Origin of the sequence: Caulobacter segnis, assembly GCF_019931575.1 — a bacterium.
GTDB classification, from domain to species: domain Bacteria; phylum Pseudomonadota; class Alphaproteobacteria; order Caulobacterales; family Caulobacteraceae; genus Caulobacter; species Caulobacter segnis_C.
The window spans coordinates 5,080,260-5,136,128 of record NZ_CP082923.1; the positions used below are offsets into that span (position 1 = coordinate 5,080,260).

General features: G+C 68.2%; 56 protein-coding genes and 1 pseudogene (2 of these 57 running past the window's edge). 29 read left to right on the plus strand and 28 right to left on the minus strand.

Features of this window, described 5'->3' with window-relative positions; all coding sequences use genetic code 11:
* The 4 genes from K8940_RS23345 to dapF all read right to left on the minus strand — a co-directional run.
* On the minus strand, positions 1-296 hold the 5' portion of the coding sequence (locus K8940_RS23345; protein ID WP_223392414.1) for a GFA family protein. It extends 154 nt beyond the left edge of the window; 296 of the gene's 450 nt are visible here — the first part of the coding sequence; the start codon lies at positions 294-296; its stop codon lies beyond the left edge, outside the window.
* Between the two features lie 2 nt (positions 297-298).
* On the minus strand, positions 299-1,180 hold the full coding sequence (locus K8940_RS23350; protein WP_223392415.1) for an endonuclease/exonuclease/phosphatase family protein: 882 nt from the start codon (positions 1,178-1,180) through the stop codon (positions 299-301).
* Positions 1,181-1,281: 101 nt separating this feature from the next.
* Complete coding sequence (gene mtaB, locus K8940_RS23355) at positions 1,282-2,625, minus strand: tRNA (N(6)-L-threonylcarbamoyladenosine(37)-C(2))-methylthiotransferase MtaB (RefSeq protein WP_223392416.1); 1,344 nt, start codon at positions 2,623-2,625, stop codon at positions 1,282-1,284.
* A gap of 3 nt (positions 2,626-2,628) precedes the next feature.
* Positions 2,629-3,483, minus strand: a complete 855-nt coding sequence (gene dapF / locus K8940_RS23360) for a diaminopimelate epimerase (protein WP_223392417.1) — start codon at positions 3,481-3,483, stop codon at positions 2,629-2,631.
* A 72-nt stretch (positions 3,484-3,555) separates the two neighbouring features.
* On the opposite strand from dapF, the gene K8940_RS23365 reads away from it, so the two are divergent.
* A complete protein-coding gene (locus K8940_RS23365) occupies positions 3,556-4,344 on the plus strand; it encodes a potassium channel family protein (protein WP_223392418.1) in 789 nt (262 codons plus the stop codon).
* A gap of 84 nt (positions 4,345-4,428) precedes the next feature.
* Positions 4,429-6,561, plus strand: coding sequence for a prolyl oligopeptidase family serine peptidase (locus K8940_RS23370; protein WP_223392419.1), 2,133 nt, complete (start codon positions 4,429-4,431; stop codon positions 6,559-6,561).
* 124 nt (positions 6,562-6,685) lie between these two features.
* On the opposite strand, the gene K8940_RS23375 is transcribed toward K8940_RS23370, so the two are convergent.
* The gene (locus tag K8940_RS23375) at positions 6,686-7,021 is read right to left on the minus strand and encodes a DUF2218 domain-containing protein (RefSeq protein ID WP_223392420.1); all 336 of its coding nucleotides are present in this window, start codon (positions 7,019-7,021) and stop codon (positions 6,686-6,688) included.
* Positions 7,022-7,041: 20 nt separating this feature from the next.
* Complete coding sequence (locus K8940_RS23380; protein ID WP_223392421.1) at positions 7,042-7,623, minus strand: PadR family transcriptional regulator; 582 nt, start codon at positions 7,621-7,623, stop codon at positions 7,042-7,044.
* A gap of 249 nt (positions 7,624-7,872) precedes the next feature.
* Here K8940_RS23380 and K8940_RS23385 point away from each other — a divergent pair, with 249 nt between their 5' ends.
* Genes K8940_RS23385 through K8940_RS23405 form a run of 5 tightly spaced genes read left to right on the plus strand, consistent with a single transcriptional unit; the run spans position 7,873 to position 11,556 of the window.
* Positions 7,873-8,748, plus strand: a complete 876-nt coding sequence (locus K8940_RS23385) for a VacJ family lipoprotein (protein ID WP_223392422.1) — start codon at positions 7,873-7,875, stop codon at positions 8,746-8,748.
* On the plus strand, positions 8,745-9,413 hold the full coding sequence (locus K8940_RS23390; RefSeq protein WP_223392423.1) for a phospholipid-binding protein MlaC: 669 nt from the start codon (positions 8,745-8,747) through the stop codon (positions 9,411-9,413). The genes K8940_RS23385 and K8940_RS23390 overlap by 4 nt, the downstream gene beginning before the upstream one ends.
* 33 nt (positions 9,414-9,446) lie before the next feature.
* The gene (gene mlaD, locus K8940_RS23395; RefSeq protein WP_223392424.1) at positions 9,447-9,968 is read left to right on the plus strand and encodes an outer membrane lipid asymmetry maintenance protein MlaD; all 522 of its coding nucleotides are present in this window, start codon (positions 9,447-9,449) and stop codon (positions 9,966-9,968) included.
* A complete protein-coding gene (locus tag K8940_RS23400) occupies positions 9,968-10,789 on the plus strand; it encodes an MlaE family ABC transporter permease (protein ID WP_223392425.1) in 822 nt (273 codons plus the stop codon). The genes mlaD and K8940_RS23400 overlap by 1 nt, the downstream gene beginning before the upstream one ends.
* Positions 10,786-11,556, plus strand: coding sequence for an ABC transporter ATP-binding protein (locus K8940_RS23405; protein ID WP_223392426.1), 771 nt, complete (start codon positions 10,786-10,788; stop codon positions 11,554-11,556). Before K8940_RS23400 ends, K8940_RS23405 begins: the two co-directional genes overlap by 4 nt.
* A gap of 2 nt (positions 11,557-11,558) precedes the next feature.
* Here the strand turns inward: K8940_RS23405 and K8940_RS23410 are convergent, their stop codons facing one another.
* Entirely contained in the window at positions 11,559-12,476 is a 918-nt protein-coding gene (locus K8940_RS23410) for a hydrogen peroxide-inducible genes activator (RefSeq protein WP_223392427.1), read from the minus strand.
* A gap of 228 nt (positions 12,477-12,704) precedes the next feature.
* On the opposite strand from K8940_RS23410, the gene K8940_RS23415 reads away from it, so the two are divergent.
* On the plus strand, positions 12,705-13,259 hold the full coding sequence (locus K8940_RS23415; protein ID WP_223392428.1) for a carboxymuconolactone decarboxylase family protein: 555 nt from the start codon (positions 12,705-12,707) through the stop codon (positions 13,257-13,259).
* 151 nt (positions 13,260-13,410) lie between these two features.
* On the plus strand, positions 13,411-14,784 hold the full coding sequence (creS, locus tag K8940_RS23420) for a crescentin (protein WP_223392429.1): 1,374 nt from the start codon (positions 13,411-13,413) through the stop codon (positions 14,782-14,784).
* A gap of 56 nt (positions 14,785-14,840) precedes the next feature.
* On the opposite strand, the gene K8940_RS23425 is transcribed toward creS, so the two are convergent.
* The 3 genes from K8940_RS23425 to K8940_RS23435 form a co-directional block, all read right to left on the minus strand.
* Entirely contained in the window at positions 14,841-15,368 is a 528-nt protein-coding gene (locus K8940_RS23425) for an SRPBCC domain-containing protein (RefSeq protein ID WP_223392430.1), read from the minus strand.
* Positions 15,369-15,434: 66 nt separating this feature from the next.
* Entirely contained in the window at positions 15,435-16,424 is a 990-nt protein-coding gene (locus K8940_RS23430) for a TraB/GumN family protein (protein WP_223392431.1), read from the minus strand.
* A gap of 72 nt (positions 16,425-16,496) precedes the next feature.
* Positions 16,497-18,623, minus strand: coding sequence for a M3 family metallopeptidase (locus K8940_RS23435; RefSeq protein ID WP_223392432.1), 2,127 nt, complete (start codon positions 18,621-18,623; stop codon positions 16,497-16,499).
* A 144-nt stretch (positions 18,624-18,767) separates the two neighbouring features.
* Here K8940_RS23435 and K8940_RS23440 point away from each other — a divergent pair, with 144 nt between their 5' ends.
* The 4 genes from K8940_RS23440 to xth all read left to right on the plus strand — a co-directional run bounded on the left by K8940_RS23440 (position 18,768) and on the right by xth (position 24,069).
* The gene (locus tag K8940_RS23440) at positions 18,768-19,616 is read left to right on the plus strand and encodes a glutamate racemase (RefSeq protein ID WP_223392433.1); all 849 of its coding nucleotides are present in this window, start codon (positions 18,768-18,770) and stop codon (positions 19,614-19,616) included.
* A 98-nt stretch (positions 19,617-19,714) separates the two neighbouring features.
* Positions 19,715-22,192 (plus strand): FtsK/SpoIIIE family DNA translocase, encoded by a 2,478-nt coding sequence (locus K8940_RS23445; RefSeq protein WP_223392434.1) that lies wholly within the window; start codon positions 19,715-19,717, stop codon positions 22,190-22,192.
* 175 nt (positions 22,193-22,367) lie between these two features.
* The gene (locus tag K8940_RS23450; RefSeq protein WP_223392435.1) at positions 22,368-23,021 is read left to right on the plus strand and encodes an outer-membrane lipoprotein carrier protein LolA; all 654 of its coding nucleotides are present in this window, start codon (positions 22,368-22,370) and stop codon (positions 23,019-23,021) included.
* Positions 23,022-23,262: 241 nt separating this feature from the next.
* Positions 23,263-24,069 (plus strand): exodeoxyribonuclease III, encoded by an 807-nt coding sequence (xth, locus tag K8940_RS23455; protein ID WP_223392436.1) that lies wholly within the window; start codon positions 23,263-23,265, stop codon positions 24,067-24,069.
* Here xth and K8940_RS23460 read toward each other — a convergent pair.
* Positions 24,066-24,932 (minus strand): SDR family oxidoreductase, encoded by an 867-nt coding sequence (locus tag K8940_RS23460; RefSeq protein WP_223392437.1) that lies wholly within the window; start codon positions 24,930-24,932, stop codon positions 24,066-24,068. The two genes, xth and K8940_RS23460, sit on opposite strands and share 4 nt — an antisense overlap.
* A 90-nt stretch (positions 24,933-25,022) precedes the next feature.
* Here K8940_RS23460 and K8940_RS23465 point away from each other — a divergent pair, with 90 nt between their 5' ends.
* A complete protein-coding gene (locus K8940_RS23465) occupies positions 25,023-25,880 on the plus strand; it encodes a helix-turn-helix transcriptional regulator (protein ID WP_223392438.1) in 858 nt (285 codons plus the stop codon).
* Here the strand turns inward: K8940_RS23465 and K8940_RS23470 are convergent.
* The 7 genes from K8940_RS23470 to K8940_RS23500 form a co-directional block, all read right to left on the minus strand.
* Complete coding sequence (locus tag K8940_RS23470) at positions 25,877-27,688, minus strand: methyl-accepting chemotaxis protein (protein WP_223392439.1); 1,812 nt, start codon at positions 27,686-27,688, stop codon at positions 25,877-25,879. The genes K8940_RS23465 and K8940_RS23470 overlap by 4 nt on opposite strands.
* Before the next feature lie 38 nt (positions 27,689-27,726).
* The gene (locus K8940_RS23475) at positions 27,727-29,178 is read right to left on the minus strand and encodes an OprO/OprP family phosphate-selective porin (protein ID WP_223392440.1); all 1,452 of its coding nucleotides are present in this window, start codon (positions 29,176-29,178) and stop codon (positions 27,727-27,729) included.
* Positions 29,179-29,513: 335 nt separating this feature from the next.
* Positions 29,514-30,224 carry a DNA polymerase III subunit epsilon gene (dnaQ, locus tag K8940_RS23480; RefSeq protein WP_223392441.1) on the minus strand — a complete coding sequence of 237 codons (711 nt, stop codon included), beginning with the start codon at positions 30,222-30,224 and terminating at the stop codon, positions 29,514-29,516.
* A 31-nt stretch (positions 30,225-30,255) separates the two neighbouring features.
* Positions 30,256-30,855 (minus strand): dephospho-CoA kinase, encoded by a 600-nt coding sequence (gene coaE / locus K8940_RS23485; protein ID WP_223392442.1) that lies wholly within the window; start codon positions 30,853-30,855, stop codon positions 30,256-30,258.
* 3 nt (positions 30,856-30,858) lie between these two features.
* A complete protein-coding gene (locus tag K8940_RS23490; protein WP_223392443.1) occupies positions 30,859-31,716 on the minus strand; it encodes a shikimate dehydrogenase in 858 nt (285 codons plus the stop codon).
* Complete coding sequence (locus tag K8940_RS23495; protein ID WP_223392444.1) at positions 31,713-32,312, minus strand: Maf family protein; 600 nt, start codon at positions 32,310-32,312, stop codon at positions 31,713-31,715. Before K8940_RS23495 ends, K8940_RS23490 begins: the two co-directional genes overlap by 4 nt.
* Positions 32,309-33,214, minus strand: coding sequence for a pyruvate, water dikinase regulatory protein (locus tag K8940_RS23500; protein WP_223392445.1), 906 nt, complete (start codon positions 33,212-33,214; stop codon positions 32,309-32,311). Before K8940_RS23500 ends, K8940_RS23495 begins: the two co-directional genes overlap by 4 nt.
* 446 nt (positions 33,215-33,660) lie before the next feature.
* On the opposite strand from K8940_RS23500, the gene hemE reads away from it, so the two are divergent.
* The 4 genes from hemE to rho all read left to right on the plus strand — a co-directional run bounded on the left by hemE (position 33,661) and on the right by rho (position 37,897).
* Positions 33,661-34,707 carry a uroporphyrinogen decarboxylase gene (hemE, locus tag K8940_RS23505; RefSeq protein WP_223392446.1) on the plus strand — a complete coding sequence of 349 codons (1,047 nt, stop codon included), beginning with the start codon at positions 33,661-33,663 and terminating at the stop codon, positions 34,705-34,707.
* Complete coding sequence (hemH, locus tag K8940_RS23510) at positions 34,704-35,744, plus strand: ferrochelatase (protein WP_223392447.1); 1,041 nt, start codon at positions 34,704-34,706, stop codon at positions 35,742-35,744. The genes hemE and hemH overlap by 4 nt, the downstream gene beginning before the upstream one ends.
* The gene (locus K8940_RS23515; protein WP_223392448.1) at positions 35,705-36,208 is read left to right on the plus strand and encodes a CopD family protein; all 504 of its coding nucleotides are present in this window, start codon (positions 35,705-35,707) and stop codon (positions 36,206-36,208) included. Before hemH ends, K8940_RS23515 begins: the two co-directional genes overlap by 40 nt.
* Positions 36,209-36,472: 264 nt before the next feature.
* Positions 36,473-37,897 (plus strand): transcription termination factor Rho, encoded by a 1,425-nt coding sequence (rho, locus tag K8940_RS23520; RefSeq protein WP_223392449.1) that lies wholly within the window; start codon positions 36,473-36,475, stop codon positions 37,895-37,897.
* An 83-nt stretch (positions 37,898-37,980) separates the two neighbouring features.
* Here rho and K8940_RS23525 read toward each other — a convergent pair whose 3' ends face one another.
* Together K8940_RS23525 and K8940_RS23530 are read right to left on the minus strand one after the other, a co-directional pair.
* Entirely contained in the window at positions 37,981-38,946 is a 966-nt protein-coding gene (locus K8940_RS23525) for a quinone oxidoreductase family protein (protein WP_223392450.1), read from the minus strand.
* Positions 38,946-39,656, minus strand: a complete 711-nt coding sequence (locus tag K8940_RS23530) for a dienelactone hydrolase family protein (RefSeq protein ID WP_223392451.1) — start codon at positions 39,654-39,656, stop codon at positions 38,946-38,948. Before K8940_RS23530 ends, K8940_RS23525 begins: the two co-directional genes overlap by 1 nt.
* A gap of 129 nt (positions 39,657-39,785) precedes the next feature.
* Here K8940_RS23530 and K8940_RS23535 point away from each other — a divergent pair, with 129 nt between their 5' ends.
* The 6 genes from K8940_RS23535 (at position 39,786) to K8940_RS23560 (ending at position 45,820) form a co-directional block, all read left to right on the plus strand.
* The gene (locus tag K8940_RS23535; RefSeq protein ID WP_223392452.1) at positions 39,786-40,028 is read left to right on the plus strand and encodes a DUF6489 family protein; all 243 of its coding nucleotides are present in this window, start codon (positions 39,786-39,788) and stop codon (positions 40,026-40,028) included.
* 4 nt (positions 40,029-40,032) lie between these two features.
* Positions 40,033-41,373, plus strand: coding sequence for a tRNA uridine-5-carboxymethylaminomethyl(34) synthesis GTPase MnmE (gene mnmE / locus K8940_RS23540; RefSeq protein ID WP_223392453.1), 1,341 nt, complete (start codon positions 40,033-40,035; stop codon positions 41,371-41,373).
* Positions 41,374-41,541: 168 nt separating this feature from the next.
* The gene (gene mnmG, locus K8940_RS23545; RefSeq protein ID WP_223392454.1) at positions 41,542-43,398 is read left to right on the plus strand and encodes a tRNA uridine-5-carboxymethylaminomethyl(34) synthesis enzyme MnmG; all 1,857 of its coding nucleotides are present in this window, start codon (positions 41,542-41,544) and stop codon (positions 43,396-43,398) included.
* The gene (gene rsmG / locus K8940_RS23550; protein ID WP_223392455.1) at positions 43,388-44,038 is read left to right on the plus strand and encodes a 16S rRNA (guanine(527)-N(7))-methyltransferase RsmG; all 651 of its coding nucleotides are present in this window, start codon (positions 43,388-43,390) and stop codon (positions 44,036-44,038) included. The genes mnmG and rsmG overlap by 11 nt, the downstream gene beginning before the upstream one ends.
* Positions 44,028-44,831: a ParA family protein gene (locus K8940_RS23555; protein ID WP_223392456.1), complete on the plus strand. Its 804-nt coding sequence runs from the start codon at positions 44,028-44,030 to the stop codon at positions 44,829-44,831. The genes rsmG and K8940_RS23555 overlap by 11 nt, the downstream gene beginning before the upstream one ends.
* Before the next feature lie 59 nt (positions 44,832-44,890).
* A complete protein-coding gene (locus K8940_RS23560; protein ID WP_223395968.1) occupies positions 44,891-45,820 on the plus strand; it encodes a ParB/RepB/Spo0J family partition protein in 930 nt (309 codons plus the stop codon).
* A 218-nt stretch (positions 45,821-46,038) separates the two neighbouring features.
* On the opposite strand, the pseudogene K8940_RS23975 reads toward K8940_RS23560, so the two are convergent.
* The 5 genes and pseudogenes from K8940_RS23975 to K8940_RS23580 all read right to left on the minus strand — a co-directional run.
* Positions 46,039-46,160 (minus strand): annotated as a pseudogene (locus K8940_RS23975) (hypothetical protein); the annotation flags it as partial.
* A gap of 160 nt (positions 46,161-46,320) precedes the next feature.
* Entirely contained in the window at positions 46,321-47,373 is a 1,053-nt protein-coding gene (gene holA, locus K8940_RS23565; RefSeq protein ID WP_223392457.1) for a DNA polymerase III subunit delta, read from the minus strand.
* A complete protein-coding gene (gene lptE, locus K8940_RS23570; RefSeq protein WP_223392458.1) occupies positions 47,373-47,873 on the minus strand; it encodes an LPS assembly lipoprotein LptE in 501 nt (166 codons plus the stop codon). The genes holA and lptE overlap by 1 nt, the downstream gene beginning before the upstream one ends.
* A gap of 15 nt (positions 47,874-47,888) precedes the next feature.
* Positions 47,889-50,486, minus strand: a complete 2,598-nt coding sequence (gene leuS / locus K8940_RS23575; protein ID WP_223392459.1) for a leucine--tRNA ligase — start codon at positions 50,484-50,486, stop codon at positions 47,889-47,891.
* Positions 50,487-50,624: 138 nt separating this feature from the next.
* Positions 50,625-51,155, minus strand: coding sequence for a DUF3576 domain-containing protein (locus K8940_RS23580; RefSeq protein ID WP_223392460.1), 531 nt, complete (start codon positions 51,153-51,155; stop codon positions 50,625-50,627).
* A gap of 252 nt (positions 51,156-51,407) precedes the next feature.
* On the opposite strand from K8940_RS23580, the gene K8940_RS23585 reads away from it, so the two are divergent.
* A complete protein-coding gene (locus K8940_RS23585; RefSeq protein ID WP_223392461.1) occupies positions 51,408-51,818 on the plus strand; it encodes an NtrZ family periplasmic regulatory protein in 411 nt (136 codons plus the stop codon).
* Positions 51,819-51,825: 7 nt separating this feature from the next.
* On the opposite strand, the gene K8940_RS23590 is transcribed toward K8940_RS23585, so the two are convergent.
* A complete protein-coding gene (locus tag K8940_RS23590; protein WP_223392462.1) occupies positions 51,826-52,449 on the minus strand; it encodes a thiamine phosphate synthase in 624 nt (207 codons plus the stop codon).
* Positions 52,450-52,464: 15 nt separating this feature from the next.
* Here K8940_RS23590 and K8940_RS23595 point away from each other — a divergent pair, with 15 nt between their 5' ends.
* Positions 52,465-53,130 (plus strand): YggS family pyridoxal phosphate-dependent enzyme, encoded by a 666-nt coding sequence (locus K8940_RS23595; protein ID WP_223392463.1) that lies wholly within the window; start codon positions 52,465-52,467, stop codon positions 53,128-53,130.
* Here the strand turns inward: K8940_RS23595 and K8940_RS23600 are convergent.
* Complete coding sequence (locus tag K8940_RS23600) at positions 53,127-53,636, minus strand: L,D-transpeptidase (protein ID WP_223392464.1); 510 nt, start codon at positions 53,634-53,636, stop codon at positions 53,127-53,129. The genes K8940_RS23595 and K8940_RS23600 overlap by 4 nt on opposite strands.
* A gap of 75 nt (positions 53,637-53,711) precedes the next feature.
* On the opposite strand from K8940_RS23600, the gene K8940_RS23605 reads away from it, so the two are divergent.
* Positions 53,712-54,398: a response regulator transcription factor gene (locus K8940_RS23605; RefSeq protein ID WP_223395970.1), complete on the plus strand. Its 687-nt coding sequence runs from the start codon at positions 53,712-53,714 to the stop codon at positions 54,396-54,398.
* 65 nt (positions 54,399-54,463) lie between these two features.
* Here the strand turns inward: K8940_RS23605 and secB are convergent, their stop codons facing one another.
* Positions 54,464-54,952 carry a protein-export chaperone SecB gene (gene secB / locus K8940_RS23610; RefSeq protein ID WP_223392465.1) on the minus strand — a complete coding sequence of 163 codons (489 nt, stop codon included), beginning with the start codon at positions 54,950-54,952 and terminating at the stop codon, positions 54,464-54,466.
* Positions 54,953-55,078: 126 nt separating this feature from the next.
* Here secB and timA point away from each other — a divergent pair, with 126 nt between their 5' ends.
* Complete coding sequence (gene timA, locus K8940_RS23615) at positions 55,079-55,705, plus strand: TIM44-related membrane protein TimA (RefSeq protein ID WP_223395973.1); 627 nt, start codon at positions 55,079-55,081, stop codon at positions 55,703-55,705.
* Positions 55,705-55,869, plus strand: partial view of a murein transglycosylase A gene (locus K8940_RS23620; RefSeq protein ID WP_223392466.1) — the 5' end (the start) only. It continues 1,017 nt past the right edge of the window; only the first 165 of its 1,182 coding nucleotides appear in the window; its start codon is at positions 55,705-55,707; its stop codon lies off the right edge, out of view. Before timA ends, K8940_RS23620 begins: the two co-directional genes overlap by 1 nt.

Here is a 55,869-nt window from a genome sequence, read left to right on the forward strand (position 1 = left end):
GCGAAGACGGCCAGGTCGATCTTGTCCGCGCTCCACTCGAAGGTCAGCGGCGTGCCGCAGGCGGCGCAGAAGCCGCGCCTGATGGCCTCCGAGCTCTGGAAGGTCGCCCGCTCGCCCCGCGTCCAGGTCAGGTCGGCGACCTCGACGGTCACCAGCGCGCCGAACGGCCCGGCGAAGGCCTTCTGGCACATGCGGCAATGGCAGATCGAGGCGCGGCCCGGCTCGCCCTCCGCCCGGAACCGCACCGCGCCGCATTGGCAGCCGCCGCTCAATCCCGTCTTTCCGTCCTGGCCCATCCCTACCCCCTGGGTGTCAGCTTGAAGGTCACCTTGTAGCCGTCGTGATCCGACAGCACCGGCTCGTCGGCGCCGTCGAACGTGGCCTCGACCGCGATCGGGGTCACCGCGACCGCCGCGCCGTCGAGGAAACCGATGAGGTCCTGGGTGTCCAGCCACGGCGCGTCGCCGTCATATGAGATTTGGGTGTCGCAGGCCTTGGGGCGCGCGTGGCACCAGCGGCTGACCACCTCGAACGGATAGTCGCGCATCACGTGGTCGAAGCGCTCGGGCGAGTGCATGACGTTGAAGTCGCCGCCGACGATCAGCGGGGCGCCCGGCGTGCGATCGGCCTGCATGAAGCGCTTCAGCTCGTCGGCCTGCAGGTGGTGGGCCTCCGTCGCCCGGCGGCGCGGGACGCCCGAGGCGCCCTTGGAATTGAGGTGGGTGTCGGCGATCTCGACCGGCGTGGGCAGGCCCGCCACGTCGACCGCCACCAGCATCACGCCCTTGTTGGCCAGGCAGTCCAGGCCCGCGCAGTAGCGATAGGCGTGCGACTTGACCCACTCGATCGGATGGTTGGACAGCACCCAGAGGCCACTGGAGCCCCACTTGCCCAGGCCCTCGCCCTTGCGGCGGTATTTCACGCGGCGAAAGTCGGGTCGCTCGCCCTTGGGGAAGACGTTGGGATCGCGCTGGCCCTTGCGCGGGCCACGGGCCACGTACGGGTAGTCGCTCTCGTCGATCAGGTCCCAGATCTCGTCGCGGAAGCCCTCCTGGATCAGGACGACGTCGGGCTCGGTTCCCTTGGCGCGCATGGCCGCCAATTCGTGGCCGATCTGCTTCAGCGCCGTCCCGCGTCCCTTGCGGACCGGCCAGGGCAGGCCTTCGACATTGTAGGTCATGACGCTGAACGTGACCGACTTGGCGGCGCTCGTCCCCTCGTCGGCGCGCGCCGGCGCGACCGCCAGCAGGGCCAGCGCCAGAACGGCCCAGGCCCGCCGGATCAGGCCGCCCGCTCCACGACCATCCGGGCGATGACATGCGATCCGTCATGGCCGGTCACCGTGAAGGCGACGATCTCGCCCAGCGGAGCCTCGCCCTCGAAGCGGATTTCGGTGAAGTCGTCGGCGCGAGCCACGCCTTCGCGCTCGACCAGGCCCGGCAGGGTGCGGCCGACCTGGCGCTGAAGGTGACGCTCCAGGCCGCGCTGGCCGGCCTCGCGCAGGCGGCGAGCGCGATCCTTGATCACCGGCCCCTTCACCGGCGGCATCCGCGCGGCCGGGGTGCCGGGGCGCGCGCTGTAGGGGAAGACGTGCAGGAAGGCCAGGTCCGCCTCCTCGACCAGGCGCAGGGTGTTCTCGAACGCCTCGTCGGTCTCGGTCGGGAAGCCGGCGATCAGGTCGGCGCCGAAGGCGGTGTCGGGGCGCACGCGGCGCACCTCGGCCACCAGCTTCAGGGCGTCCTCGCGACTGTGGCGGCGCTTCATGCGCTTGAGGATCAGGTTGTCGCCGGCCTGCAAGGACAGGTGCAGGTAGGGCATCAGGCGCGGCTCGGTCTCCAGCAGCTTGAAGAGATCGGGATCGATCTCGGCCGCGTCGATCGACGACAGGCGCAGGCGCGGCAGATCCGGGACCATGCGCAGAATGCGGCCGACCAGTTGGCCCAGGGTGGGCTGGCCCGGCAGGTCGGCGCCCCAGGAGGTGACGTCGACGCCGGTCAGCACGACCTCGCGATAGCCTTCGGCGGCCAGCTTGCGGACCTGCTCGACGACCTCGCCGGCCGGGGCCGAGCGTGAATTGCCCCGGCCATAGGGGATGATGCAGAAGGTGCAGCGATGGTCGCAGCCGTTCTGGACCTCGACATAGGCCCGGGCGCGGTCCTTCAGGCCGTCGATCAGGTGACCGGCGGTCTCCTTGACCGACATGATGTCGTTGACCCGCACGCGGGCGCTGGTGTCCATCAGCGCGCCGGGCGCGGCCTTCTCGGCGTTGCCCAGCACGAGGTCGACCTCGGGCATGGCGGCGAAGGCGGCCGGATCGATCTGGGCGGCGCAGCCGGTGACGATGACCCGCGCGCCCGGACGCTCGCGGCGGGCCTTGCGGATCGCCTGGCGGGCCTGGCGCACGGCCTCGTTGGTCACGGCGCAGGTGTTGAACACCACCGCGTCGGCCAGGCCGTCGGCGGCGGCGCGGGCGCGGATGGCCTCGCTCTCGTAGGCGTTCAGGCGGCAGCCGAAGGTGACGACGTCGACGCCGTCCGGACCGGACATGGTCGTCGCCGGCCCGCCCTCCTCGCCGACTTCAGGCTTGGGCTTCGCGGTCGCCTTGATGACGGTGTAGGTTCCCATGGCTCAAGCCGCCACGGCCTCCGGCAGCTTGCCGGCGTATTCCATGGTGATCGGACCGGTCATGATCACGTGGCCGTCGCTCTCGCGCCACTCGATGACCAGCGACCCGCTCTCGAACTCGACCTTGGCCTTGCGGTCGGTCAGGCCGCGCCGCACGGCGGCGACCTGGGCGGCGCAGGCGCCAGTGCCGCAGGCGGCGGTCAGGCCCGCGCCGCGCTCCCAGACCTTCAGCCGGATATGGTCGCGGCTCTCGACATGCGCGAAACCGACATTGACGCCCTCGGGAAACAGCGGGTGGTGCTCGACCAGGCTGCCGGTCTTGGTGGCGAACGCGTCCGTGACCGGCGCGTCGACGAAGAACACGACGTGCGGATTGCCCATAGAGACGCAGACCGGCGTATGGACCAGCGGCGCGTCGATCGGACCGACCTGCAGCTCGACCCGGGCGGTGTCCATCTCTTCCGACAGCGGGATCTCTTTCCAGTCCAGGCCCGGCTGACCCATGTCGACCGTGACCAGCTTGTCGCCGGCGGCCACGCCCGAAAGGCGGCCCGCGACGGTGTCGAAGGCCACGGCCTCCTTGCCGGCCGACTGCATCAGCAGCCACGCCACGCAGCGGGTGCCGTTGCCGCAGGCGCCGGTCTCCTCGCCGTCCGAATTCCAGAACCGCACATAGGCCGACGCGCCCTCCGCCTTCGGAGGGTCGATGGCGATGACCTGGTCGCAGCCGACACCGCCGTCCCCACGTTTGGCGATCGCGCGGATCTCCTCAGGGGTCGGTTCGAAGCTCTGGGTGGCGGTCTCGATGACGACGAAGTCGTTGCCGAGCCCGTTCATCTTCAGGAAGGTGCGGCTCATGACGCGGCTATATAGTGGAAAGCGGCGCAAAATGCACCGCGACGATATGGGCCCACACAGGGCGGAGACCCGATGAGCCAGGACGAACACGAAGGCCTTCGTCTTCGCGCCCGCCTGCGGGCCCTGTACCACGGGGCCTCGCCGGCGGCGGTGCGGTTCCGTTACGCCGTCATCCTGATCGACCTGGCGATCATCGCCTTCTTCATCGCCGCGCCGCTGATGCAGCGTCACGGCGTGACCTTCTACCTGATCGACTACGGCGTAGCGGCCTTCCTGGGCCTGGACCTGGCCGCGCGGGCGCTCGCCCACGGCGACATCCGGTCCTGGCTGAAGAAGCCGATCGTCTGGCTGGACCTGTTCGTCCTGGCCACCCTGCTGTTCCCGGCCTGGCTGTTCAATTTCGGCTTCCTGCGGGTGCTGCGCCTGTGGACCCTGATCCACAGCGAGTTCTTCTGGCGCACGGTCGCACGGCGCTACGACGACACCCGGGTCGAGGACATCACCCGCGCCGCCAGCTCGCTGCTGACCTTCGTCTTCGTGGTCACCGGCTTCGTCTATACGAGCTTCGTCGGCCGGCACGACGGCATCTCCGGCTATGTCGACGCCCTGTATTTCACCGTCACCAGCCTGACGACCACCGGCTATGGCGACGTCACCCTGCCGGGCGCCTGGGGCAAGCTCCTGTCGATGGCGGTGATGCTGGGCGGGGTGTCGCTGTTCATCGGCCTGATCCAGTCGATCCTGCGGCCGCACAAGGTGATCTATCAGTGCCACGCCTGCGGCCTGCGCCGGCACGATCCCGACGCCGTCCACTGCAAGGCGTGCGGCGTTCTGCTGAACATTCCCGACGACGGGGTCTGACACGTACTCAAGCGCGCTGGCGCGGGTCGGGATTTGCATTACCGTCGGCCGCAGCCCCTGTCGCGACCGTCGCTGGATGCCTAGATGCGTAAGCGCCTTCTCGCCCTCCTCGTCACCTCCATCCTTGTTTCCGCGAGCCTGATGACCCTCGACCCCGCGATCGCCGCCGAAGCCCGCACGCCGCTCTCCGAACTGGGCAAGGACGACCCCTACATCTGGATGGAAGAGATCGAGGGGCCCCGCGCCCTCGACTGGGCCAAGGCCCAGAACGCCAGGAGCCTGCCGGTGCTGCAGGGCGATCCCCGCTACGCCGACCTGGAGGCCAAGGCCCTGGCCATCCTGAACGCCAAGGACCGGGTGCCGGGGGTCTCGTTCGCCGGCGACGGCTCCCTGCGCAACTTCTGGCAGGACAAGGACCATGTCCGGGGGATCTGGCGGAAAACCACGCTGGACAGCTACCGCGCGGCCGAGCCGACCTGGGAAACGATCCTCGACATCGACGCCCTATCCGAGGCCGAGAACGCCAACTGGGTGTTCAAGGGCGCAAGCTGCCTGCCGCCGGACGAGACGCGCTGCCTGGTCACGCTGTCCAACGGCGGCAAGGACGCCGTCACGGTCCGGGAGTTCGACACCACCACCAAGTCGTTTGTCCCCGGCGGCTTCGTGCTGCCCGAGGGCAAGCAGAACTACAGCTGGCTGGACAAGGACACCCTGCTGGTTGGCCGCGAATGGACCCCGGGCGAGCTGACCGAATCCGGCTACGCCTATGTTCTGAAGACTCTCAAGCGCGGCCAGGCCCTGGGCCAGGCGGTCGAGGTCTATCGCGGCCAGAAGACCGACGTCTCGGTCAGTCCCTTCGTTCTGCGCGACAGCGACGGCCAGGTCGTGGCCGTGTTGGCCCACCGGGGGGTGACCTTCTTCGAGAGCGAGACCTACCTGCTGGAAGGTTCCAAGCCGGTGAAGCTCGACCTGCCGCTCAAGAACTCGATCCAGGGCTATGTCGCCGGCCAGATGGTCGTGCTGATGGAGCAGGACTGGAAAGGCTTCAAGACCGGCGACCTGGTCAGCTTCGACCTGGCCCAGCTCAAGGCCGCGCCAGACAAGGCCTTGGCGACCCTGGTGCTGCGCCCGACGGCGCGCCAGTCGATCGAAGAGGTCACCACCACCCGCACCAAGCTGGTCGTCGGCCTGCTGGACAGCGTCAAGGGCGCGGCCAAGGTTCTGACCCATGGCGACAGGGGCTGGACCGTCCAGAGCCTGGACCTGCCAGCCAACAGCGCCATCGGCCTGGGCTCCTCGGCCGAGACCGACGAGCGGCTGTTCATCACCGTCACCGGCTATCTGGCGCCGACCACCTACTGGCTGGTCGACGCCGGGACGCTGAAGCTGGAGCAGATCAAGGCCTCGCCGGACCGCTTCGACGCCTCGACCCACGTGGTCGAGCAATTCGAAGCCACCTCGTCGGACGGGGTGAAGATCCCCTACTTCGTCGTGCGGCCCAAGGGCGTGAAATACGACGGCTCGGCCCCCACCCTGCTCTACGCCTATGGCGGGTTCCAGGTGTCGATGACTCCGGCCTATTCGGGGGTGATGGGCAAGCTGTGGCTGGAGCGCGGCGGGACCTATGTCGTCGCCAACATCCGCGGCGGCGGCGAGTTCGGCCCGGCCTGGCACGAGGCGGCCCTGAAGGCGAACCGCCAGAAGGCCTATGACGACTTCTTCGCCGTCTCCCAGGACCTGATCACCCGCAAGATCACCTCGCCACGGCGCCTTGGGATCATGGGCGGCAGCAATGGCGGCCTGCTGATGGGGGTCGCCCTGACCCAGCGGCCCGAGCTCTACAACGCCATCGTCGTGCAGGTGCCGCTGTTCGACATGATCCGCTACAGCCAGATCGGGGCGGGCGCCTCGTGGGTGGGCGAGTATGGCGACCCGGCCATACCCTCCGAGCGGGCGGTGATCGCCAAGTATGACCCGTACTCAAACCTGAAGGCCGGCCAGAAATATCCCGAGGTCTTCATCGAGACCTCGACCAAGGACGACCGCGTCCATCCGGCCCACGCCCGCAAGGCGGCGGCGCGGCTGGAGGATCTCGGCTATCCGGTGCTCTATTACGAGAACGTCGACGGCGGCCACGCGGCCAGCGCCAACCTGGCCGAGACGGCCCGGCGCCAGGCGCTGGAATACACCTACCTGACCCGCAGGCTGATGGACTGAGCCGAGAGTGCGTTAGGGTTAGGCGTAAGCGGCTAGCCCGCCCGAACGCGCTCTAAATGTTTGAAGTTAAAGCCTGTTTATCTGGCTTAGATGGTTCCGTCTAAACCAGACAGGCTCTAGGGGATCAGTGGACCGCGTTGATCCGCATGGCGCGCGGGTCCACGGTCCCGGCGGCCCATGCTCGAGTCCAACCGTATTTCAGCTCGCCCTCGCGGAAGGCGAAGCGATCGAGGTGCTTGGCCACCACGTCCTCCAGGCGGGCCAGGCCCTCCAGGTCGGCGGCCTCGACGGTGATGTCCAGGCCGTCGGCATGGGCGACCATGCGGCAGGTCCCCAGCGGCAACGGGAACAAGGCCGAGGTCTCGTCGTACGTGACCTCGAACTTGTGGCTCCAGTGCTTGGCCAATTGGATCATATAGCGGGCCGCCTTGTCGGTGGCGACGCGGGCATGGCTTTCCATGGTCGTCCCTCCTTTCGGCTCTAGATCGCTTCGATCGCCTGGGCGGCGTCATCCAGGACCTTGGCGACCGCGGCGATCTGTTCCGCCGTCAGTTGGCCGTGGAGCTTCAGGCGCAGCGCGGTCTTGACGTTCTCGCGGGCTCGCAGGATCTGCGGCGAGAAGGCGGCGCTGGCGGAAGCCGCCTCGGCCATGCGCTCGAACAGCGAGCGGACCGGCGCGTCGTTGCTGGCCAGGAAGGCCTCGCCCTCGGCGGTGATCGTGTAGAGCTTCTTGCCGCCGCCGGCGTCGCTGGCGGTGACGTAGCCCAGTTCTTCCAGCAGGGTCAGGGTCGGGTAGACCACGCCGGGGCTGGGGCTGTAGGCGCCGCCGGCCGCCGTTTCGATCGCCTTGATCAGCTCGTAGCCGTGGCTGGGCTTCTCGGCGATCAGCTTGAGGACCACGAAGCGCAGGTCGCCGTGGTCGAAGAACCGGCCCATGCGGCCGCCTCGGCCACGGGGTCCACCGCGATGCTCGCCATGGAAGCCGAACGGATGGCGACCGTGATGTTCGTCGCCGTGACCGCGCCAGTGGCCGCGGTGATGATGTTGATGTCGTCCAAACATGTGTGTTTTAGATCCTGTTTCGTTATATCGAAATTCTAGATATATCGGATTGGCGGAACGTCAAGAGCTATTTTCGATATATCTGATCATGTCGTGTGGAACGGCGATCCGTGAGACCGTCCTGGTGTCCGCGAACGAATCACCTTTTTGCAGCGCGCCCCATCAAGGAGAGCGGCTTCCGTGCAACACGCGGCAAGCGCGACCGGAAATAGTCGCTTTCAATCTTGATACGGAAAGCGTCGTGAATACATGGCGCGTGTGAGAAGCAGGAGCACGAGCTTGCGCGAACTGGATCAGAGCCCGCGTCGAATGGTCCCGGGACGGCGTTTCGCCGCCGCCGGCGCGATCGCGGCCGCCAGCGTGCTGGCGCTCGCGCCGGCCGCTCGCGCCGAGGACCAGATCCCGACCGTTCCCGCCCCCGCCGGCTCCGACAGCGCCGTCTCGGCCGTGAAGGACCCGTTCGAGGGCTTCAACCGCGCCTCGTTCAAGTTCGGCATGGGCCTGGACCGCGTGCTGTTCTCGCCGATCGCCCATGGCTACATGGCCGTGACGCCCCGCGTGGTCCGCAACCGCGTCAGCTCGGCCGTCTACAATCTGGGCGAACCGAACACCGTGATGAACCACGTGCTGCAGGGCCGGCCCAAGCGGGCCATGCGCTCGACCACGCGCTTCATCGTCAACTCGACCGTCGGCGTGCTGGGCCTGTTCGACGTGGCCGCCAAGATGCACCTGCCGCCGCGCGGCGCCGATTTCGGCCAGACGCTGGGCGTGTGGGGCGCGGGCCCCGGCGCCTATCTCTACGCACCCGGCATGGGTCCGCTGAATGTCCGCGACGGCGTCGGCCGCGCGCTGGACATCGCCACCGACCCGGTCTCGATCTTTGTCGGCGGCTTCAGCACCGACTTCGGCAAGGCGCGCACCGGCGTCACCATCGTCGACCTGCGCGCCCAGACCGATCCGGCCTTCCACGCCCTGGAAGACGCCGCCGACCCGTACGTCACCACCCGCTCGGCCTACGCCCAGTATCGCGAAGCCTTCATTCGCGAAGCCACCGGCGAGGCCGAGGACCTTCCCGATTTCGACTCGCCGCCGCCCTCCCCCCCTCCGGCGGCGTCCAAACCATGACCTCCCCCGGTAGCCCCATGAAAAACATCCTCCCCACCCGGCGCGGCGCCAACGCCGCGCTTTTGGCGTTCTTCGGGGCCTCGGCCCTGGCCGTCGCCAGCCCGGCCCTGGCCCAGGCCCGCGACCCCGGCGCCGAGGCCTTCGTCCAGACCAAGGCCCAGCGCGTCATCACCGTGCTGGCCAACAAGAGCATGAACGAAGCGCAGAAGAAGCAGGTCTTCCACCAGGCGGTGGACGAGCTGGCCGACGTGCCGCGCATCACCAACTTCGTGCTGGGCAAGTACGCCCGCACCATCACGCCCGACCAGCGCGCGCGCTTCACGCCGGTGTTCCGGACCTACGCCGAGAACGTCTACCAGAGCCGTATCGACGACTATCGCGGCGAGCAGCTGAAGGTGACCGGCTCGGTCGTCCGCAAGCCGGGCGACGTGATCGTCAACACCACCATCTCGGGCGGCCAGATCACCCAGCCCCTGCCCGTCTCGTGGCGCGTGCTCGGGAGCGGCCAGACCTGGAAGGTCGTCGACGTCCAGTTCAAGGGCATCTGGCTGGCCATCACCCAGCAGCAGGACTTCGTCTCGACGATCGACAACGCCGGCGGCAACATCGACGTGCTGATCAACCAGCTCCAGAAGGGCGGTTCGGGCTCCTCTGGTCGCCGCTAAGAGCGATCAGGACCTGAAAAGAACAAAGGGGATTTGGCTTTGCGCGAACAATGGGCCGAGACGGCCATGGGCGTTGTCGTCCTCGCCCTGGCGGCGGGCTTCCTGACCTATTCGCTGAGCGTGGGCGGCGTCCACATGAAGCGCGGCGAGTACGAGATCAGCGCCAAGTTCGGCGAGGCCGGCTCGCTGTCGCCCGGCGCGGCGGTCAGCGTCGCCGGCGTCAAGGTCGGCACGGTCTCGCAGATCACGCTGGAACCGAAGACCTATCTGGCGGTCGCCAAGCTGAGCATCGACCCGACGGTCAAGCTGCCGGCAGACTCCACGGCCAAGATCACCAGCGACGGCATCCTAGGCGGGGCGCACGTCGCCATCGCGCCGGGCGCCTCGCTCGAAGACCTCAAGCCCGGCGGCGAGATCGAGAACACCCAGGGCGCGGTCGACCTGTTCGGCCTGATCGGCTCGGTGATCCGTCCGCAAGGCGGCTCGGGCGACGCGGCCGCGTCCTCGACGCCCGCCCCGGCCAATCCGGCCACGCAGCCGGCCGAGAGCTACTGATGGCGACGGCCGAGGCGGCTCAGCAGGCGCCAACGCGTGTTCGGGGCAACCCCATCCGGGCCCTGGGCCGCTCGACCCTGGCCGCCGTGCGCATGGTCGGCGCGGTGGGCGTCTTCGCCGTGCGCGGAACCGCCGCCGCCCTGAGCCCGCCCTGGTTCCCAGGCCAGCTGTGGCGCCAGATCGTCGCCATCGGCTTCTTCTCGCTGCCGGTCGTGGGCCTGACCGCCATCTTCACCGGCGCGGCCCTGGCCCTGAACATCTTCACCGGCGGCGGACGCTTCAACGCCGAGCAGGTGATGCCGCAGATCGTGGCCCTGGGGATCACCCGGGAGCTGGGTCCGGTGCTGGCCGCCCTGATGCTGGCCGGCCGGGTCTCGGCCGCCATCGCCGCCGAGATCGGGGCCATGCGCGCGACCGAGCAGATCGACGCCATGCGCACCCTGTCGACCGACCCGTTCCGCTATCTCGTCGGCCCGCGCCTGCTGGCCGGCGTGCTGATGCTGCCCCTGCTGACCGCCGTCGCCGACACCATCGGCGTCGCCGGCGGCTGGCTGGTGGCCACGCGGGTGCTGGACTTCAGCTCGGCCGTCTACATCCGCAACACCATCGACTTCCTGCAGGGCTGGGACATCGTCTCGGGCCTGATCAAGGCGGCGGTGTTCGGCTTCATCGTGGCGCTGATGGGCTGCTACCACGGCTACAACGCCAAGGGCGGGGCGCGCGGCGTCGGCCGGGCGACGACCCACGCGGTGGTCTCCTCGGCGATCCTGATCTTCGCCTCCGACTACCTCCTGACCACCTTCTTCACCCACGCCTCATGACCGACGTGACCCCGAAACTCGCCTGGAAGGGCGTGATCAAGCGCTTCGAGGGCCGCGCGGTCCTGGACGGCCTCGACCTGTCGGTGGCGCCGGGCAAGTCGCTGGTGATCATCGGCGGCTCGGGCCAGGGCAAGTCGGTGACCATCAAGACGGCCCTGGGCCTGATGCGTCCGGAAGCCGGCCAGATCGAGCTGGACGGCCAGAACGTCGTCGGCCTGTCGGAAGGCCAGCGGCGCAAGCTGTTCTCGCGCGTCGGCGTGCTGTTCCAGGGCGCGGCCCTGTTCGACAGCCTGACCGTCTGGGAGAACGTCGCCTTCCGCCTGATCAACGCCGACGGCGTGCCGCGCAAGCAGGCCCGCGAGCGCGCGATCGAGGCTCTGGAGCAGGTGCGCCTGGCCCCGGACGTGGCCGACCGCTTCCCCTCTGAGCTTTCGGGCGGCATGCAGAAGCGCGCCGGCCTGGCCCGCGCCGTCGTCGCCCAGCCCGAGATCCTGTTCTTCGACGAGCCGACCACGGGCCTGGACCCGATCACGGCCGCGGCGATCAACGAGCTGATCTCGAACCAGGTGCGACGCCTGGGTTCGACGGCGGTTTCGATCACCCACGACCTGGCCTCGGCCCAGACGATCGGCGACGAGATCGCCATGCTCCATAACGGAAAGATCATCTGGCGCGGCCCGGCCGCCGAGCTGCACACGACCGACAACCCGTATGTCCGCCAGTTCGTGGAAGGGCGCGCCGAGGGGCCGATCTCCCACGGGGTCTAGGGTTAGCCAGCCTCGCGCAGGGTCTCGGCCAGCAGCCGCCCCTCGACGCCCCGACTTGAGCCCGAGCGCCAGGCGACCACGATCTCGCGGCTGGGATGCTCGGTGGCCAGGGGCCGGACGGTGACGGCCGCCTTGTCGGTCAGCCCGGCGTGAACCGCCATGGCCGGCAAGAACGAGACCCCCAGGCCCGAGCCGATCATCTGCACCAGGGTGGGCAGCGAGGTGGCCGCGAAGCTCTCCTCGTCGCCGGCGCCCCCATTCCCATAGCGGGAGGGCGGTTCCAGCCCGCAGGCGGCCAGGGCGTGGTCGCGCAGGCAGTGGCCGTCTTCCAGCAGGATCAGGTCGTCGCCCCGCAGGCTGTCGGGATCGACCCGCGTCTGACCCGCCATCGGGTGATTGGCCGGGGCGGCGGCCAGCAGTTCGTCATCCTCGACATGGGCCCATTCCAGGCCGGTCATGTCGTAGGGCAGGGCGATCAGGGCCGCGTCCAGGGCCCCGGTCTTCAAGGCCGCGATCAGCCGCTGGGTCAGGTCCTCGCGCAGGAACAGCTTCAGCTTGGGGAAACGGTCGCGCAGCACGGGGAGGGCGCGCGGCAGCAGATAGGGCGCCACGGTCGGGATCACGCCCAGGCGGAAACGCCCGGCCAGCGGCTGGCCCGCGCCCCGCGCGGCCTGCACCAGGTCCTCGGTCCTGGCCAGGATGTCCTCGGCCCGGCGCACGGCCTCCTGGCCGGCGGCGGTCAGGATCACGCCCGAGCGAGCCCGGTCGACCACCGGCGCGCCGAGGATCTTCTCCAGTTCCTGGATGCCCGCCGACAGGGTGGGCTGGGTGACATAGGCGCTTTCGGCCGCGCGGCTGAACGAGCCGTGCTCGGAGAGCAGCTTCAGATACTGCAGCTGGCGAAGGGTCGGGAGGAGCATGACCGCTATATAGGCCGCTTCTATCGAACTTCCAAAAACTATCGATTGGATAACTGAAACGCCGAGGCGTATCTATCTTTCCATGGTGAAAGTCCGGCGTGTCTCCCCCACCGACGCCGGACGCCCCGCCCGATCCCGGTCCGCGCCTTTCCCCCAGCCCTAGGCGCGGACCGGGACGAACCTTCCTGACAATGCTAGTTGGCGGCTCTGATCCAATGGAGCCCTCCCATGCCGATCGAGGCCCTGCGCGCCCGGCTGCCCGCCTACGCCAAGGATATCGGGACCAATCTGGCGGCCCTGGCCGAGGAAACGCTGCTGACCGATCAGGCCAAGTGGGGATGCTTCGTCGCCAGCGCCTGCGCGGTCGGCGAGCCGGAGACGCTGAAGGCGGTGACCATCGCCGCGCGCGAGGCGGGCCTCGCGGAAGCAGCCTTCGACGCCGCCAGGACCGCCGCGGCGATCATGGCCATGAACAACGTCTATTTCCGCGCCCTGCACCTGATGGAAGCGCCCGAATACCGGGCGCTGCCCTCGAAGCTCAGGATGAACCGGCTGACGCATCATCCCGGCGTCGAGACCATCGACTATGAGCTGTGGTGCGTGGCCGTGTCGGCGATCAACGCCTGCGGCGCCTGCCTGGACAGCCATGAAGCCGAGCTGCGGGCGCGGGGCGTCCAGCCCCCGCAAGTCCAGGCCGCTCTGCGAATCGCGGCCGTGGTCCACGCCGCCGGCCGGGTTCTGGCGATCGAAGCTGTGGATCATCCCCCATTTTCGGGCGTTTAAGGCTGATCCGCGACCCCGCGTCGCGCCCTCGGCCCCTCGACATTCATCTTGTCCGTAAACTAAGTTGTTAACCTCTGGGTAAGAGATTCGCGGCCGCCGCCAACTGTCCAGTGAGGACACGGTGGGCTCGCACGGGGCGAAGGTGGGCTAGATGAGACTGCTGTCGAAGAATTCGCGCGACAACAAGAACGGCAAGCCGACCGTCCTGGGCGACGACTCCCGGTCCGAGGCCGTTCAGCACCAGATCGAATCCACCCAGGCCATCGGCCAGCGCTACGAGACCATCCATGGCGGCCTCGACAGCATCGGCCGGGTCATGGAGCACCTCAAGGCCATCGAGCCGCTGATCGCCGAGATCCGCGGTCCCGTCGGCCAGGAGTTCGAGGCCCGCCGCGCCGAGCACGCCGAACTGATCGCCCTGCGCTCCAACTTCGAGCAGGCCCAGCGCCAGATCGCCCAGATCCAGACCGAGGAGCGCGAGGTCAGCGCCCGCCTGGCCGCCGCCGAAACCGCTCTGGGCGAATCCGACGCCCGCCGCCAGACCCAGGAAGCCGCGCTCGAGGACAACGCCCTCGAGATCGACCGCCTGCGCAACACCCTGCTGCAGTCGGACCTGAAGGTCTCCAGCCTCGACGCCAGCCTGCGCGACGCCACCGCCCGCATCGAGCACCTGGTGCAGGATGTGGAGGGCCTGCGGGTCCAGGCCCAGGACATCGACACCCGTCGCGGCGACGCCGAGGCCGCCCTGGCCCGCGCCAACCAGGACAACGCCCTGCTGGGCGAGGAAGCCGCGACCCTGAAGAAGCGCGTCGACCAGGCCGGCCTGGACGTCGCTCGCCTGTCGCGCATCGAAACCGACCTCGAGGCCCAGCTGGCCGGCGAACGCGCCCGCGTCCAGGCGGTCGAGAACGCCCTGCACGCCCACCAGACCGACAGCGGCCGCGTCATTCGCGGCCTGGAAAGCCAGGTCGAAGCCTCGCGCGCCGAGATCTCGGCCCTGCAGACCCGCCTGGAGACCGCCACCGGCCGCGCCGACAAGCTGGAAGAGATGAACGGCCAGATCTCGGCCCGTCTCGCCGAGTCCAGCGCGCACCAGAAGGCGGTCGAACGCCGCGCCGGCGACCTCAACGTCGCCCTGGAACGGGCGCTCGAACGCATCCGCTCGCTGGAAGAAGAGGCCGAGGGCCTGCGTCAGCGCCACGCCGGCGTCGACACCGCCCGCGCCACCGCCATCGAACGCGCCGACCAGCTGGCCAAGAGCGGCGTGGCCCAGGACAAGGCGCTCAAGCGCGCCGAGGAACGGGCCCAGCAGCTGCGCACCCGCCTGGACGCCATGCAGGAAGCCCAGGACCAGATCCGTCGCGAGCACGAGGACAAGGTCTCGGAACTGCAGGCCACGATCGAACGCCTCACCTCGGAAGCCGCCTTGGCTGAGGGCGCCCTGGAAGCGGCCCGCCGCGACCGCTCGCGCCTGCAGATGGCCCTGCTGGGCGCCTCGGACGAAGGCCTGGCCGAAAGCGCCTGAGGCGACACGCCCTGAACAGGAAAGCCCGCTGACCTCCCGGTCCGGCGGGCTTTTCTTTATCTCGCCTCCGCCGCCGCTTTCAGTCCCTGGACCTGCTGGCCCAGCACGCCATCCACCGGCGCGGCGATCTTGTCGAGACCGCCCTTGAAGTAGCCGCCGACGTCGTAGGTGACGGTCACGGTCGTGCGGCCGTCCTTTTCCGCCAGCAGAAAGGTGAGGGCTCCGGTCGCCCCGGAACTCTGCATCGGCCCCAACGCCCCCGACAGCACCAGCCTCGTCCCGGGCGCGGCGTAGAGGGTAGTCATGTGCAGCACCGAGCCGCCGTTCGGCAGGCGTTCGCAGAAACAGCCGCCCGAGGCCGCGCCCAGCGACAGGTTGGCGGCCGAGCCCGACCAGGTATGGCCGGACACCCACCACTTCGACGGCTGGACCAAGACAGCCCAGACGGCGCTGGCCGGGGCCGCGATCGCCACCACGTGGCGGACCTCGAAACCATTGGGCTGGGCGTCGACCACCTCGGCCCGCGCCGCGCCGGTGGTCAGCGTGGCGGCCAGCAGCGCCGCGGCCGCGATCGTCGTCTTCATCTGGAGCCTCCCTCCCGAACCTCGCCGCCAGGGTGAGGGCAGGGGAGGCCGAGCGTCAACGCGACGCTATTCGACCGGCGAGCTGACCGCCGCGCCGCCGGCCTTCAGCCGGTCCAGCACGCCGTTGGCCGGCAGCAGGAAACCCAGGTCGACCACCGCCACGGTGACGCCGGGACGCTTGAGGGCCTCGATCATGGCGTCGGTGGTCTGGGCGACGCCCTTTTCCAGCAGGGCCGGCCCGCCGGGCGCGCGCATCAGGCAGCGCTGGGCGCCGCTCTCGCGATAGCGGGCGCGGACCGAGCCCAGGTCGCCCTCGGCCCAGTCGCGGCCGATCGTGGTCGAATGGGCGCCGTCATAGGCGATCTCGTCCAAGGCCACGCGCAGGCAATAAAGCTGGTCGTCGGCCGAGAGCTTGGAAGCGATCGTGGTCACCGCGCTCATCCGGTACTGGCCGACGGCCTTGACCTTGAGCTTGCGGGCCTTGGCCATGCGCTCGATCGTGCTGACCGGCTTGGCCTCGGACAGGCCCGCCGCCTGGCGAAAATCCGACAGCAGCAGGAAGCCCGCCACGGCCGGCTTCCAGTTCTTGTAGTCGCCCGCGCCCTTGCGCGCCTGGTTGCGGGACTCAACGAAGCGGGCCTTCAGGTCGGGCGGCAGCTGGTCTTCCATGTTCTTGCCCATCGGCTGACGCAGACCGCCGCCGAACCGGAGAACAAAGCCGGCGATCTGGGTCACGCCCACCGAGGCCTGCGGCGGGACCAGCACCAGGTCGGCCTTGTCCAAGGCCTTTTCCAGGCGAGGACTGGACCACTTCAGCGCGTGGGGCAGGGGCTGGGCCGAGCCCAGGATATAGAGCTTGGCTCCATCCTTCTCGACCAGCCAGACGGCCGGACCGGGCGGCTTGGCCACCACGGTCAGCTCGGCGACCACCGCGCTCTCGTCCGGCGCCGGCGCCTGGCCGAGCTCGACGGTCGGCGGCGGAGACGCGGTCTGGGCGAGGGCGGGGGTGTATATCGCGAGCGCGAGGGCGAGAGGGACGAGCTTGGACGCGGCCATCGATACTCCTTCAGCTCCCGAAGCCCATTTAGCCCTTCTCCCCTGGCGGGAGAAGGGCTTGGGACGGGCCGATCAGGCCCCGGCCGGAACCGGGAAGCCGCGCTTGCGCATCAGGGCGCCGATCTTCACGTCGCGACCGCGGAAGGCGCGGAACTGTTCGACGGGATCGATGGTGTTGCCCTTGGACATGATGTCCTCGTAGAGGCGCTTGGCGACCGCCTTATCGTAGAACTTGCCCGGAGCCTCCGCGAAGGCCTCGGCCGCGTCGGCGGTCAGGGTGTCGGCCCACAGGTAGCTGTAATAACCGGCCGAGTAGCCGTCGCCCGAGAACACGTGACCGAACTGCGGCGTGCGGTGCCGCATGACGATCTCCTTGGGCATGTTCAGCTTGGCCAACTCCTCGCGCTCGAACTTGTCCGGATCGATGTCGACGTCGCCGGCCAGGTGCAGCTTCATGTCGATCAGGGCGCTGGCCAGGTATTCGGTGGTGCCGAAGCCCTCGCCGAACTTGCCGGCGGCCTCGATCTTGTCGACCAGGGGCTGCGGGATCGGCTTGCCGGTCTGATAGTGCAGGGCGAACTGGTTCAGCACCTGGGGCGTGGGCAGCCAGTGCTCGTTCAGCTGGCTGGGGAACTCGACATAGTCGCGCGCCACGTTGGTGCCCGACACGGTCGGGTAGGTGGCGTTGGCGTTCAGGCCGTGGATGGCGTGGCCGAACTCATGGAACAGGGTGGTGGCGTCGTCCCACGAGATCAGCAGGGGCTCGCCGGGCTTGCCCTTGATGAAGTTGGAGTTGTTCGAGACGATCGTGGTGATCTCGCCCTTGAACCGCTCCTGGGTGCGGTAGGCGTTCATCCAGGCGCCCGAGCGCTTGCCCGGACGGGCATAGGGGTCGAAGTACCACAGGCCGACGTGCTTGCCGGCGCGGGTCACCTCATAGACGGTGATGTCCTCGTGATAGACGGGCAGGCCTTCGATCTTCTTGAACTCGAAGCCGTACAGCTGGCCCGAGGCCCAGAACATGCCCTCGCGCAGCTTGTCCAGCTGCAGGTAGGGCTTCACCTCGTTCATATCGAGGTCGTACTTCGCCTTGCGGACCTTCTCGGCATAGAAGCGGTAGTCCCACGGCTCCAGCTTGAAGCCGCCACCCTCCTTGTCGATGATCGCCTGCATGTCGGCCACATCGATGGCGACCTGGGCGATGGCCGGCTGCCAGACGGCTTCCATGAGCCCCATGGCGTTCTCGGGCGTCTTGGCCATGGCGTCCTCGAGACGCCAGTGGGCATGGGTCTTGTAGCCCAGCAGCTTGGCCCGCTCGGCGCGCAGCTTCAGGATCTTGGCGATGATGGCGTTGTTGTCGGTCGCCCCGCCGTTGTCGCCGCGATTGACGAAGGCGCGCCAGACCTTCTCGCGGGCGCCGCGCACCGGGCTCTCGGTCAGGAACGGGTCGACGCTGGAGCGGGTGTTCACGACGATGTACTTGCCCGGCAGCTTGCGCGACTCCGCGTTCGAAGCGGCCGCGGCCTTCAGACCTTCCGGCAGGCCGACCAGGTCGGCGTCCGACAGCTCGATCCAGGTGTTCTCGTCGGCCAGCAGGTTCTGGCTGAACTTGGTGTAGAGGCCGGCCAGCTCGGTGTTGATCGCCCCGACCCGGGTCTTGGCGGCCGGCGAGAGCTTGGCGCCGGCGCGCACGAAGTTGGTGTAGTAGATCCAGAGCACGCGCTGCTGCTCGGGCGTCAGCTTGGCCTTGGCCGGCGAATTGTAGACCGCCTCGATGCGGGAAAAGAGCGCGGCGTTCTGGGTGACCTTGTCGCTGTGCGCCGACAGCTTGGGGTCCATCTCCTCTTCGACGACTTGGAAGTCCGGCGTGCTCATGTTCGAGCCCCAGATGTAATAGTAGGTCGACACCGCGTTCAGCGTCCGGCCAGCGTCTTCCAGGGCGGCGATGGTGTTCTCGAAGGTCGGCGCGGCCTTGTTGGCCGTGATCGCGTCGATCTCGGCCAGGTTCTTGGCCATGGCCGCCTCGAGGGCCGGCTTGAAGTCGGCGACCTTGACCTTATCGAAGGCCGGCACGCCGCCATAGGGACCGGTCCATTTCTGGAGAAGCGGGTTCGAAGCTTGGGCCAAGGCGAAACTCGGGTTGAGGGCGGCGGTAGCCCCGGCGGCTGCGGCCGAGGCGAGGAACGTACGACGTTGCACGGAGTGTCTCCGGTGAGGTTTGGCCCGACCCTAGGGCAAGGCTCGTGGGCCGTCACATGACAGGACCGTAACCTTTTCCGTACGCGTTCGTCCCATGGTCTTGGCGCGTGGACGACGCCGGCTTTGGCGGCTACAGCTTGGGCCATGATCGGCGTCTTCGACTCCGGCGTGGGCGGCCTGACGGTCCACCGCGCCCTCGTGCAGCGTCTGCCCCAGGCGGACTTCACCTACCTGGCCGACCAGGCCAACGCGCCCTATGGCGTGCGCACCGGCGAGGAGATCGTCGAGTTGACCAAGGCCGGCTGCGTGCGGCTATTCGACCGTGGCGCCAGCCTGGTTGTCCTGGCCTGCAACACCGCCTCGGCCATCGCCCTGCGCCGCCTGCAGCAGACTTGGCTGCCCGGCTACCGCAAGGAAATCGGCCGACCGGTCAACATCCTGGGCATCATCGTGCCGACCATCGAGAAGGCCACCGGCCTGCCATGGGAACACGAGGCCGAACGGCGCGGCGAGAAGGTCCAGCAACTGGACATCCTGGGCGTGTTCGCCACCCAGGCCACGGTGCGCTCGCGCGTCTACGAGATCGAGATCGACAAGCGCAAGCAGGACCTGGCGGTGTTTTCCGAGGCCTGCCCGGAATTGGTGCCGCTGATCGAGGGCGACGCCAGCGCCGTCGAGTTGGCCAAAGCGGTCGAGGGCCACGCCCAGGCCCTGAAGACCCGCATCGGCCGTTTCCCCGACCGGGTGGTCCTGGGCTGCACCCATTACGAGATCATCGCCGACATCTTCCGCGCCGCCCTGCCGGCCGGCACGCCGCTGATCCAGCAGCCCGAGGCCACGGCCGACGCTCTGGAGCTCTATCTGGAGCGCCACCCGGAATACGATCCGGGGACCGGCGGCGGCCGCGTCTTCCTGACCACCGGCACGCCGGGCCCACAGAACGGCCTGGTGCAGAGCTTCTGGGGCGGTCCGGTCGCGTTCGACGCGGCCTAATCTGAATCCTTTCCTGACGAACGTCGTAAACGCCTCTTAACGCTCTTCGGGCACAACATCGCGATCGACCCGCTTCGGCGGGTCCGTAAGACGCGAAGTTGAGTTCGGAGACTTTCATGGCGCGAGCCGCGCGGCGATCCACGACGGAGCTCCTGTGGGACGCGATCCGTTACGGCTGGGTCCAGCCCTGGACGGCCCGGTTCCGGGGCGGGGTCGTCACCGTGATCGGGGCGGGCCTGTTGCTGGCCATCGCCACCTACAACGCCACCGATCCCAGCCTGAACGCAGCCACCGGCGATCCGGCCCGCAACGCCCTGGGCGGTCCGGGCGCGGCGATCGCCGACCTGCTGATGCAGTCCGTGGGCCTGGCGGCCTGGGGGGTGGCCTTGCTGATGCTGGTGTTCGGCGTCACCCGCGCGGCCCAGGCCGACCCGGACGCCGAGCGCAAGGACCTGCGCCTGCGCGCCATCGTCGGCGTGCTGGGCCTGCTGGCGCTGGCGGCCACCCTGGCGGCCCCGCCGCCGCCGGCCATCTGGCAGTTGGAGAAGGGCCTGGGCGGCTTCTGGGGCGACTCCCTGCTGCACATGGTCGCCAGCATCCTGCGTTTCGCCCACATTCCCGGCGCGACCCTCGTCGCCGCCCTGCTGTTCGCCGTCGCCGCCATCTTCGCCCTGGGCTTCGCCATCGGCGTGCGCGAGGTCGACCCGGACGCGATCCAGAACGCCGTCAACAACGCCCTGCAGCCGCGCGCGCGCGTCGCGCCGGAACCCGTCGCGGCCGCCAAGCCCGCCCGCGCCAAGAAGGAAAAGGCGGAAGCTCCGCCCAAGCGCGAACGCCGCCTGCCCCCGATCGACGACGAGGAGGACGCGATCGTCGCCGCGCCGACCGCCGTGACCGCGCCCGAACGCGCCTACACGCCCCCGCCCACCGACGACGCCTATGACGAGGAGGACGCGTTCGAGGACACGCTGGACGCCCGTCCGATGGCCATCGCCAAGCCCAAGGCCCCGCCCAGGGAGTCGGGCCGCGAGCAGCGCGAGCAGCAGAAGGCCTTCGATTTCGAAGAGAACGGCGGCTTCCAGCTGCCGGAACTGGCCATGCTGGCCAAGTCCAAGCCGCGCTCGTCGGAAGTCGACGCCGGCGCCCTGCGCCAGAACGCCCGCCTGCTGGAAAGCGTGCTGGCCGAGTTCGGCGTCAAGGGCCAGATCGACCAGATCCGGCCCGGCCCCGTGGTCACCATGTACGAGTTGGTGCCCGCCCCCGGCGTCAAGACCGCCCGCGTCGTGGCCCTGGCCGACGACATCGCCCGCTCGATGAGCGTGATCTCGTGCCGCGTCGCGGTCGCCCAAGGCCGTAACGCCATCGGCATCGAGATGCCCAACCAGCGTCGCGAGACCGTGTACCTGCGCGACCTGCTCAGCAGCGCCGACTACGAGAAGGCCAGCCAGATCCTGCCCATGGCCCTGGGCGAGACCATCGGCGGCGAACCCTACATCGCCGACCTGGCCAAGATGCCCCACCTGCTGATCGCCGGCACCACCGGCTCGGGCAAGTCGGTCGGCGTCAACGCCATGATCCTGTCGATCCTGTACAAGCTGCCCCCCGAGAAGTGCCGCTTCATCATGGTCGATCCCAAGATGCTGGAACTGTCGGTCTATGACGGCATCCCGCACCTGCTGGCCCCCGTCGTGACCGATCCGAAGAAGGCCGTCGTGGCCCTGAAGTGGACCGTCCGCGAGATGGAGGACCGCTATCGCCGCATGTCCAAGATCGGCGTGCGCAACATCGGCGGCTACAACGAGAAGGCCAACGAAGCGCTGGAGAAGGGCGAGCACTTCGAGCGCACCGTCCAGACCGGCTTCGACGACGCCGGCCGCCCGATCTACGAGACCGAGCAGATCCGCCCCGAGGCCATGCCCTATCTGGTCGTGGTCATCGACGAGGTCGCCGACCTGATGATGGTGGCCGGCAAGGACATCGAAGGCGCCGTGCAGCGCCTGGCCCAGATGGCCCGCGCCGCCGGCATCCACCTGATCATGGCCACCCAGCGCCCGTCGGTCGACGTCATCACCGGCACCATCAAGGCCAACTTCCCGACCCGGATCAGCTTCCAGGTCACCAGCAAGATCGACGCCCGCACCATCCTGGGCGAGCAGGGCGCCGAGCAGCTGCTGGGCCAGGGCGACATGCTCTACATGGCCGGCGGCGGCCGCATCACCCGTCTGCACGGCCCGTTCGTGTCGGACGGCGAGGTCGAGGCCGTGGCCAAGTTCCTGCGCGACCAGGGCATCCCGCAGTACCTGGAGGAGGTCACCGCCGGCGGCGACGAGGAGCAGGAAGAGGCCATCGAGGGCGCCTTCGCCGGCGAGGGCGGGGCCAACGACCTCTACGACCACGCCGTGGCCGTGGTCACCCGCGACCGCAAGGCCTCGACCAGCTATATCCAGCGCCGCCTGCAGATCGGCTACAACCGCGCCGCCTCGCTGATGGAGCGGATGGAGAAGGAGGGCGTGGTCGGCGCCGCCAACCACGCCGGCAAGCGCGAGATCCTGGCCCCGCCCCCGCCGCCGCTGTAGCGGACGCCGCCGGATTGACACGCTTTGTCGTGAAAAGTCCGGCAACCTTCACTTTGGGCGTAGCGTTCCCCACGTCCCAGCCCTGGGGCCAACCTGAACGACGCTTCATCGGAGCGCCGGAAAATGGCCTCGCGGCGGCCTTCGCGGCGGCCAGGGTTGGCGTTAAGGAGTTCGCATGACCAATCGCCGTTTCCTTCTCGCGGCCGGCCTGGCCGCCGCCATCGCCCAAGGGGCCTTCGCTTCGGGGGCCCTCGCCCAGACCGCGCCGGTCCCCGCCAAGCTGTCCGCCGAGCAGCAGGCGCTGCTGAACAAGGCGACCGCCTATATCCAGGGCTTGTCCTCGGCCAAGGGCCGGTTCGTGCAGACCGACGCGCGGGGGACCCAGACCCAGGGGACCTTCTATCTGCAGCGCCCCGGCAAGGCGCGGTTCGCCTATGATCCGCCAGCCGGCCTGCTGGTCGTCAGCAACGGCAACAACGTCAACATCTTCGACAGCCGGCTGAAGACCTACGAGAGCTATCCGCTCAGCAAGACGCCGCTGAACCTGCTGCTGGCCCGCGAGGTCCGGCTGGATCGCGGCGTGGTCATCACCGACATCCGCCCGCTGGCCGACGGCTTCACGATCGTGGCCCAGGACGCCAAGCGCCAGGCTCTGGGCAAGATCTCGCTGGATTTCTCGAACGGCCCCGTCGCCCTGATGGGCTGGACGGTCACCGACATCAAGGGCGGTCAGATCCGCGTGCGCCTCAGCGACTTCGCCGAAACCGCTGGCTTGGACCCGAAGCTGTTCGTGCTGACCGACCCGCGCCGGAAGGTCGGTCGACCGTAGCCGGGCCAAATGTGACATTACCACAACAGGCAAGAATCAACCGACTTCGGGGTTGACTAAAAGTTTGGACGTGGCATATTTAACACGCATGGCGATGAGCGACCGACCCGCTCTTCGCGAACCGTGCCGGATCCTATCCCCTCCCGGCGGCGGCATGAGAGACTAGACTTTCGCCCCCGGACGCTAAGGCGTCCGGGGCGTTTTTCTTTCCGGTCTCCCAAAACCGCGATAGAGCGGAGCCATGCGCCTCCGTATCGCCACCTGGAACGTCAATTCCGTCCGCCTCCGCGCCGAACAGGCCGCCCGCTTCGTCGACGAGCAGGCGCCCGACGTCCTGTGCATGCAGGAGATCAAGTGCCAGGAGGGCGAATTCCCGCGCGAGGCCTTCGAGGCCATGGGCCTGCCGCACCTGAAGATCGCCGGCCAGAAGGGCTGGCACGGGGTGGCCATCGCCTCGCGCCTGCCAATCGAGGACGTCCCGACCCTGATGAACTGCCGCGAGGGCCATGCCCGCTGCGTGGCGGTCAAGGTGGCCGGGGTCGAGATCCAGAACTTCTACATCCCGGCCGGCGGCGACCTGCCCGACCGCGCGGCCAATCCGAAGTTCGACCACAAGCTGGACTTCTACGAGACCCTGACCGCCGCCCTGAAGAAGCGCGATCCCAAGGCCCCGCTGATCGTCACCGGCGACCTGAACATCGCTCCCGGCGAGAACGATGTCTGGAGCCACCGCCAGATGCTGAAGGTGGTCAGCCACACCCCGGCCGAGCTCGAGGCCTTCGAGACCATGATCCGGTCGATGGACCTGCTGGACCTGCCGCGTCTGGCCACGCCCGAGCCCGAGAAGCTGTTTTCCTGGTGGAGCTACCGCGCCGCCGACTTCCGCAAGTCCAATCGCGGCCTGCGCCTGGACCACATCCTGGCCAGCCCCGGCCTGCGCGACGCCGCGCTCGTGGACGGCAAGGCCGCCTCGCGCGTCCACGACGACGTCCGCGAATGGGAACGCCCCAGCGACCACGCGCCGGTGACGGCGGACCTGAAGGTCTAGAAGTACCCCGCGTTCTCCAGGTCCTCGGCCAAGCTCGGCCCGGTCGGGGTCCAGCCCAGGGTTTCGCGCGTCCAGGCGGCCGAGGTCGCCGCGTCCATGCCGGCGAACATGGCGAACCAGCCGAAGTGCTCGGCCGGCCGGCTCTCGACTGGCAGGCCCAGGCCCTTGCCGATCGCGGCGGCGATCATCTTCATCGGCACCGCTTCCTCGGCGACAGCGTGATAGCGCTCGCCGCCCGCGCCGCGTTCGATGGCCAGGCGGTAGAGGCGGGCGGCGTCGCCGCGATGCACCGCCGACCACCTGTTGTCCCCCTCGCCGATATAGGCCGCGGCGCCCTTTTCGCGCGCCAGGTCGATCAGCATCGGCACGAAGCCGTGATCGCCTGCGCCGTGGGTGGTCGGCGCCAGGCGGACGACCGAGGCGCGGACATCCTTGGCGACCAGAGCGTCGGCCGAGGGTTCGGAGATCCGCGGCGAATGCCCGCCGGGCCGGTCTTCCTCGGTGGCCATCCGGCCGGAGGCCAGCATGGCCGTGCCCGAGGTCACCAGGATCGGCTTGGTCGTACCTTCCAGCGCCGCCCCCAGAACCCCGATCGCCCGGCCGTCCTGTTGGGCGTTCTCGGCGAACCTCGAGAAGTCGTGGTTGAAGGCGGTGTGGATGACGCCATCGCAGGCTGACGCGCTTCGCGTCAGGACGTCGTGGTCGTCGAGCGTGCCGAACACGGCCTCCGCGCCAGCCGCCTCGAGCTGGGCCAGGCCAGCCTCCGACCGCGACAAGCCCAGCACTTCGTGGCCATGGGCCAGCAATTCCTGGACGACAGCCGAGCCGACGAAGCCTGCGGCGCCGGTGACGAAAACACGCATGGGACTGATCTCCGATTTCACGAAGCCACGGTGCGCGCTATGTTGATCCTGTTAAAGTAGTGACCTTATACGGGTATAAGATCTACCAGGATGAACGCTCCCGTCCCGACCGAGAACCGCCTCTCCGCTGAAAACAGATTGGGCGCCTATCTGCGCGACCGGCGGGCCCGGTTGGACGCCGCAGCCCTGGGCTTTTCCGGCCCGCGCCGCCGCACGCCCGGCCTGCGGCGCGAAGAGGTCGCCCAACGGGCCCATATCAGCGCCACCTGGTACACCTGGCTGGAGCAGGGGCGCGGCGGCGCGGCTTCCGCCGACGTGCTGGACCGCATCGCCCGCGCCCTGATGCTGACCGAGGTCGAGCGCGAGCACCTGTTCCTGCTGGGCCTGGGTCGTCCGCCGGAGCCGCGCTATCGCGAGGCCGAGGGCGTCTCGCCCCGGCTGCAAAGGGTGCTGGACGCGTTGAACCCCAGCCCCGCCATGATCAAGACCCTGACCTGGGACGTCGTCGCCTGGAACAAGGCCGCCACGGTCGTGCTGGCCGACTATGGCGCGGCGCCGCCCGAGGAACGCAACATCCTGCGGCGGATCTTCTGCGACCCCCGCGCCCGCGCGATGAACCCCGAATGGGAGCGCGTGGCGCGGTTCGTGGTCGCGGCGTTCCGCACCGATGTCGCCCGCGCGGGGGCCGGGGCCGAGATCTCGGTCAACGCCCTGGTCGAGGAGCTGCGAGCCCGTAGTCCCGAGTTCGCCGCCTTCTGGGCCGACAACGACGTCCGCTACTACGGCGACGGGATCAAGAACCTGCATCACCCCGTCCTGGGACCGGTCAGCTTCGAGTATTCCGCCTTCGCGGTCGACGGCCGGCCGGACCTGGGCATGATCGTCTACAATCCGGCGACGCCGGAAGACCTGGCCGCCGTGAAATCGCTGCTGGACGATCGCGGCTAGGCCGCACGCGCCTTTTGCGTCGGGTCGCTGACCTTGAACTGGCTCATCAGGCGAGCCAGTTCGTCGGCCTCGGTGGCCAGGCCGTGGCTGGCGGCGGTGGATTCCTCGACCATGGCCGCGTTCTGCTGGGTCACCTGGTCCATCTGGTTGACGGCCACGTTGACCTCCTGCAGGCCGCTGGCCTGTTCCTGGGCCGAAGCGGCGATCTCGCGCACGATCGTGCTGACCTCGAGAACCTGGGCGACGATGCTTTCCAGCGCCTTGCCGGTCTGACCGACCAGGTCCACGCCCACCGTCACCTGGTTGGTCGACAGGTTGATCAGGGACTTGATCTCCTTGGCGGCGTCGGCCGAGCGCTGGGCCAGGGCGCGCACTTCCTGGGCGACGACCGCGAAGCCGCGGCCCGCCTCGCCGGCGCGCGCCGCCTCGACCCCGGCGTTCAGGGCCAGAAGGTTGGTCTGGAAGGCGATCTCGTCGATCACGCCGATGATCTGGGTGATCTGCCGCGAGCTCTGCTCGATCTCGGTCATGGCCACCACGGCCCGCTCGGCGATCTGGCCGCCGTTTTCCGCGTCCGTCTTGGCGCCGCTGACGGCGGTGCGGGCGTGGCCCGCGCCTTCCGCCGTCTTGTTGACGGTGGCCGTGATCTCTTCCAGCGCCGCGGCGGTCTCTTCCAGGCTGGCGGCCTGTTGCTCTGTGCGGCGCGCCAGGTCGTCGGACGCCACCGAGATCTCGCGCGCGCCGCCGCTGATGGTCATGACGGCGTTGCGCACGCCGGAGATGACAGTCTCTAGCTTGGCGATCGAGGCGTTGAAGTCTTCCTTCAGCTGCTCCGACTTGGGGGCCAGGGGCTCGTTGATGCGGTGGGTGAGGTCGCCCGCCGACAGCGCGTGCAGGCCGCGGCCCAGGGCTTCGATCGTCGCCCGATCCTCGGCCGCTTCCCGGGCGCGCCGGGCTTCGGTCGTCGCGCGCTCGGCCTCGCCGGCCTCGCGCATGGCGCCGGTCTCCTTCTCCAGACGGATGGCCTTGAGGCTGTTGTCCTTGAAGGTCTCGAAGGCGCGCGACAGCGAACCCACCTCGTCGGCGCGATCACGGTCGGGGACCTCGACATCGAAGTCGCCATCCGCCAGGCGCAGCATTGACTGGGTCATCCGACCGACGGGCGCGGCGACCAGGGTGGTCAGCTGCCAGCCCATGCCCAGGGCGATGACCAGCAGGCCGACGCCGCCGCCGATCAGCATGGCCACCGACGAGAAGATCGCACGATGCTGGGCGGCTTCGCGGACGCTCATGCGGCCCTGCTCAATCTTGCGGATCAGCGTCACCTTCTTGGTGATGTGGGTCACGCGAGCCTTTTCGCCGGCGGCGATCAGCGTCTCGCGGCCCGCGTCGCGGCGGGTCGGATCCAGCGCGGCCTGGGTCAGCGGCGCGCCATAGGCGTCGAGCCACGTCTTGGCGTCGGCCTTGACGGTCGCCAGGGCCGCCTTCTCTTCGCCGGTCAGGCTGGAGCGCTCGAGGTTGGCGACCGCCTCGTCGAACTGCTGCCAGCCTTCCTTGTACGATCCCATATATTTGGGGCTGCCGGTCAGCAGCACGCCGCGCATCTGCGAGTTGACGCGCAGCATGCCCTTCTCGGCGGTATGGGTCTGGTCGATGATCGACTTGCTCTCATCGTTCAGGCGGATGGCCTTCTGCATGCCCGTGAGCTGAAGAAAGACGCTGAGGATCATCGCGATGGCCGCGCCCAGCAGCAGGCCAAACGACAGCATGATCTTATTGCGGATCGAAATATTCTTCAGGAAGGACATCCAGAAGCTCCAGACCGAAAATATATGGGAAGCAGAGACTAGAATTCGATCTGCATACGGGTCTGCAGCAGCGTCACCTTGGCGTCATTCTCAAGCGCGCCGATCGCGCGATTGTTGATCTTGGCCTTGGTGACATTCGCCATCAGGCGGACGTTGCTGTAGGGGTACCAGTTCAGGCCCGCCGTCAGGCCCTTGTACGTGCCGGCCGTCGCCAGGCCGGTCTGGTTGGCCAGAGCGGTCGCGGTGTTGGCCTTCATGTCGCCGAGGTCGGCGAAGTCGTAGCGCGCGGCCAGCTCATAGGCGCCGCGGCCGCCCTTATCGAGCGGATGCAGAACCTTGATCCGGCTGAATTGACCACCGGCGTTGTAGGGGCGGACCTCGCCGGTCGGGAACCAGCTGGCCATCGCGTAGCCGGTGACGATGTCGAAGTCCTGGCCGCCATTGGCGGCGCTGCGGGTCGTGGCGATGCGGTCGACGCGAATTTTCGCGACCTCGCCCTGCAGCGACAGGTTCTTGCGGGTCCAGGCGCTTTCCAGAGCCAGGGTGGTGTCGCCCTTGCCGACGGCGCCGGTAGACAGCAGCACGCCGCCGGCCGAGTTCTGCGCGCGATAGGCGGTGTTGGCCGCGGCCGAATAGGTGAACGGCGTTTCGCCGCCGATCTCGCGGTAGCGGGCCGAGACGCCCAGGTGGACGGTCTGGGTCGGGGTCATGACCGGCGCCCAGGTGGCCCGAGCCATGGCGCCCGAGCGCTCCTTGGCGTTGTTGACGTTGTAGGCGCCCGCCGAGACGTCGGCCTTGTTGATCGAGTCGCCCTGCAGGGCGGCGCGCAGGGACCAGTTGCGGCCGACATGGGTAGCCTGCGCCGCCAGCACGAAGCCGTTGTCGGTCAGATCGCCGAACGGACCGCGCTCCATGAAGGTGATGGTCTTGATCGAGGTGAGGTTCTCGAGCCCACCGACCTTCTGGTTGCCCACGGTCAGTAGCGTGCCGCTCTTCATGCGGTATTCGATGACCGCGTCGTCCCAGGCCCAGCCCGAACCGTTCGCCGCGCCGCCTTCCAGACGATACGCCCAGGACCCAACCTGACCCTCGGCGCCGAGGAACAGCTGGCGAGCCCGGTATTGGCGGGACTTGTAGGACGCGCCGGTGTTGCGATCGACATTCACATTGACGGCGTCGACCAGCAGGCGGCCGCGGACCTTGAAGGTCGCGCCGCTGGTCTCGGTGAACCGGGGCGAGTTCTCCCACTTGATCTGGGTCGCGACGGCCGGCGCGGCCTTGGCGGTCGGCGCCGTGGCGATCGGAGTCGTGGCGATCGGAACGGGCGCATTGGCCTTGGCTTCCAGACTCTGGATCCGTTCCTGCATGACGCGGAGCTGCGCCTTCAGCTCCTCCATGGCCGCGGCGTCGCTCTTGGGCGCTTCCTGAGCCGAGGCCATGCCGGCCATCATGCTGGCGGCGAACAGAGTTATGGGAAATAGTTTGCGCAAGTCGATCGCCCTGTTTTCTGAGAAAACGAGAATTGTTGAGCGAAGTGGATCGGTCTTGCGGATGAATTCGTGATTAATACCTTAGGAAGCGCGACAATATGACCTACTGGACTGATGTCTCCGCAATTTTCTTATTGAAAACTTAAAATCAACCAGAGGTGTCCGTGGTATTCGTCGTAGGCGGAGAAGCACCCTCTAATCAGCTGTAGAAAGGGCGCGCCGCATTGCCGCGCGAGGAAGCGCTCGCCGAGGCTTTCCTTGAACGGTCGCGGCTTATCGAAAGGAAGACATCGCGCGCGGCAGGCCCCTTGGGACGGCGGCGCGTGGATCGCCGGCTAGCCCTCGGCCGCGACGACCCCAAACTTGATCCAGAGCGCCTGGTCCTTGAGGTTCTTGCGCACCCAGGCGGCGTGAACCTCGCGCTCGGCGTCGGTCGACCGGGGAGCCAGGGGGCGCGAGCGGGCGCCGTACGAGCCCTGGATCGCCGCCGAGACCGACAGGGCCTCGACATGGGTCAGTTCCAGGGCGCGTTCCTTGCCGCCCTGCAGTTCCAGATAGACCTCGGCCAAGAGGTGGGAGTCGATCAGCGCCCCGTGCTTGTCACGGCTGTCCAGGCTGATCTTGAAGCGTTTGCACAGCGCGTCGAGCGAGTTGTACATGCCCGGAAAGCGCTTCTTGGCCATGGCCAGGGTGTCGATCCAGCGTTCCTCGAGGATCGGCGCGCGGCCGCACTTCTCCAGCTCGAAATTGACGAACGAGCGGTCGAAGGCGGCGTTGTGGGCGACCACGACGCTGTCGCCGACGAATTCCAGGAACTTGTCGGCGACCTCGTGGAACTTCGGCTTGCCGGTCAGGAAGGCGCTGGACAGGCCGTGAACCTTCTCGGCCTCGGCCGGCATGTCGCGCAGCGGATCGCAATATTCGTGGAACGAGCGGCCGGTCGGCATGAAGTCGACCACCTCGATGCAGCCGATTTCGACCAGACGGTCGCCCGTCTTCGGATCGAAGCCGGTGGTTTCGGTGTCGAGGATGATTTCCCGGGCCATCGCTTTTCAATGGCCCGCTTCGGCGGCGGCTTCAAGCGGAGCCGGGAGTTCTCAACAGAGTCAGAAGGTCGCGGACCTGCTGGCGGGCGTGCTCGATCCCTTGCCCCGTATCGATGACGAAGTCGGCGCGGGCGCGCTTTTCGGCGTCGGGCGTCTGGCGGGCCAGAATGGCCTCGAACTTCTCGGGCGTCATCTCCGGACGGGCCAGGACGCGGGCCCGCTGGACCTCGGCCGGGGCCGAAACGACCACGACCTTGTCGACCTTCTTCTCGCCCTTGGTCTCGAACAGCAGCGGGATGTCCAGCACGACGATCTCGTGGCCCTCGGCCTGGGCCTTCTCGAAGAAGCCGATCCGGTGGGCGCCGACCAGCGGATGGACGATCGCCTCCAGCTTGGCCAGGGCTTCGGAGTTTCCGACCACCTGGGCGCTGAGCCTGGCGCGGTCGATCGCGCCGTTCACCACCACGCCGGGAAAGGCGGCCTCGACCGGGGCGACGGCCGCGCCGCCGGTGGCGTAGAGGGCGTGGACGGCGGCGTCGGAGTCGTAGACCGGCACGCCCTCGGCCTGGAACATGGCCGAGGTCGTCGACTTGCCCATGCCGATCGATCCGGTCAGGCCCAGAACCAGCATGGCTCAGGCCTCGCCCAGCAGCTTCAAGGCCAGGCCGCGCACGTCGACCTCGGGGGAGGGCGGCTGGCCGTAGATCGCCTCGAAGGTCGGGATCGCCTGGCGCAGCAGCATCTCCAGCCCGTCGACCGTGCGGCGGCCGGCGGCCTCGGCCCGGCGCAGGAACTCGGTACGCAGCGGCTTGTAGACCATGTCGACCACCACGGCGTCCTCGGGCGTCAGGTCCAGGCGCGCGGCCGGGCCATCGCCGCCGCCCAGGCCCAGCGAAGTGGCGTTGATGACCAGGCCCGCGTCGATCAGGTGATCGGTCAGGGCGTATTCGGCCACGGCGACCGTGCGCGGACCGAAGGCGGCGACCAGCTCCTGGGCGCGATCCAGGGTGCGGTTGACGATCGCCACCTTGGGCGCGCCGGCCAGCAACAGAGCCGCGACCGCCCCCCGCGCCGCGCCGCCGGCGCCCAGGATCACCACGGGTCGGGCGGTGAGGTCGAAGCCCGGCGCCTGGGCGGCGATCGCGCCCAGCAGGCCGGGACCGTCGGTGTTGTCGGCCCGGATCACGCCGTCTTCCTCGAAGATCAGCAGGTTGGCCGCGCCGGCCATGCGCGCCAGGTCGCTGACCTGGTCAGCGGCGGCCAGGGCCTGTTCCTTGAACGGAATGGTGACGTTGAGCCCGCGCACCGCGCCGCCGCGCAGGCCGTCGACGAAGGTCGCGAAATGGTCGGCCGCCGGGGCGAACGGCACATAGGCCGCGTCGAGGCCCGCCGCCTGGATCCAGGCGTTGTGCAGGATCGGGCTCATCGAGTGCTTGATCGGCTGACCGCAGACGCCGCCGACGATGGCGGCGCCGGAAATCCGGGAACTCATACGGCCAGGGCTCCATGAAGACGCAGGAAGTCGAGCAGGCCGATCAGCGGCAGGCCCAGGATGGTGAAGTAGTCGCCGTCGACCTGGTCGAACAGCTGCACGCCCTCGGCCTCCAGCTCGTAGCAGCCGACCGACCACAGCAGGGCCTCGCCGCGCCGCTCTATATACTGGTCCAGCCAGGCCTCGCTGAACGGGCGGACCGACAGCTTGGCGCTCTCGACGATCCGCCAGATCGGCTGGCCGTCGCGGGCGACGACCACGGCCGAGTGTAGCTTGTGGACCTGGCCCCGCAGCTCCAGCAGGCGCGCGCGGGCTTGCTCCAGCGTATCGACCTTGTCGATCAGCCGACCCTTGAGGTCGAGGGTCTGGTCCGCGCCGATGACCAGGCCGGGTCGCTTGGTCGAGACCTTGACCGCCTTCATCTCGGCCAGGGCGTCGGCGATGTCGCGCGGGGTGACGTCCTCGGCCAGCAGACCAGCCTTGGCCGCCTCCTCGTCGACGCCGGGGCTGATCGCCTCGAAGGCGACGCCGGCGTTCTTCAGGATCATCTGCCGGGCCGAACTCTTCGACGCCAGCGTGACGGGAGTCAGGCTCATCCCAGGACCTCGACCTTGCCGCGGCCGCCTGACAGGAGGTTGATGATCGCCGCCGCCGTCTCCTCGACCGAGCGGCGGGTGATGTCGATGACGGGCCAGTTCATCCGCTCGAACAGGCGGCGGGCGGCGATGATCTCCTGGCGCACGGCGTCGCTGTCGACATAGTCGCTCTCGCGGTTCTCCTTGAGGGAGAGCAGGCGGTTGCGGCGGATCTGGATCAGGCGGTCGGGCGAGGTGATCAGGCCGACGATCAGGGTGTTCTTCAACTCGAACAGATCCTGCGGCGGCGGCCGGCCCGGCACCAGCGGCACATTGGCGGCGCGCACGCCCCGGTGAGCCAGATAGATGCAGGTCGGGGTCTTGGAAGTCCGCGACACGCCGACCAGGATGACGTCGGCCTGGGTCAGGTCCTGGCCGCCCTGGCCGTCGTCGTGGGCGATGGCGTAGTCCAGCGCCTCGATGCGGTCGAAATAGTCGTTGGTCAGGGCGTGCTGGGCGCCGACCCGGGTCGAGATCCGCGCGCCCAGATAGCGCGACATGGCGCTGATCACCGGATCCAGGGCCGCGATGCATGGCATCTCCAGCTTGCGGCAGCCTTCTTCCAGCGCCGCGCGCAGGCCCGGATCGACGATCGTGTGCATCACCACGCCCGGCGCGCCACCGATCTCTTCCAGCGCCCGATCCAACTGCCGGGTGGAACGCACCAGCGCGTAGATGTGTTCGATCGGAAGAATGTCGGTGAAACGGGCGCACACCGCGCGCGCCATGGCGTTCAAGGTTTCGCCCGTGGAGTCCGAAACCAGGTGGATATGGAAGTAGGTGGCGAAGCGCGGCGGCAGCCGTTCCTGCTCACCCTGACCCAGACTCTCCTGTGGATCATCCGTTAACGGTTGCTTAACCACTTGCCTCGCCCCTGGGGACGCCTGGGCGCCGAAAGGCCCTTGAGGCGTCGTGACATGGCGCCGCTGTGATCAACGGTCGCATTGCTCGCGTATCATCCCCAGGCTCGCGCCGCATCCCCCGATAAGTGAATCCCGGCTGTCCAAACCCAGGGACAGAGTCTCGCCAGGGGTCTTTCACCCAATGTCGCGAGTTAAGAATTCATTAAGACCTTCAAGGGGCTGCTGGACCATCCACATGATTAACAGAGTCTTAATCACATGTGGGAAGGGCTGGGGGCAAAGGCGCATGGCGTGTGGGAGTCATTCGCCTGTCAGGCGTTTTCCCCGCTTTGCAGTTGCCCTCCAACCCCCTCTTTCAATCTTAATTTCTTATTAAGAAATGATAGGAGGGTCTTAGGTGTCTTACGGGCTTGAGCCCGAGCGAGGACCGGGCTTTAACCCGAGCCATGACGTCTCCCACCCAGACTCCTAAATTTCTCTCAACGCTCGCCGGTGAGAAGCACGCGAACCCACCGATCTGGTTCATGCGCCAGGCGGGGCGGTATCTGCCGGAGTACCGCGCGGTGCGGGCGACGGCCCCGGACTTCATCAGCTTCTGCTTCGATCCCGAGAAGGCGGCGGAAGTCACCCTGCAGCCGATGCGCCGGTTTCCGTTCGACGCCTCGATCGTCTTCGCCGACATCCTGCTGATCCCGGGGGCTCTGGGCCAGAAGGTCTGGTTCGAGGCCGGCGAGGGTCCGAAGCTGGGCGAGATGCCGTCGATCGAGTCCATGGCCGAAAAGGCCGGCGAGGCGGGCAAGGCCCTTTCGCTCGTCGGGGAGACGCTGACGAGAGTTCGTTCGGCGCTCGATCCGGACAAGGCCCTGATCGGCTTCGCCGGCGCGCCCTGGACCGTGGCGACCTACATGATCGAGAAGGGCTCCAGCGATCGCAGCGGCGCGCGGACCTTCGCCTATCAGAACGCCGAGCAGCTGGACGCTCTGATCCAGGTGCTGGTCGACTCGACAATCGACTACCTGGCCATGCAGGTCGACGCCGGGGCCCAGGCCCTGAAGCTGTTCGAGAGCTGGGCCGAGGGCCTGTCCGAGCCGCTGTTCGATCGCCTGGTCACCCAGCCGCACATCCGGATCATCGAGGGCCTGCGCGCGCGCGGCGTCACCGTGCCGATCATCGGTTTTCCGCGCGGCGCCGGGACGCTGGTCGAGGACTACGCGGCCAAGACGCCGGTTCAGGGCGTGGCGCTCGACACTTCGGCCTCGGCCAAGCTGGGCCAGTCGATCCAGAAGTCGAAGACCATCCAGGGCGCGCTGGACCCCCTGCTGCTGCGGGCCGGCGGCGACGCGCTGCTGCGTCGGGTCGACGAACTCCTGGAACAATGGAACCAGGGTCCCTACATCTTCAATCTGGGGCACGGCATCCTGCCCGACACGCCGATCGCCAATGTCGAACTGGTGCTGGAGCGGGTCACCGGTCAGAAGGTCGTTTCGCGGTGAGCCGGAAGCTCGCTGTCGTCCTGTTCAATCTGGGTGGGCCGGACGGGCCGCGCGCCGTGCGGCCGTTCCTGTTCAACCTGTTCCGCGATCCGGCGATCATCGGCCTGCCAGCCATCGCCCGCTATCCGATCGCGGCCCTGATCGCGACGACCCGCGAGAAGACCGCCAAGGCCAACTACGCGATCATGGGCGGCGGTTCGCCGCTGCTGCCGGAAACGGAAAAGCAGGCGAGGGCGCTGGAAGCCGAGCTGGCCAAGGCGCTTCCGGGCGTCGAGGCCAAGTGCTTCATCGCCATGCGCTACTGGAACCCGCTGACCGGCGAGACCGCGAAACAGGTGAAGGCGTTCGGTCCCGACGAGATCGTGTTGCTGCCGCTCTATCCGCAGTTTTCGGCGACCACGACCGGATCGTCGTTGAAGGCCTGGGGCGAAACCTATTCGGGTCCGGGCCGCCAGACGAGCGTCTGCTGCTATCCGGACGAGCCGGGCCTGATCGAGGCGCACGCCCGGCTGATCCGCGAGACCTGGGAAAAGGCCGGTTCGCCGGCGAATGTCCGCCTGCTGTTCTCGGCCCATGGTCTGCCGGAAAAGGTCACCCTGTCCGGCGACCCGTACCAGAAGCAGATCGAGGCGACCGCCGCGGCCGTCGCCGCCAGGCTGCCGGCGGACCTGGACTGGACGGTCTGCTACCAGAGCCGCGTCGGGCCGATGAAGTGGATCGGTCCCTCGACCGACGAGGAGATCCGCCGGGCCGGGTCGGACGGGAAGGGCGTCATCGTCACCCCGATCGCCTTCGTCTCCGAGCATGTGGAAACCCTGGTCGAGCTCGACCACGAATACGCCGAGCTGGCCAAGGCGGTCGGGGTCGCCCCCTACATCCGCGTGCCGGCGCTGGGCGTGGCGCCGGAGTTCATCGCGGGCCTGGCCAAGACCGTGGCTGGCGCGCTCCAGACGAGCGGTAAAATTCTGCCCGCGTCGGACTGGCGGTGCGGACCTGAGTGGTCCAACTGCCCGTGCAAAGAGGGAGCCTCGGCGTGATCGATTTTCTGGTGGCGCACTTCAACCTGGTGCGCGGTCTGCACATCCTGTCGGTCATCGCCTTCATGGCCGGGATGCTCTACCTGCCGCGCCTGTTCGTCTATCACACCAAGGCCGCCCCGGGCTCGGAGATGGACGAGACCTTCAAGGTCATGGAGCGCCGCTTGCTGCGCGGGATCATCAACCCGGCTTCGATCGCCACGGCGGTGTTCGGCCTGGGCTTGATCCTGGCCGACAGCGCCATCCGCGGCTGGAGCTTCCTGCTGGAACCGTGGATGGCCACCAAGCTGGTCGCCCTGATCGGCCTCTATGGCTGGCACGGCTTCCTGTCGGCCTCGCGCAAGAAGTTCGAGCGTGGCCAGAACGTCCGCTCGGAAAAGTTCTGGCGGATCACCAACGAGATCCCGTTCGTGCTGGCGATCGTCATCGTTATCTCGGTGACGACGAAGTTCCTGAACCACTGAGGGTATGGCCGGCGCTTGACCGGTCGTCCTCAGCGTGGTTTGGATCCAGGGAAGTTCGGATTTTCCGGACTCCCTCTCTACGGACTGGCGCCCGTCCTGGCGCGCCCCGCGAGCGATCCGCTCCAAGGTCCGACCCCCGAACGATCCGCGTCATCGTCAACCGACGCGCTCGCCTGGTCCGTCCCCGTGGGCAGACCGGCGTGACCATCGAAGTCTTACCGGCCGGACTCCGCCTTGGGTCCGCGCCCACCCTTGAGTCTTGTCATGACCGAAGAAACCGAAAACGAAATCCCGGCTGCTGAAGAAGCGGCCACCGAAGAGACCGTCGAGGTCGTCGATACGACCGCCGAAGCCGCCGCCGAGGCGGAAGGCGAGGGCGACGACGACGGCTCCGGCATCGCCGAGGCCGTCGCGGCCCTAGGCCTGAAGTCCATGTCCCTGCAGGAGCTGAAGGAGAAATCCCCGGCCGACCTGCTGGCGTTCGCCGAGACCTTCGAGGTTGAGAACGCCAACTCCATGCGCAAGCAGGACATGATGTTCGCGATCCTGAAGACCCTCGCCGAGGAAGGCGTGGAGATCTCGGGCTCGGGCACCATGGAAGTGCTGCAGGACGGCTTCGGCTTCCTGCGCTCGCCGGAAGCCAACTACCTGCCGGGCCCGGACGACATCTACGTCTCGCCGTCGCAGATCCGGAAGTATGGCCTGCGCACCGGCGACAGCGTCGACGGCGCTATCCGCTCGCCGCGCGAGGGCGAGCGCTATTTCGCCCTGACCAACGTCTCGAAGATCAATTTCGAGAGCCCCGAGAACGTGCGCCACAAGGTGCACTTCGACAACCTGACGCCGCTCTATCCCGAAGAGCGCCTGCACATGGAGCTGCCCGATCCGACCATCAAGGATCGCTCGGGCCGCGTCATCGACATCGTCGCTCCGCTCGGCAAGGGCCAGCGCTGCCTGATCGTCGCCCCGCCGCGCGTGGGTAAGACGGTCATGCTGCAGAACATCGCCAAGTCGATCGAGACCAACCACCCCGAGTGCTACCTGATCGTCCTCTTGATCGACGAGCGCCCGGAAGAAGTCACCGACATGCAGCGCACGGTGAAGGGCGAGGTCATCGCCTCGACCTTCGACGAGCCGGCGACCCGCCACGTCCAGGTGGCCGAGATGGTCATCGAGAAGGCCAAGCGTCTGGTCGAGCACAAGCGCGACGTCGTCATCCTGCTGGACTCGGTCACCCGTCTGGGCCGCGCCTACAACACCACCGTCCCGTCGTCGGGCAAGGTGCTGACCGGCGGTGTCGACGCCAACGCCCTGCAGCGCCCGAAGCGCTTCTTCGGCGCGGCGCGGAATGTTGAAGAGGGCGGTTCGCTCTCGATCATCGCCACGGCCCTGATCGACACCGGCAGCCGCATGGACGAAGTCATCTTCGAAGAGTTCAAGGGCACCGGTAACTCGGAAATCGTCCTCGATCGTAAGGTCGCCGACAAGCGCATCTTCCCGGCCATCGACGTGCTCAAGTCGGGCACCCGCAAGGAAGAGCTCATCACCCCGAAGGATCAGCTGCAGAAGACCTACGTCCTGCGCCGCATCCTCAACCCGATGGGCGCCTCGGACGCGATCGAGTTCCTGCTGGACAAGCTGCGCCAGTCGAAGACGAACGGCGACTTCTTCCAGTCTATGAACACCTGAGTCCAACCAGACTCATTCGATACGAGAAAGGCCCCGGTAGCACCGGGGCCTTTTTGTTGTCGGTCCGATCGGTGTTGCCAGCCCTACGGAATGAGCAAGGTCGCTCCGGTCGTCTTGCGGCCTTCCAGCGCCTCGTGCGCGGTGCGCGCCTCCGCGAGAGGGAAGGTCTGGCCGATGTCGATCTTCACCGCGCCCGAGGCGAGAACGGCGAACAGCGCCTGGGCGCTCTCGTCCAGTTCCTCGGTCGTGGCGATGTAGTCGAACAGGCGCGGGCGCGTGACGAACAGAGACTTGCCCGACAGCTCCAGCGGCGCGAACGGCGGGACCGGGCCCGAGGCGTTGCCGAAGGTGACCAGCACGCCGCGGCGGGCCAGGCTCTTGAAGCTGGCGTCCCAGGTATCCTTGCCGACGCCATCATAGACGACCGCCACGCCCTTGCCGCCCGTGAGCTCGCCGACGCGGACGGCGACGTCCTCGTGGCTGTAGTCGATCACATGGTCCGCGCCGAGATCGCGGGCGAGGGCGACCTTGGCCGCGCCGCCAGCCGTGGCGATGATGGTCGCGCCCAGGGCCTTGCACCACTGCACCAGGATTTGACCGACGCCGCCGGCGGCCGCGTGGACCAGGACGAGGTCGCCGGGTTTCACGTGGAAACACCGGCGGACCAGGAATTCGGCGGTCATGCCTTTGAGCATCACCGCCGCCGCCGTCTCCAGGCTGACGCCCTCGGGGACCTTGACCGCGCGCTCGGCCGGAACGACCGCGGCCTCGCTATAGGCGCCCATGGTCCCGTTGTAGGCGACGCGGTCGCCGACCTGGAACCGGGTGACGCCATCGCCCAGGGCCTCGACGACGCCTGCCGCCTCCAGCCCGATCACCGCTGGCATCTTCAGCGGATAGAGACCCGAGCGGTGATAGGTGTCGATATAGTTCAGGCCCACCGCTTGGTGCCGGACCAGGATCTGGCCGGCGGCCGGCGAGGGGACGGGCAGCTCGACGGCCTCGAGGACCTCGGGGCCGCCGGAGCGAACCGCCTGGATCGCCAGCATCAGGCCGGGTCCTTCTGGGCCAGGGCCTTCTGGAAGAAGGTCAGGCTGCGGCCGTTGGCCTTGGCCGCGTCGGCCGCGTCGTAGTGCGCGCCGCCCTCGCGCGCGAAGGCGTGGTCGCGGCCGGCATAGGTGTGGATCTCGATCTGCGGGTGATCCTTCAGCGCGTTGAGGATAACCTGCTGGGCTTCCGGCGGGACGAACTGGTCCTTCTCGGCGATGTGCATCAGCAGCGGGTGGTTCAGCTTCTCGGCCTCGCCGACATGCTTCTCGACGCCGACCCCGTAGTAGGAGACCGAGGCGTCGACGTCCGTGCGGGTGGCGGTCAGGAAGGCCAGCAGGCCGCCCAGGCAATAGCCGACCGCGCCGACCTTGCCGTTGACGCCGTTCAGCTTGCGGGCCGCAGCGATGGTCGCGGCGATGTCGCCGACGCCGGCGTCCACGTCGAACGCGTTGAACAGCTCAAAGGCCCGCTTCCACTCGGCCTCGGACTGGTCGGTGATGTCGATCCCGGGCTCGATCCGCCAGAACAGGTCGGGCACGATCGCGACATAGCCTTGGGCGGCCAGGCCGTCGGCGATGTCGCGCATCACCTTGTTGACGCCGAAGATCTCCTGGATCACGACGATGGCGGGGGCGCTGACTGCCTGGGGCCGCGCCACATAGGCCGAGAAGGCGCCGTCAGGCGTGGTGATCGTGAGGGTCTCGCTCATCGCAGCTCTCCGTCCCTTACTGGGTCCCAAATAATCCGGACCAATGTGACTTTCGACCAAAGCGCTCTAACCTGCGCCGACGGGCTTGCCCCATAACAATATCGTGCCCTGACCGAAGGGAACCACCCGATGAAGATGACCATCGAGATCGACTGCACGCCCGTCGAGGCGCGGGCCTTTCTAGGCCTTCCGGATGTCAGTGGCTTGAACGAGCACCTGGTCAAGGAAATGCAGAACCGCATGGACGCCAACATGGCGATGCTGGCGCCCGAGGAACTGCTGAAGAACTGGATGGCGTTCGGCGCCGGCGCCCAGGAGCAGTTCCGCAAACTGATGACGGCCGCCGCCGGCGCGGCCGCTGGGAAGCCCTGAACGCATGACGGATACGATCTTCGCCCTGGCCACGGCGGCCGGGCGAGCGGCGGTGGCCGTGGTGCGCGTGTCGGGTCCGGCGACCCTGTCGACGGTCGAGGCCCTCACGGGAAAACCGCCCAAGCCGCGCCTGGCTGCTCTGCGCAAGCTTCGTCACGGCGGTGTCGAGCTGGACGAGGCTCTGGTCCTGCGGTTCGAGGGACCGGCCAGCTATACGGGCGAGGATAGCGCCGAGTTTCACGTGCATGGCGGGCGCGCCGTCGTCGAGGCGCTGCTGTCGGCCCTGATCGAGCTGGGCCTGCGCCTGGCCGAGCCGGGCGAGTTCACCCGTCGCGCTTTCGAGAACGGCAAGCTGGACCTGGCCCAGGCCGAGGGGGTCGCCGACCTGATCGACGCCGAGACCGAGGCCCAGCGCCGGCAGGCCTTGGGCCAGGTCGGTGGGGCGCTGAGCCAGCGCTACGACCGCTGGCGCGATCTGCTGGTCCAGTCGCTGGCCATGCTGGAAGCGGCCGTCGACTTTCCCGACGAGGACCTGCCGGAGGAGGTGGCCGAGCGGGCCCGTCCGGGGCTGCGGATCCTGAGCGCTGAACTGGAGGCGGCCCTGGCCGATGTTTCGCGTGGCCGCCGCGTGCGGGACGGTTTCCGCATCGCCCTGGTCGGCGCGCCGAACGCTGGCAAGAGCACTCTCCTGAACGGCTTGGTCGAGCGCGACGCGGCGATCGTCACCGATACGCCGGGTACGACCCGGGACGTCATCGAGGTCCCCTTGGTGCTGGGCGGCTACAAGGTCCTGCTCGCCGACACCGCCGGGATCCGCGAAACGGCCGATGCGATCGAAGCCGAGGGTGTCCGCCGGGCGCGGGCCTGGGCTGAGGATGCCGACCTAAGGCTTTGGGTCGTCGATGGGTTTCACGTGAAACATACAGTGAAGCTTGAGGAGGGGGTTCGGCGCGGCGACTGGCTGGTGCTGAACAAGGCCGACATCGCCGAGCCGTCGACGCTCGATGAAGCCGAGCGGAGATGGGCGGGGGAGGGCCTTCGGGTCCTGCGCCTGTCGGCCCGCTCGGCCGATGCGGTGACCGAGGTTCGCGACGCCCTGTCCGCCCATGTGGCCGACGCCCTGTCCGGCGCGGAATTCCCGGCGGCGACCCGCCTGCGCCACGCCGAACGTCTCCGAGAGGCTCAGGATTATTTGGCCAGGGCCCTGTCGGAAGTGGGGCTGGAGGTGGAACTGGCCGCCGAAGACGTGCGTCTGGCCGCGCGCGCCCTGGAGAAGATCACTGGCCGGGTCGATCCCGAGGATGTGCTGGGCCGCGTCTTTTCGACATTCTGCATCGGCAAGTGATGTTCCACGTGAAACCTTCCCCATATTGTCCACAGCACGCTCACAGCTGTGCCGTGGGCGTTTCACGTGAAACGCCAGGGAGTCGCATCGACCCGATCGGCTGATTGGCGTATATGTCGAGTCCAGCGCCCCCGCAGGTCCGGGGGCGTTCGCATTGAGGCGAGTTCGTTGTCCAACACCTGGGATGTCATTGTCATCGGCGGCGGTCACGCCGGCTGCGAGGCGGCGGCCGCCTCGGCGCGCACGGGCGCGCGCACCCTGCTGCTGACCCACAAGCTGGAAACCATTGGCGAGATGTCCTGCAACCCGGCCATCGGCGGCCTGGGCAAGGGTCACCTGGTCCGCGAGATTGACGCCCTGGACGGCGTCATGGGCCGCATGGCCGACAAGGCTGGCATCCAGTTCCGGATGCTGAACCGCTCCAAGGGACCGGCCGTTCGCGGTCCGCGCGCCCAGATCGACCGCAAGCTCTATCGCGAGGCGATGCAGGCCGAGCTGGCCGCCACGGAAAACCTCGACATCATCGCCGCCGCCGCCGAGGACCTGATCGTCGAGGATGGACGAGTGGCCGGCGCGATCGACGGGGAGGGGCGGGCGTACCGCGCTTCCCGGGTGATCCTGACCACCGGCACCTTCCTGAAGGGCGTGATCCATCTGGGCGAGACCCGCACCCCGGCCGGACGGGTGGGCGACCAGCCCTCGATCGGCCTGTCGGATCGCCTGTACGGCCTGGATTTCCAGATGGGCCGGCTGAAGACCGGTACGCCTGCGCGCCTGGACGGCAAGACCATCGCCTGGGACCGCCTGGACAGTCAGGCCGCCGACGACGAGCCGGTCCCGTTCTCGTATCTGAACGACAGGATCGACATCCCGCAGATCGCCTGCGGCGTCACCTTCACCACCGAAGAGACCCATCGGATCATCGCCGAACGGCTGAGCGAATCCCTGGTCTATGGCGGCCGCGCCACGGGGATCGGTCCGCGCTATTGCCCGTCGATCGAGGACAAGGTCGTCCGCTTCGCCGACAAGACCAGCCACCAGATCTTCCTGGAGCCGGAAGGCCTGGACGACGACACGGTGTATCCGAACGGCATCTCCACCTCGGTTTCGGAAGAAACCCAACTGCTGTTCCTGCGCACGATCCCCGGCCTCGAGAACGTCGAGGTGATCCGCTACGGCTATGCGATCGAATATGACTATGTCGATCCGCGCGAGCTCTACGCCACGCTGGAGACCAAGCGCCTGCCGGGCCTGTATCTGGCCGGACAGATCAACGGCACCACGGGTTACGAGGAGGCGGGCGCGCAAGGCCTGGTCGCTGGCCTGAACGCGGCCCTGGCCGTGCAGGGCCGCGAGCCCGCCGTCTTCGCCCGCGACGAGGCCTATATCGGCGTGATGATCGACGACCTGGTCACCCGGGGCGTCACCGAGCCCTATCGGATGTTCACCAGCCGGGCCGAGTTCCGCCTGACCCTGCGCGCCGACAACGCCGACCAGCGCCTGACCGATCGTGGCGTCGCCCTGGGCGTGGTCGGCGACACCCGCGCTCAGGCCTGGGCCGAGAAGAAGGCGCGACTGGAAGCGGCGCGCACCTTCGCCCGCTCGGTCAGCCTGACCCCGAACGAGGCCGTGAAGGCCGGGTTCAAGGTCAACAGCGACGGCGTGCGCCGCGACGTCTTCGCCATGCTCGCCTATCCGGATGTGACACTCGATGACCTCGGCCGCATCTGGCCCGAGGTTTTCACGTGGAACACTGATGTCCGCGAGCAGATCGAGATCGAGGCGGCCTATGCCGGCTATCTCGACCGCCAACGCGCCGACGCCGAGTCGCTGCGCAAGGACGAGGATCTGCGCCTACCGGCCGATCTCGACTATGCCGACATCGGCAGCCTGTCGAACGAGGTGCGCGAGAAGCTGGCCCGCGTGCGGCCCCTGACCCTGGGCCAGGCGGCCCGCATCGAGGGTGTCACGCCCGGCGCGCTGACCGCGCTGCTGGCCCATGTGAGGCGCGGCCGTGCAGCCTGAAGCGCTTCTCGCTGAGCCCCCGGTGCTGGACGCGCTTGGTTACCAAGCCCTTACCGGCGCCTCTGACGCCCAGATCGCTGATCTGACGCGCTACCAGGACCTGTTGGCCGAGTGGAATGAGGTCATGAACCTCGTCGGCCCGCTGACCATCGCCACCTACTGGACCCGCCACGCCCTGGACAGCTCGCAGCTGCTGGCGCTGGCGCCCGAGGCGCGCACCTGGGCCGATCTCGGCGCGGGCGCCGGTCTGCCCGGGGTCGTGCTGGCCATACTCCTGAAAGGGCAGGAGGGCGCCAAGGTCCATCTCGTGGAGAGCATGACCAAGCGTTGCCGCTTCCTGGAGGTCTCCGCCCAGGCGCTGGACCTGCCCGTCGAGATCCACAATGTCCGGGCCGAGACACTGAAGCTGAAGGTCGACGTCGTCACCGCGCGGGCCTGCGCGCCGATGACCAAGCTTCTCGGCTTCGCCGAACCCTATCTGCATCGCGGAGCGACCGGCCTGTTCCTCAAGGGACAGGACGTCGCGACCGAACTGACCGAGGCCCGCAAGGCCTGGTCGTTCGCCAGCGAGCTGCTTCCCAGTCAAAGCGACCCGCGTGGCCGCATCGTTCAAGTGAAGAGGCTTTCCCGTGTCCGCTAATCCTCTCCGCGTCCTGGCCATCGCCAACCAGAAGGGCGGGGTCGGCAAGACCACGACCGCCATCAACCTGGGCACGGCCCTGGCCGCCTGCGGCGAGCGCGTGCTGCTGATCGACGCCGACCCGCAGGGCAACTGCTCGACGGGCCTGGGCATCGGCCGCACGGCGCGCCGCACCACGCTGTATGACGTGCTGATGGGCGAGTCGCCGGTGGTCGACGCCGCCGTGAAGACCGAGCTGCCGGGCCTGGACGTCATACCGGCCGACGCCGACCTGTCGGGTATCGAGATCGAACTGGGTCAGACCGCCCGTCGGTCCTACCGTCTGCGCGACGCCCTGGAGACCATCCGCGCCAACGGGCCCTACACCTATGTGCTGATCGACTGCCCGCCGTCGCTGAACGTGCTGACGGTCAACGCCATGACCGCCGCCGATGCGGTGTTCGTGCCCCTGCAGTGCGAGTTCTTCGCCCTGGAGGGCCTGACCCAGCTGATGCGGACGATCGAACGGGTGCGGGGCAGCCTCAATCCGCGCCTCGAGATCCAAGGGGTTGTGCTGACCATGTACGACCGCCGCAACAGCTTGTCCGAACAGGTGGCCAGCGACGTGCGCGCCCACTTCGGCGACAAGGTCTATGACGCGGTGATTCCGCGGAACGTCCGCGTCTCGGAGGCCCCGTCCTTCGGCAAGCCCGTGCTGCTGTACGACCTGAAGTGCGCCGGCAGCCAGGCCTATCTGAAGCTGGCCCGCGAGGTGATCAGCCGCGAACGCGACCGTCAGGCCCAAGCCGCCTAGTTTGGCCCGCCTGACCAAGTAAGACCTGAACCTAGAACCGTAGCTTGACTGATAGTGTGATGGAGACCGCCGTGGTGGGAGAGCCGGGTATGGCCGAAGGGCGTCGTGGTCTGGGACGCGGACTTTCCGCCCTGCTGGGCGAAGTCGAGGCCGCGCCGGCCCAGGCCCCGGGCGACGCCGCCGCCGGTTCGCGCGAGGCGCCGATCGAGATCCTGAAGCGCAATCCGGACCAGCCGCGCCGGACCTTCCGCGAGGAAGACCTCGAGGATCTGTCCAATTCGATCCGCGAGAAGGGCGTGCTGCAGCCGATCCTGGTGCGGCCGTCGCCCGACACGCCGGGAGAATACCAGATCGTCGCCGGCGAACGGCGCTGGCGCGCGGCGCAGCGCGCGGGCCTGCGCACCGTGCCGATCATGGTGCGCGAGCTGGACGACCTGGCGGTGCTGGAGATCGGCATCATCGAGAACGTCCAGCGCGCCGACCTGAACGTCCTGGAAGAGGCGCTCTCGTACAAGGTGCTGATGGAGAAGTTCGAGCGCACCCAGGAAGCGATCGCCCAGACCATCGGCAAGAGCCGCAGCCACGTCGCCAACACCATGCGCCTGCTGGCCCTACCGGATGAGGTGCAGTCATACCTGGTCAGCGGCGAGCTGTCGGCCGGTCACGCTCGCGCCATCGCCGCAGCGGCCGATCCGGTGGCCCTGGCCAAGCAGATCATCGCGGGCGGCCTGTCGGTCCGCGAGACCGAGGCCCTGGCCCGCAAGGCCCCGACCGCGACCCCGTCCAAGAACAAGGGCGGCCGTCCGCCGCGCGTGAAGGATACCGACACCCAGGCCCTCGAGGCTGACCTGTCGTCGGTCCTGGGCCTGGACGTCTCGATCGACCATCGCGGCGCGACCGGGACCCTGACCATCACCTACGCGACGCTCGAGCAGCTGGACGACCTCTGCAACCGGCTGACCCGCGGGACGGCCGACTGGTCGACCTGATCGGACGCACATTAAAGCGTGCGGATGAGCGATTTTTGGGCCTTCTGAAATCGCCTCTGTCGCGCACCGAACGGCGCCTTTCCGTACTCCGGGAGGCGCCGTTTTCGTGAGAGGAGGGCGCTGTGGGCTGTTTTCAGCCGCAAGCGCTTGTCCGATAAGGCTTTCCTGAATCCTATCCACAGGCGCGCAAGCAGGGGGTTTGAGGCCAATTTTCCAGGCTAACCCCCCGTGTCATCCCGGACGGCCCGGAGGGACGATCCGGGACCCAGGGGGAGCGTGCCACCTTGCGGGCCGCCCCTGGGTCCCGGCTCTACGCTACGCTTCGGCCGGGATGACACGAGAGGGAAAGCTAAGCCCCCCGCTGATGCAGTCGAGCGATCGTCAACCGAACAGGAGTTCGGCCATGATCGACCTAGATACATTCAGCGCCATCGCGACCTTCCTTGGCGCGGTGACGAAGGGCGCGGAGATCATTCTGGGTTTGATGGAGCGTAAGCGCCCTACAGCCCCAACCGCCGCGCGCGACCCGCGATCATCAGCGCCAGGCGCTCGGCGATCAGCTGGTCGGGCGAGCCGGAGGTCTTGCAGGCTCGGTCAGCGGTCAGGATCTCGCCCTGGATCTCCAGGATGGCTTCCAGGTTCCAGCCGCGCGCCTGGCGCAGGAACTCGCGCTCCTGCTTCCAGAAGACGCCAGCGGCCTTGGCGGCGGCCTGCAGGTCGACGCCGTTCTTGTGCAGGGTCAGCACCCGGCGCAGACGGCCCAGATAGTAGCTCATGGCCCGGACGGCGGCCGGGCCGCCTTCGCCCTCGGCCGCCGCGCGGCGGAGAGCCGTCTGGGCCGCGCCCGCCCGCCCGCCGAACGCGTCGGCAGCCGCGTCGCTGAGCGAGGCCTCGGGCTCGACGCCCAGGAAGTCCGTCAGGTCCGCCGCCGTCGCGGTGGCGCCGCTGCCGGGGCCGAGGAAGAGGGCCAGGCGCTCGATCTCGGCGCGGGCGACGCCACGCTCCTTGGGCAGGCGCGAGACGAACAGGTCCAGCGCCTCGCTGTTCAGGTTGAGCTTGTCGTTGGCCAGGGTGTCCCGGGTCAGGCGGGCCAGGTCGCCGGCCTCGTCCTCGTAGCAGGGGATGACGGCGCAGCCGCCCAGCTTCTCGCCGACCTTACGCAGCAGGGAGTCGCGGCCCAGGGCCCCGGCCTCGACCAGGAAGAAGGCGTCGGGGTTCAACTGACCCTCGACATGGCGGGTCAGGGCCTCGGAGGCCTGCTTGTCGGGCCCGGCCTTCTCGCCGCCCAGGCGCAGGCGCACCAGGCGGCGGCCGCCCATCAGCGACAGGGCCGACAGTTCGTCCTCCAGCTTGGCCGGATCGGCGTCCAGGTCGACGTCCGTCAGCATCGCGGTGTCGAAGGGGTCGTCCGGGCGTTCGACCACGCGCTTGGCCAGGGCGTTGGCGCGATCGCGCACCACGCCCCGGTCCTTGCCGTAGATGACCACGGCCCGGATGTCCGGGGTCGGCTCCTTCAGGAAGCGTTCGACGTCCGGACGCTTGGAGAGGATCATTAGGCCGGCTTCCGGCCCGCCAGCCAGGTGGCCAGGTCCAGCTGGATCTTGCGGGCGACCTCGGCGGCGGCGCGTTCCTGGCCGTCGTTCTGGGCGGCGATGGCCGCGTAGGGCTGGTCGGCGGAGTCGTAGGTCACCGAGACCTCCGTAAGGCCCTTGTGGGCCTCCACGCCGGTCTTGGCGTCCAGCAGGCGCCAGTTGACGCTCATCCGCAGTTCGTAGCGGTTGGCGGTGTTGTCCAGGCGTACGCCGCGCGCGAAGCGTTGCTCATTGACCGACAGCATCAGCTTGTAGGCGGCCGGACTGCCCTGGCGGTGGGCCAGGGCGTCGTCCAGCTGCTCGCGCAGCAAGTAGCCGCCGCGACCCTGGGCCGCGACCGTCTCGATGCTGGATAGACCGCCTCCGACGCCCGGACGGCCATACAGCGGCGTGAAGCCGGCGCAGGCGGACAGGGCCAGGGTCGAGAGGGCGAGAGCGGCGGCTGCCAGGGTGCGATTCATCGGTCTCGTCTGGTCTCAGTTGGCCACGATGTTGACGATGCGGTCCTTGACCACGATCACCTTGCGAACCGTGACCCCCTCAAGGTGGGCCATGACGTTCGGATCCGCCAGAGCGATTTTCTGGACCTCGTCGTCGGCCGCGCCGGCCTTGACCTTGATCTCGCCGCGACGCTTGCCGTTGATCTGGATCGGCAGGACGCGCTCGTCGTCCGCGGCCAGGGCCGGGTCGGCCTTGGGCCAGGGCGCGTCGACGACCATGCCGTCGCCGCCGATCCGGGCCCAGGCTTCCTCGGCCAGGTGCGGGGTGAACGGCGCGACCAGGCGGGCCAGGATGTTCAGGGCCTCGGCGCGGGCCGCCAGGACGGCGTTGCTGGCGCCCTCAGCGGGAGCCGCCTTCAGGGCGTTCAGGAACTCGTACAGACGCGCCACGCCGCTGTTGAAGCGGAAGCCCTCGATGCTGTCGGTGACAAAGCCGATCAGCTTGTGGGCCGCCTTGCGCAGGGCCAGGGCCGCCTCGTCCGCCTCGTCGTGGGCGAAGTCGCCGGCCGGCTGGCTGTCGAACTCGTTCCACAGGCGGTGGGTGAAGCGCCAGCTGCCTTCGACGCCCGAATTGGTCCACTGCACGTCGCGCTCGGGCGGGCTGTCGGACATCACGAACAGGCGCGCGCTGTCGACGCCGTAGGCCTCGAAGATGTCCTCGGGAGCGACGACGTTCTTCTTGGACTTCGACATCTTCTCGACGTCGCCGATGATGATCGGCGCGCCGGTCTTGGCGTGCTTGGCCGAGCGGGCGGCGCCTTCGGCGGTGATCACCACGTCCGACGGCTCGACCCACTCGCCGGCCTCGTTCTTGTAGGCCTCGTGGGTGACCATGCCCTGGGTGAACAGGCCGGCGAACGGCTCCTCGACCGACAGCAGACCCTCGTCCTTCAGGGCGCGGGTGATGAAGCGGGCATACAGCAGGTGCAGGATCGCGTGCTCGACGCCGCCGATATACTGGTCGACGGCCAGCCAGTAGTCGGCCGCGTCCTTGCCCACCGGCTCGGCCGCGTGGGTGTCGGCGAAGCGGGCGAAGTACCAGCTGGAATCGATGAAGGTGTCCAGCGTGTCGGTCTCGCGCTCGGCCTTGCCGCCGCAGGACGGACAGGTGGTGTGGCGCCAGGTCGGGTGACGCAGCAGCGGGTTGCCGGGCTTGTCGAAGGTGACGTCCTCGGGCAGGGCGACCGGCAGCTGGTCTTCCGGCACCGGAACGACGCCGCAGGTCTGGCAGTGGACGACTGGGATCGGGCAGCCCCAGTAGCGCTGGCGCGAGACGCCCCAGTCGCGCAGGCGATAGACGGTCGCGCCCTGGCCCTGGCCGGCCGCTTCGATGCGGGCCACGGCCTCGGCCTTGGCGGCCTCGACGTCCATGCCGTCCAGGAACTCGGAATTGAAGATCTTGCCGGGGCCGACATAGGCTTCCTTGCCGACCGTGAAGGTCGCCGGATCCTCGCCGTTGGGCAGCACCACCGGCAGGACCGGCAGGTCGTACTTGCGGGCGAAGTCCAGGTCGCGCTGGTCGTGGGCCGGGCAGGCGAAGATCGCGCCGGTGCCGTAGTCCATCAGGATGAAGTTGGCGATCCAGACGGGCAGGGTGATCGACGGATCCAGCGGGTGCTTCACCCGCAGGCCGGTGTCGTAGCCCAGCTTTTCGGCGCTCTCGATCTCGGCTTCCGAGGTGCCGCCCTTGCGGCAGTCGGCGATGAACTTCTGGACCTCGGGGTTCTCGATCCCCAGGCGCTCGGCCAGCGGATGCTCGGGCGCGATGCCGACGAAGCTGGCGCCGAACAGGGTGTCGGGGCGGGTGGTATAGACCTCCAGCCCGTCGGCCATGCCGTCGGGGGCCTCGCCCCCATTGTTATTGGCAAACTGGAACTTGAAGCGCAGGCCCTTGGAGCGGCCGATCCAGTTCTCCTGCATCAGGCGAACCTTGTCGGGCCAGCGGTCCAGGGTCTTCAGGCCGTCGATCAGGGCGTCGGCGTAGTCGGTGATGCGCAGGAACCACTGGGTCAGCTTGCGCTTCTCGACCGTCGCGCCCGAGCGCCAGCCCTTGCCGTCGATGACCTGCTCGTTGGCCAGGACGGTCATGTCGACCGGGTCCCAGTTGACCGAGGCTTCCTTGCGATAGACCAGGCCGCGCTTCAGCAGGCGCAGGAACCAGGCCTGCTGCTTGCCGTAATATTCCGGGTCGCAGGTGGCGAATTCGCGCGACCAGTCGATCGAAATGCCCAGCGATTTCAGCTGCTCGCGCATGGCGGCGATGTTGTCGTAGGTCCAGCCCTTGGGGTGGACGCCGCGCTCCATGGCTGCGTTCTCGGCCGGCATGCCAAACGCGTCCCAGCCCATCGGGTGCAGGACGTTGAAGCCCTGGGCGCGCTTGTAGCGGGCCACCACGTCGCCCATGGCGTAGTTGCGGACGTGGCCCATGTGGATGCGACCCGACGGGTACGGGAACATCTCGAGCACGTAGTATTTCGGACGGCCGTCGTTGATCTCGCCGGTCTTGAAGACGTCGGCCTTCGCCCAGGCTTCACGCCACTTGGGCTCGGTGTCTTTGGGATTGTAGCGGGCCATCGGAAACCAGGTCTTGGATGCAGGAACGCGCCCCGAAGGCGCGGCCGCGACAAGAGTAAGCGGTTTCACGGCCGGAGCGCGCAGAGAAATAGGAAGTCTGAAGGGTTCTCGCCGAACCAGCGAGAACCCTTCGAGGGCTTAGCCCTTGATGTTCGAAAGACGAAGCTGACGGGCGCGGGTCAGGATCGCGTTCTCGATGTCGGTGGCGGTCTGGTCGGCGACCGGGGCGTCGACCCAGTTGCCGTTGATGTCCTTGGACTGCTTGAACACCGTGACGTTCAGGCCGTCGGCGCGCAGGCGGGTGTCCAGGATGTACACCGTGGCCTTGAAGCGCTCGGCCGGGGTCTCGGGGTTCACGTACCAGTCGGTGACGATGACGCCGCCGTACGGGTCGGCCGAAGCGAGCGGCATGAAGGCCAAGGTATCCAGGCTGGCGCGCCACAGGTAGCCGTTGACGCCGATCGAGCCTTCAGTGGCCGGGGCCTTGGAGCCGCCGCCGCCGAAGCGCTTGAACGGGTTCAGGCCCGGCTCGTCGCTTTGCGTGGAAAACGTCTTGGGGGGCTTGTTGCTGGCGCATGCGGTCATGCCCAGCATCGACAGAGCCAGGACGCCCGCGGCGACGCCGCGCATCACAGACCCACGCTCAAACGCCATAGTACCTCGCTCCAAATGTATCGCCGGCGCTATGCGCGCTCCTGGCGCGCCCCCGCGGCCGGGAGCCGGTCTATAGCATGGCTACGCCGCCTCAAAACAGGAATCGCGTGACCTCGTCGCCACAGGACTCGATTGAATCGTCCAATTCTGCCCGAAGTGCGACCAAAGGCCGGTTGACCGCGTTCCGGCCAAGCCTTTAATCGCAATTCAAGGGGCTCATCCTATATGGGATGGGTAGGGACAACCGAGTATAGGCGGCGAGTAGCGATGGTCGCGAAGCGTTTCTTCTTGGCGGGGGCTGCCGCGCTGATCCTGACGGGATCGGCCGCGACGGCGTTCGCCCAGGCCAAACCGCACGCTGTCGCCCCCGATTTCTCGGTCAAGAATGACTTCACCAGCGCCGCGGCGGGTGTCCAGTACCCGCAGGACGACAAGCGCACCCTGCGCTGGGACGCCAAGAAGGGTCGCTGGGGCCTGAAGCTGGACCTCGACCAGCCCTCCAGCCGTGAGATGGAGATGCAGGACGTCCAGGCCGGCGCCTATTTCAAGGTGACCCCCTCGATCCGCGTCGGCGGCGCCGTCAGCCTGGGCGAATCCAATCCCGCCCTGGCCGCCCGCAAGGCCCAGCAGCCGGAAGCCGCGCCCCGCGTCCGCCTGGAAACCGCTTTCAAGTTCTAACGCTCGGCTAGCCCGCCAGGGCTTCGACCGCCGCGATGCCGACGATCCCGCTGCCCGCCAGCGCCGTGACCGTGCGCGCCCGCACGCCGCCCAGCGCGTAGACGGGCAGGGACGAGGCCGCGACCAAGACCCTCAGGCCCTCGATCCCCAGCGGCTCGCCCGCCGACGGGCTGTTGCTGGGAAAGACCGGCGAAACGACGACCGCGTCGGCGCCGGCCCGTTCGGCCGCCCGGATGGCCTCGGCGTCATGGGCGGCGACGGTGATCAGCCAGCGCCCGTGCTCGGCCCGCAGGCGCGGGATTTCGCCGGCGCGGGCCTGCGGCATATGCAGACCGTCGGCCCCGATCCCCTCGGCCAGGCCGGCGACGGCGCCGGCCAGCAGCAGCAGGCCGCGCGCATCGGCGATGGCCCGCAGGCGGCGGCCCCGCTCGACGGCGTCCTCCGCCCCGAACGCTCTGAACACGATCCCCGCGCCGCGCGGCAGGCGTTCGGCCACGGCTTCGGGGTTCGCGACCCGCGCCGGATCGGTGAAGAACAGCAGGCCGGGCAGGGGCCGGCCGCGCGCGGTCCTTGGCGGAAAGGCCGCCGCCGCACTAGACAGGACTTCCAGCTCGCTCACGTTTCCGTCCAAGGCCAAACTCCTCCGATGACCTCAAGCCAGCCGCAAGCCCTCGCCGAGATCCAGGCCCGCATCGCCGCCGCCGAGGCCCGCGCCGGACGTCCGGCGGGCGCGGTGACCCTGGTGGCGGTGTCCAAGACCCAGCCCTGGGAGCATATCGCGCCCGTGCTCGCGGCGGGACAGAAAGTGTTCGGCGAAAACCGCGTCCAGGAGGCCATGGAGCGCTGGGGCCCGCGCCGCGAGGGGCTGGAGCTGCGGCTGATCGGGCCGCTGCAAACCAACAAGGCCCGTGAGGCGGTGGCTTTCTTCGACGTCATCGAGACGGTCGACCGCGAGAAGCTGGCCCGGGTGCTGGCCGACGAGATCCAGCGGGCCGGCAAGGCGCCGCGTCTCTACGTCCAGGTCAATACGGGCGAGGAGGCCCAGAAGGCCGGGATCGCGCCCGGCGAGGCCGACGCCTTCATCGCCGCCTGCCGGGAGACCTATGGCCTGAGCATCGAGGGCCTGATGTGCATTCCGCCCTTCGACCAGGATCCCGCGCCGCACTTCGCGAGCCTGCGGGCGATCGCCGCCCGCAATGGCGTCGCCAAGCTGTCGATGGGCATGAGCGACGACTTCGAGGTGGCCATCGCCGAGGGCGCGACCTCGGTGCGGGTCGGATCGGCGATCTTCGGCGTTCGCGACTACGCCTAGTCGGCGACGATCTCGACCGCGTCGCCCGGCCTGGCCGCCGCCAGCACCGCCTCGATGTCCAGCCGCTCCAGCGCCACGCAGCCCTCGGTGCCCGGATAGCCGTCGCGCGCCAGGTGCATGAAGATCGCCGAGCCCAGGCCCGGGACCGGTGGGTCGTCGTTGTGGCCCAGGATCACGACCAGGTCGTAGACGTGGTCGTCGCGCCACATTCGCTCGGCGCTGGCCGGATAGGGCAGGGTGACGGGGCGGTTGTAGTTCGGATCGCCGGGGGCGTCGCACCAGCCGTCCTCGCGCCGCGTGGCGCGGACGGGCAGGGCGGTCCTGGGACCCTCGGGATAGACGTCCGGCCGGTACCAGACCTCGCGCATCACCCAGGTCCCCAGCGGGCTCCTGTTGTCGCCCTCGCGCTTGTCGGCCGCCGCGATCGCGCCGGCCTTGCCGATCGCGCAGCGCCGGATCCGCCCGTCCAGCTCGAAACGACCGTCGGCATGGGCGCGGAACAGCATCGAGGGGCGACTCCTCAGACTTATAACCTAGCTCGGGGTTGTCCCCGGGGGCCGCAGCGGTGCATGTTTCGCCTTATGGCGCAACGCAAGACCCTTCTTCTGATCGACGACGACGACGACCTGCGCGGCGCCCTGGCCGAGCAACTGGCCCTGCACGAGGAGTTCGCGGTCGCCGAGGCCTCGAGCGCCGGCGAGGGCGTGCGGATGTCGCGCGAGATCAAGCCCGACCTGATCCTGCTGGACGTCGACCTGCCCGACATGGACGGCCGCGAGGCCTGCCGCTTGATGCGCAAGAACGGGGTCACCGCCCCGGTGATCATGCTGACGGCCGCCGCCAGCGACAGCGATACAATCCTGGGCCTGGAGTCCGGGGCCAACGACTATGTGACGAAGCCCTTCCGCTTCGGCGTGCTGCTGGCCCGAATCCGCGCCCAGCTGCGCAGCTATGAGGCTTCTGAAGACGCTCTGTTCCGCATCGGTCCGTACGAGTTCCGCCCGTCCGCCAAGCTCCTGGTCGACGAGAAGCAGAAGAAGGTGCGGCTAACCGAGAAGGAAACCAATATCCTCAAGTACCTCTATCGCGCCGGCTCCAAGCCGGTGTCGCGCGAGGAGCTGCTGACCGAGGTCTGGGGCTACAACGCCGGGGTCACCACCCACACGCTGGAAACCCACGTCTACCGCCTGCGCCAGAAGATCGAGCCCGACCCGGCCGTGGCGCGGATCCTGATCACCGAGATGGGCGGCTATCGGCTGCAGCCGTAACCACAAAGAAAAAGGCCCGGTCGGTGAGGACCGGGCCTTCTTGCATTCGTTGGCGACGCCTGGACCTAGGCGTTGCCGATCTGAACGCCTTCAGCCTGGGCCTTGCGCGCGGCGTAGACGCCGGCGAAGTCGATCGGGTCGATCAGGAAGGGCGGGAAACCGCCTTCGGCCGTGACGTCCGAGATCAGGCGACGGGCGTACGGGAACAGGAAGCGCGGGCACTCGATCAGCAGCACCGGCTCCAGGTCTTCCTCGGCGACGCCGGCGATGTGGAACAGGCCGCCATAGACGATTTCGACGTGGAACACGGCCTGATCGTCGCGCAGGGCGCGGGCCGAGAGCTTCAGGTCCACCTCGAACAGACCGTCGGGACGACCGCGAGCGTTCATCTCGACGCCCATGTCGATGGCGGGCTGGGCGGCGCCGGCGCGCAGGCTGTCGGGAGCCAGCGGATTCTCGAACGAGAAGTCACGAACGAACTGGGCCAGGATGCGGATGCCCGATTGTCCCGCGGCCTCTTCCGGAGTCGCCTCGGGGGCGGTGGTGTCGGTCATTAGGATAAAATCCGTAATCGGCGCGCTAGAACGCCTGTAAGAAAGGTGGGCGCTGCTACCATGAGGGCCCGTCTGGCGCAATGTCAGGCGCCTGACGGGAGAACGCGTCTCGCCTATATAGGCATCATCGCAAGGGCCCAAAGCCCGTCAACGGACCTTGAAGTGCTCCAGATCCTGTTCCTCGCCGCGGTCGCCGCTGTCGTTCTGTACCAGCTCTACGCCACTCTGGGGCGCCGAGCCGGACGGCAGCCCGACGACGCCTCCGTGACGGCCCAGCCGAACGGCGGCTCCGCGCCCCTGGCTGAAGCTCCGGCCCGCACCGAGGGCCTGGCGACGCTGAAGGCCAAGCAGCCGGACTTCGACCCGACCAAGTTCCTGGCCGGCGCTCGCGCCGCCTACGAGCAGATCGTCAAGGCCTATGCCGAGGGCGACCGCGAGACGCTGAAGCCGCTCCTGGCCCCCGAGGTGATGAGCAATTTCGAGCAGGCCATGGCCGCCCGCGAGGCCGCCGGGCGCAGCGAGAAGGTCGAGTTCCTGTCGCCGCCGCGCCTGGATCTGGAAAAGATCGACGTCGTCGGCGACCTGGCCAAGGCGGTGGTGCGGATCCTGGCCGAGGTGCGCACCCGCACCAAGGACGAGCGCGGCGAGGGCGTCGACGATCGTCGCACGGCCGAACTCTGGACCTTCGAGCGCGAGGTCAAGAGCGCCAACCCGAACTGGCAACTGTCGTTCGTCGCCGCCGCCGAGGCGTGATGATCCGCGCCCGCAACGCTCTCCCCACCGCCTTCGCCCCCCTGGCCCTGGCGGGCTTGCTGCTGAGCGCCTGCGCCAGCGTGACGACGCCGCTGCCGCCGGCCACGCCGGTTCCGACGCCGCCGCCACCGCCCTCCACAACCGTTGCGCCCCCGCCCTCCACG

Coding starts and splice junctions, on each gene's coding strand:
- K8940_RS23350 (WP_223392415.1), bottom strand. CDS start 1,180: ATGACCTACAATGTCGAAGGCCTGCCCTGGCCGGTCCGCAAGGGACGC.
- mtaB (WP_223392416.1), bottom strand. CDS start 2,625: ATGGGAACCTACACCGTCATCAAGGCGACCGCGAAGCCCAAGCCTGAA.
- dapF (WP_223392417.1), bottom strand. CDS start 3,483: ATGAGCCGCACCTTCCTGAAGATGAACGGGCTCGGCAACGACTTCGTC.
- K8940_RS23365 (WP_223392418.1), top strand. CDS start 3,556: ATGAGCCAGGACGAACACGAAGGCCTTCGTCTTCGCGCCCGCCTGCGG.
- K8940_RS23370 (WP_223392419.1), top strand. CDS start 4,429: ATGCGTAAGCGCCTTCTCGCCCTCCTCGTCACCTCCATCCTTGTTTCC.
- K8940_RS23375 (WP_223392420.1), bottom strand. CDS start 7,021: ATGGAAAGCCATGCCCGCGTCGCCACCGACAAGGCGGCCCGCTATATG.
- K8940_RS23380 (WP_223392421.1), bottom strand. CDS start 7,623: ATGTTTGGACGACATCAACATCATCACCGCGGCCACTGGCGCGGTCAC.
- K8940_RS23385 (WP_223392422.1), top strand. CDS start 7,873: ATGGCGCGTGTGAGAAGCAGGAGCACGAGCTTGCGCGAACTGGATCAG.
- K8940_RS23390 (WP_223392423.1), top strand. CDS start 8,745: ATGACCTCCCCCGGTAGCCCCATGAAAAACATCCTCCCCACCCGGCGC.
- K8940_RS23400 (WP_223392425.1), top strand. CDS start 9,968: ATGGCGACGGCCGAGGCGGCTCAGCAGGCGCCAACGCGTGTTCGGGGC.
- K8940_RS23405 (WP_223392426.1), top strand. CDS start 10,786: ATGACCGACGTGACCCCGAAACTCGCCTGGAAGGGCGTGATCAAGCGC.
- K8940_RS23410 (WP_223392427.1), bottom strand. CDS start 12,476: ATGCTCCTCCCGACCCTTCGCCAGCTGCAGTATCTGAAGCTGCTCTCC.
- K8940_RS23415 (WP_223392428.1), top strand. CDS start 12,705: ATGCCGATCGAGGCCCTGCGCGCCCGGCTGCCCGCCTACGCCAAGGAT.
- creS (WP_223392429.1), top strand. CDS start 13,411: ATGAGACTGCTGTCGAAGAATTCGCGCGACAACAAGAACGGCAAGCCG.
- K8940_RS23425 (WP_223392430.1), bottom strand. CDS start 15,368: ATGAAGACGACGATCGCGGCCGCGGCGCTGCTGGCCGCCACGCTGACC.
- K8940_RS23430 (WP_223392431.1), bottom strand. CDS start 16,424: ATGGCCGCGTCCAAGCTCGTCCCTCTCGCCCTCGCGCTCGCGATATAC.
- K8940_RS23440 (WP_223392433.1), top strand. CDS start 18,768: ATGATCGGCGTCTTCGACTCCGGCGTGGGCGGCCTGACGGTCCACCGC.
- K8940_RS23450 (WP_223392435.1), top strand. CDS start 22,368: ATGACCAATCGCCGTTTCCTTCTCGCGGCCGGCCTGGCCGCCGCCATC.
- xth (WP_223392436.1), top strand. CDS start 23,263: ATGCGCCTCCGTATCGCCACCTGGAACGTCAATTCCGTCCGCCTCCGC.
- K8940_RS23460 (WP_223392437.1), bottom strand. CDS start 24,932: ATGCGTGTTTTCGTCACCGGCGCCGCAGGCTTCGTCGGCTCGGCTGTC.
- K8940_RS23465 (WP_223392438.1), top strand. CDS start 25,023: ATGAACGCTCCCGTCCCGACCGAGAACCGCCTCTCCGCTGAAAACAGA.
- K8940_RS23470 (WP_223392439.1), bottom strand. CDS start 27,688: ATGTCCTTCCTGAAGAATATTTCGATCCGCAATAAGATCATGCTGTCG.
- dnaQ (WP_223392441.1), bottom strand. CDS start 30,224: ATGGCCCGGGAAATCATCCTCGACACCGAAACCACCGGCTTCGATCCG.
- coaE (WP_223392442.1), bottom strand. CDS start 30,855: ATGCTGGTTCTGGGCCTGACCGGATCGATCGGCATGGGCAAGTCGACG.
- K8940_RS23490 (WP_223392443.1), bottom strand. CDS start 31,716: ATGAGTTCCCGGATTTCCGGCGCCGCCATCGTCGGCGGCGTCTGCGGT.
- K8940_RS23495 (WP_223392444.1), bottom strand. CDS start 32,312: ATGAGCCTGACTCCCGTCACGCTGGCGTCGAAGAGTTCGGCCCGGCAG.
- hemE (WP_223392446.1), top strand. CDS start 33,661: ATGACGTCTCCCACCCAGACTCCTAAATTTCTCTCAACGCTCGCCGGT.
- rho (WP_223392449.1), top strand. CDS start 36,473: ATGACCGAAGAAACCGAAAACGAAATCCCGGCTGCTGAAGAAGCGGCC.
- K8940_RS23525 (WP_223392450.1), bottom strand. CDS start 38,946: ATGCTGGCGATCCAGGCGGTTCGCTCCGGCGGCCCCGAGGTCCTCGAG.
- K8940_RS23530 (WP_223392451.1), bottom strand. CDS start 39,656: ATGAGCGAGACCCTCACGATCACCACGCCTGACGGCGCCTTCTCGGCC.
- K8940_RS23535 (WP_223392452.1), top strand. CDS start 39,786: ATGAAGATGACCATCGAGATCGACTGCACGCCCGTCGAGGCGCGGGCC.
- mnmE (WP_223392453.1), top strand. CDS start 40,033: ATGACGGATACGATCTTCGCCCTGGCCACGGCGGCCGGGCGAGCGGCG.
- K8940_RS23560 (WP_223395968.1), top strand. CDS start 44,891: ATGGAGACCGCCGTGGTGGGAGAGCCGGGTATGGCCGAAGGGCGTCGT.
- holA (WP_223392457.1), bottom strand. CDS start 47,373: ATGATCCTCTCCAAGCGTCCGGACGTCGAACGCTTCCTGAAGGAGCCG.
- lptE (WP_223392458.1), bottom strand. CDS start 47,873: ATGAATCGCACCCTGGCAGCCGCCGCTCTCGCCCTCTCGACCCTGGCC.
- leuS (WP_223392459.1), bottom strand. CDS start 50,486: ATGGCCCGCTACAATCCCAAAGACACCGAGCCCAAGTGGCGTGAAGCC.
- K8940_RS23585 (WP_223392461.1), top strand. CDS start 51,408: ATGGTCGCGAAGCGTTTCTTCTTGGCGGGGGCTGCCGCGCTGATCCTG.
- K8940_RS23595 (WP_223392463.1), top strand. CDS start 52,465: ATGACCTCAAGCCAGCCGCAAGCCCTCGCCGAGATCCAGGCCCGCATC.
- K8940_RS23600 (WP_223392464.1), bottom strand. CDS start 53,636: ATGCTGTTCCGCGCCCATGCCGACGGTCGTTTCGAGCTGGACGGGCGG.
- K8940_RS23605 (WP_223395970.1), top strand. CDS start 53,712: ATGGCGCAACGCAAGACCCTTCTTCTGATCGACGACGACGACGACCTG.
- secB (WP_223392465.1), bottom strand. CDS start 54,952: ATGACCGACACCACCGCCCCCGAGGCGACTCCGGAAGAGGCCGCGGGA.